This is a genomic window from Mucilaginibacter sp. KACC 22063, assembly GCF_028736115.1.
Classification (GTDB): domain Bacteria; phylum Bacteroidota; class Bacteroidia; order Sphingobacteriales; family Sphingobacteriaceae; genus Mucilaginibacter.
Genome location: NZ_CP117877.1, coordinates 749,460 through 807,130, shown reverse-complemented (window position 1 = coordinate 807,130; position 57,671 = coordinate 749,460). Strand labels below are relative to the sequence as shown.

The following is a 57,671-nucleotide window of genomic DNA, read 5'->3' as shown; positions in this document are numbered from 1 at the left end:
ACTACTGAAATTGCAGGCAAAGTAACCTCTAATGTATTGCCCTTCAAAACTGCATTATTAAATGCTACAGTTTTAATCTTTTCAGGATCGTTAAAAGTATTGCAATCGCCCACTTTTGCCGAAGTCAGGATCCTGCCGCTTACTCCTTTAAAGTTTTGTCCATCTAAGGTAAGTGTCACTTTCTGCTTTTTAGCCGGGTCGATATTTGTTAACGAGATATGCACCACACCTGCTTTATCTTTAGAAGCAGATGCAGATACGGCAGGTAATTTATCTTTTCCGAAAGTGTATTCGGTTTCGCTTACGTGGGTTGGTATCAGCGTAGCATCCTGGTGTACGTTATACATTTCCATAACATAATACGTAGGCGTCAGGATCATCTTTTGCTTATTAGTAAGGATAACAGCCTGCAGCACATTTACACATTGTGCGAGGTTAGCCATACGCACACGGTCGGCATGGTTGTTAAAAATATTGAGCGTAGTACCTGCTATCATGGCATCGCGCATGGTGTTTTGCTGATACAGAAATCCGGGATTGGTGCCAGGTTCTACGTCATACCAACCGCCCCATTCGTCCACAACAAGGGCGATCTGCTTTTTAGCATCATACTTGTCCATAATACGCGCATGTTTGGTCACCAGTGAATCCATTTGCAGCGCGCGTTGCATGGTAGTAAAATACTGCTGCTCGTTAAAGCCCGTTGCCGGACCTTTACTATTCCAGCCGATAACCGCGTAATGATGCACAGCTACGCCCTCAATTAATCCATGAGGGATGTTTTTCATCAAGGTTTCAGTCCAGTTGTAATCATCATCGCTGGCGCCAGATGCCACCCTGAATATTTTGGTTTTCCCTTCAGAGCTACCCATAAAGGTGGAATACTTTCTAAACTCGTTCGAATAGTATTCTGGTGTCATATTACCGCCGCAGCCCCAGGCCTCGTTACCTACCCCCCAGAATTTAACGCTCCAGGGCTTTTCGCGGCCGTTAGCTTTGCGCAAATCCGACATTGGGTTTTTATTATCTGAACTGGTGTATTGGATCCAATCTGCAAGTTCCTGAACGGTACCGCTGCCAACATTGCCAGATACATAAGGCTCTGCACCTAAAAGCTCGCACATATTCAGGAAGTCGTGCGTACCAAAACTATTGTCTTCCACTACACCGCCCCACCATTTATTAACGATAGCCGGCCTTTGATTTTTAGGCCCTATTCCATCGCGCCAATGATAGGTATCGGCAAAACAACCGCCCGGCCATCTTAACGACGGGATCTTCATTTTTTTCAAGGCTGCAATGACATCATTACGTACCCCATTGGTGTTAGGTATTTTCGATGTATCGCCTACATAAAAGCCATCATAAATACCACGCCCTAAATGCTCGGCAAAATGGCTATAGATATACTTACTGATGGTGGGATTAGCCGAGGCATTATTTAGGTCTACCTTAATAGTAGTTTGCGCCTTTATCAGCGATGAGCTTAACAACAATACGCTAAGCGCTTTCAGTAAATGTGTTTTCATTTAATGCGTTTGAAAGATTATTTGCTTACTGAAAATTTATAGATAGTAGTCGTATGATAAGTTTGGCCCGGGTTAAGCGTAGTGCTTGGGAAAGACGGCTTATTAGGCGAATCAGGAAAATGCTGTGTTTCCAGGCATAAAGCAGAACGATGACCGTAAGCAACACCGCCTTTACCATCAGTATCTTTCCCAGTCAGGAAATTACCACTGTAAAACTGAATCCCTGGTTCTTCGGTATAAACGTCCAGCACAATACCGGTTGAAGGGCTTTTAACCGTAGCAATAGATGTACTCAGGGTATGCTTGTTCAATACGAAATTGTGATCATAACCCTTTCCATTTTTCAGCTGCTCATCCTGCTTATCAATATCCTGGCCAATAGTTTTAAACTTAGTAAAGTCGAACGGCGTTCCTTTAACATCTTTTAGCTCACCGGTTGGAATCAAGGTATTATCTACCGGTGTAAATTTATCAGCGTCAATTTTTAATGAATCGTCAAGGATGGTTTTGTTGCCAGCACCATTAAGGTTGAAATAGCTGTGGTTGGTAAGATTTACCACCGTCGGCTGATCTGCCGTTGCGCTGTAATCAATTTTCAGTGAGTTATCATCCTGTAGGGTATAAGTCACTTTAACATTTAAATTACCCGGATAGCCGCCCTCACCGTCTTTTGAAGTGTAAGAAAGCTGCAGCGTATGATTGTCTGATTGCTTAGCATCCCAAACCTGCGCGTTAAATCCTTTAAAGCCCCCATGCAAGGTATTCAGGCTGTCATTTACATCAAGCTGATACTGCTTCCCGTTCAATGTGAATTTGCCTTTACCAATACGGTTACCGTATCTGCCTATCAGCGCACCAAAAAACGGTTCTTTTTTCTTTTGGTATGACTTTACATTATCATATCCTAAAACCACATCCTTAAATGCACCGCTTTTATCAGGCACCAATAAACTTACTACCCTGCCGCCATAATTGGTAATGGCTGCCTTTACACCATTTTTATTGGTCAATAAATACAAATGCGTTTTTTTACCATCTACCGTGCTGTTAAAATTGGCAGAGTCTGGTATGGCAGCCTCAATAGCAGCGGTATCCTTACTATCTTTTTTTTGCGCAGGTCCCTTGCACGATTGATTGACTAAGGCAATTACTGCTATAAAAGCAGGCAAAAGTTTTGTTGCAGGTGTTCTCATAAAATTATTCAAGTTTGTGATACAGCATAATACTGATCTGGTATTTAGGGCTAATTGGTTTTTTGGTGGTTACTCCAAAACTTGTACAATATAAGAAGATTTTTAATTGTTATAATAACACTTTAAATTTAATAGCATTATAAGCCTTTTAGGATTTATATTATTAAATCATACAATAAAGGCAATGACCGGTTGCTTTAAGTGTTGATTTTACAGCAAAAAAGGATCTGCCATATTATGACAGATCCTTTTCGTTATACCTTACTAAAGGCTTTTAGTTATTTAACTTGTCTAAAATTGGCTTATCAACAGCAGTTAAGGTACTTTGAGATTTAAGCAGGTCAAAAACAACTACTTCGTTAATGCCTTTCTTTAACCACTCGGCCGGAACATATAAGGTTTGCTGCGGGCCTACACGCCAGTAGCGCCCAAGGTTATGTCCGTTGATCCATACTACGCCTTTGCCCCAGTTACTCATGTCAAAGTAGGTATCTTTCACAGTGTTTAAAGAGAAAGTGCCTTTTTGTAACATTGGCACCCCAGACGCTTTAGCCACACCACCAAATTTCACCTGGTTTACAGCAGCAAATGGCAACTTGTACATTTGCCAGCCTTTAATTTCTGCCTGGTTAAATGACACTGATCCCGTGATACCTTTTTTATTATCAAGCAGGTATTTACCAAAATTGATACGGCCCAGATTCTCCACCAAAATATCAAGCGTTACCGTACCTGCAGGTAATGTAACGTTCATGCTATCCTGTTTAAGCCGTCTGTCAAGCGTACCTACCGTTTTTCCGTTAACCATTATTACGGCATAATCCCTTAGCCCTTTAATTAACAACTGCCCCTTACGGCTGCCTTTAATTTTTGTGCGATAAAGTACATAGCCATAGTCTTGTTGTAAATCTTCAAAAGTTAACGGCGTTTTATTACTGATTGCCACGGGCAAATTTTGTAAAAGTGGCGCAGCGTGGTTAAGTTTTATTGCAGGTATAGCCATTGCTGGTTTAGCAGCCGGAACGGCAGGCAATTTTACACCCGGAGCCAAATGCTTTTCTATCACCTCCCTGAAAGCCATAAATTTGGGCGTTGCGTTACCTGCCTCGTCCAAAGGTGCATCATAGTCGTAGCTGCTTACCTGAGGCTCGTAAGGGGTATCATCTTTGTAATTGGCCCCATTCATAAAAGCACGGGTTGTGCCGCCATGAAACATATACATGTTGATGGATATACCCGCTGCCAGTACCGAATCTAAATGGCCTGCATATTGTTCGGCAGGAACAGTATGGTGTTTAGTTCCCCACCAATCAAACCAAGCCGGATACCATTCGGCAATATAAAACGGCCCTTTACCATTGTGATTTTCACGGATCAGCTGTTTTACCTTTTTAGGATTATCCAAGCCGTTTACTGCGGGTAACAAGCCCGGCAAATGTCCTTTTACCAGATCCGGTGCAGGGTCGCAGGTGTAAAGCAAGCCATCGAAACCGGCATCTTTAAACATCTTCTGGTTGATGGCCAGGTAATCTTTGTCGCTCCCGTAAGATCCGTATTCGTTCTCGATCTGAACCATCAGGATGTTACCACCGTGATTGATCTGAAGCGGTGCCAATTTCTTTCCTACTTCTTTGATGTAGGTCTCATACTCTTTAAGGTATTGCGCCTCTTTACTACGCACTACCAAGCCTTTTTCGTTTTGCAACCAGTAAGGATAACCGCCAAATTCCCACTCGGCGCATACATAAGGGCTTGGGCGCAATATTACCCAAAGGCCTTCTTCCTTCGCTATTTTCACAAATTCGGCAATATCATTATTGCCCTGAAAATCAAACTTGCCTTTCTGCGGCTCGTGCAGGTTCCAGAAAACGTAGGTGCCAATAGTATTTAACCCCATAGCTTTAGCCATTTTCATCCTTGCGCGCCATGCCTCGCGCGGGATGCGCGGGTAATGCATTTCGCCGCTGATCATCTGGAAAGGTTTTCCATCCAGCAAAAAGACCGAGTCGGCAAGTGCAAATGTATGCTGTAGTTTCTGGGCCTGAATGTTGCCGGCGAATACGAACAACATTAAAATGAACAGGTATTTTATTTTTCTCATGAGCAATAGTGGCTTTTTGTTTTATTTTGTTTTGAGTTTGATTAGAGCAGGGCGGATACCGGCCGAAGAAATACTAACCTGCACATCGCCGGGCTTGCCATTGGTTTCGATATAGGCTAATAGTTTGCCATGCAGCGCCTTCCGTTTAGGCGACTGATAACTTTCGTGACTTGATGTACTGCCGCTTTCCAGCCCAAGTAGCCTGGCATTACCAGATACCTCCACGTTAATTTCGTTATCAGCACTATAAACCGGAATGCCATTTTTGTCCGTCACCTGTATCTCTACCTGGCTAAGGTGTTTTCCGGGTCCGCTAAACGCTAAATGATCGGCAGTCGCAGCTATAGCCGAAGGTTCTCCGGCAGTTTTCAGCACAAATGCCGATACCTGTTTCCCATCGTTATATCCTTTAACCAGCAATTCGCCAGCCTGATAATCTACATTCCAGGCAGGCATCTGGTTATTTGCCGTATCACGCAACTGTTTCCCCAACGATTTACCGTTAAGGAACAATTCGGCTGCCTGGCAATTGGTAAAGCATTCTATTCTTAATTTGGCACCTGCATCCCAGTTCCACGTTGGCTGTACACTGCGGTGACTCCAGATACCGTTATCCTGGTTTTGTTTAAGTTCTCTTGCAGCTACATATACCATTGGTTTTGCAGCCCACAGGCTTTGCCTGTAAAAATATTCCGGCTTTTTGAAACCAGCCAGATCCAGCAAACCCGCGCCATTGCTACGTTGCGGCCACTTTCCCGCCTCTCCAAGGTAATCTATACCGGTCCACAGGTATTGAGCAGAAATGTATTTGTTTGAATCAACCGCATTCCACGCCTTCTTGGCCATGCCATTCTCGCTGCCGTAAATAATGCGGTTAGAATATTTTTTATGATCTTCTGCATAGCGGTACTCCTGGTAGTTATAACCAACAACATCTAACTCCTCCGGGTAACCCACCTCGTTAGACATTACCACTCCAGCTAAGGCCGCCGTAACAGGCCTTGTGCGGTCAACCTCTTTAACTACTTTGACCAGATCTTTAGCTATGGTCTTAAGTGCTGCCGCTGAAGGATGATCGGGAAGATAGCCCTTTCCATACATCTGGGGATTTCTGCCCGTATTCAGCACTTCATGCGTATAGGGGTCATTAGGATAATCAATTTCATTGCCGATACTCCATAATATAATCGATGGATGGTTACGGCTTCTTTTTACCATGTCGGCAAGGTCGCGGTGCGCCCATTCTTTAAAATATTCGTGATAACCATCTTTTGATGGCGTACCTACGTTCCAGCCTTTTACCCATTTATTTTTACCGATCTCCCATTCGTCAAAAGCCTCATCCATGACCAGGAAACCCATCTTGTCACACAGATCATACAGGTAACCGGCATGCGGGTTATGGCTTAACCTTAAAGAGTTAACGCCCCCTTCTTTTAAAATGGCAAGGCGCCTTTCCCAAACTTCACGAGGCACGGCTACACCAAGCGCACCGGCATCATCATGGATACAAACACCTTTAAGCTTCATGTTTGCGCCATTCAGGAAAAAACCGTTATCCTTATCGAAACGAATACTGCGTATCCCTACCATCTGGTTAACTTCATTTACGACCTTACCGTTGCGCATTACCTGCAATTGCAAACGGTACAATTGCGGGTGGTCAACACTCCATAATTGCGGCGATTGCAGTTGTTGGCTGAATACTATTGCGTTTTTACCCGGCCTGGCGTTTACGCTAATTGTTTTTGTAGCAGCAACACCTTTTGCATTCAGAAGGTTAATTTTTACCGAAACACGCGCAGGTGCCTTCAGCGTATTATTAACCTCTGCATTAACTTTAATAATTGCTTTTTCAGCAGTTACATCGGGAGTAGAAAACGCCACATCCCAGGGATGGATATTTACCGAATCTTTTACAATCAGGTAAACATTGCGGTAAATACCGCTACCTGTATACCAGCGTGAATCTGCAAACTCCGAATGGTCTGCTTTAACAATGATGGAGTTGGGTTTATTATAGTTAATATAAGGTGTCAGATCATACTCAAACGGAATAAATCCGTTAGGTCGTTTACCCAGATAATGGCCATTGATCCATACTTCGCTGTTTTTATAAACCCCGTCAAAATAGATACTTACTTTTTTTGATTGCCAGCTGGCATCGGCAGAAAAACTTTTCTTATACCAGCCAATTCCGCCGGGTAAATAACCGGTAGCGCTTGCCCATTCTTCGCTGAAGGGGCCTTCAATACTCCAGTCATGTGGCAGCTCTACTGTGCGCCATAAAGTTTTGTTAATTGCCGTATCACCAGAATGGAACTTCCAGTTATCATTAAACAACTTACCGCCATCCATTTTCTGTGCCCGCAGTTTTGCAGGAGCGTAAAGAATTAACAAGGCTATGATGGCTGCGTATTTTTTAAGTTTCATATACATTTAAGTCAGCTGCATGGGTATGCCATGCAGGCTGCTGGTATAAAAGGTTTTACAGGAACAGACATGAGCATTAGCAATTAAATACATAAGCTGAACATATGCACAATATCGCATCGGTTAACCGGTGCGGCTCTTTTATCTCTATCCCGGGTTTTATTGCAATTGGTGCAGCCATTAGTGGCTTTTAATATCTAAGGTAAAAAAGAAATGCATAACTGTTATAATAACACTTAAAAAAAATCACACCACCTGTTCAACGTTTGTAAAAGATATCACTCCGCGCTTCATTGCATAATAAGTAATATATTATCAGCTAAAAGTGTTATTTTTACAGTATATCACTTACTATTATTTAATGACTGGTTATAGCGAGGAAGCGCGTATTGTACAGGCGATCGATTGTCTTGTTTTTGGCTTTGATGGCGAAACTTTGAAAATATTACTGATTAAGCGCGGCTTTCAACCAGAGAAAGGCAAGTGGAGTTTAATGGGCGGTTTTGCCAAAAGCAATGAAAGCCTTGAACAGGCATCGAACAGGGTTTTAAAACAACTGACCGGGCTTGACGGCATGTATCTTGAACAACTGCATACCTTTAGTGACCCTAACCGCGACCCGCTTGAACGTACCATATCAACGGCTTACTTTGCCTTAATTGATATTCATAAATATGAGCAACAGTTAAATGATGATTACCATGCAGAATGGTTTTCATTAAAAAGAATGCCCAAGCTTATTTTTGACCAGCAGGAAATGGTTGAAATGGCTTTGAAACGCATACGTTATAAGGCTGCTCTACACCCATTATTATTTGAGCTACTGCCAAGCAGATTCACCATACCGCAATTGCAGATACTTTACGAGAGCGTATATAACACCACTATTGATAAGCGAAATTTCAGCAAGCGGGTATTATCAACGGGGCTTTTAATTAAGCAGGGCGAAAAAGACAAATCAAGTTCAAAACGCGGTGCTTTTTACTATCACCTTAATATGCAGAACTACTACGCCAAGTTTCAGGCTTTTTTAAATTTCATACCTAATCCTACTAATCTGATCAGTTAAGGATTTTACTTAACAGTACCGGGCTGACATTCTAACACCTGCACGGGCTGGGGTGCTAAGTTTGCCTTACCCTCTCCGTCAACCTGGATGTTTTTTTGCACAAACAGATCTAATACTTGCTTCTGTTTCCACAATTGGGTGTCGTAAGTGGGTTCCCACGAACCTACCGAAGTATTTGTCAGATCGCTGACTTGCCATTTTCCCTTACTGAGATCATGACTAACAGCTATGGATACTTTGTCATCCCGTTCATCATCCCTGAAAATTAATGCGGCTGCCAAACTGCTTCCTTTTTTCCAGGCTACAATCTGCGGGCGTGAGATCGGTATACTTTTGGTGCCTGAACCACTTAAACTAAATGCCGTTTTTCTAAAGCCAAGATCGGCAACATGCCACTTATCCGCAGTTTTATATACAATATGATATTGTGGAATTTTTGAGTCCTGTTCGCGCCAGTAAGTGGCAATGTAAGGCTGGCCCCCTGCATCGGCAAACATGGATGTTTGATTAATAAGCTCGCTGTTTTGTGGTATTTTACAAGCATACTCGGCTGTAGCTGCTGTAATAGGTAACTGGTATTTTTCGCCGGTAGATTTTTGCCAGGTAAGGCCGCCGTCTTTTGAGAGCGCGTAGCACAGATCGTGGTTACTGGCTACGTCAGGCGATTCCCGCCACACCCACGATAAATGAATAATGCCTTTATCAACCGCTATTTGCCAGTAAGCATTTCGCTGGCCTTCGCCGTCAATCAATTTATCCTGAATACGTTTCCAGCTGTGTGTTTTGAGGTTGTAAGCATCGAGGATCAGGCTACCATTTCCCGACTGGCCATCACGATAAAAGAAAAGCAGGTTGCCATTGGCCATCCGGTAAAATTCGGGATAGGTCACTTTGCTTTCATTGGCACCGGTCATTGATCGTTTCGGACCCAGTTCAATACCTCCCGGGCGAATGCTCATGCAATAATTCAATGGTTCATTATGATGCCCCCATGCTACATGCAGGTAACCTTCGCCATCAACCATAATGCTGATGCTTTTATGCGCGTCGGTAGCATCGCCTTTATAGTTACTGCGCTTACCTATCCAGTTGGTGCTACCTGATTTCCTTTTGGCAATAACCACATAAGCATCGGCATCGTAAAATGCAGCATATTGCGTATTGCCAAAGCTAACCAATGCGTTTTTTCGGAAGATAACCGTATTAACCGAATTTTGTGCCCAGCCATTATTGGCAATGGTGCTTGTTTGTGCATACACTATACAACTGCATAGCAAGGGTATTAAAAACAATACTTTAATCACCAGCTTACAAAATCTATTAATTACGGATACCATGCTGTTAAATAAAGAGCGGCAGTAATTAACTGCCGCTTCCAAGATTAAGCTAAAATATAATTGTATCGGCTATGTATTAAAAGAGTTACTACCAGAAAATGGTATAGATAGCTACCAAAATACCTGCAACTATTAACGAACCTGCAGTAAATGCCCTTGATGTTTTAAACATGCTGGTATCAACTTCAAGCCCGTTAGGCACCTTGCCATTGGCCGTTTCAATTTTAGAAATAATGTACATCCCGATAACGCATATGATAAATACAAAGCCCATACGGTCAAGAAATGGTATTTCATACAAGTTTTCGGCATTAAGTTTTGAGAAGCCATAAGGCGCTAAAAACTTAAGATCGGCAAACCGCGGCAGAAACTTGAAAAACACAGAGAACACAAAACCACCGATTGTTGAAAACAACGCTGCGTTAGAAGTAGCCTTTTTCCAGAAAAAGCCTAACAGGAACATGGCCAGGATACCCGGCGACACAAAGCCTGTGTATTCCTGGATGTACTGAAAGCCTTGTTTACCTTCGCCCATCAACTGCTCGCCGATAAGTAATGACATTACCACACCTAACAGCATAGCCACAACAACTGATAATTTACCCAGTGTTACCAACTGGCGGTCGTTTGCATCAGGCTTAATTGCCTTTTTATAAATATCAAGCGTAAAGATGGTAGCAATACTATTTGCCTTACCTGCCAATGATGCTACAATTGCCGCAGTAAGCGCTGCAAATGACAAACCTTTTAAGCCGGCTGGTAACAGATCAAGTAATGACGGATAAGCCTTATTTACATCCAGTACGCCTTTTGAGCTTAACATTTCCTGGTGGAACATGCCTTTTTGGTAAAGTACATAAGCTGCAATACCCGGAATAACCACAATTACCGGCATCAGGATTTTCAAGAATGCACCAAATAATAAACCACCGCGCGCAGTTTTCAGGTTAGCGCCCAGGGCACGTTGGGTAATGTATTGGTTACAACCCCAGTAGTTTAGGTTCACAATCCACATACCACCGATCAGCACAGATAAGCCCGGCAGATCCAGATAGTTAGGATTGTCTTTTTTAAATATCATATGGAAGTGATCGCTGGCATGGCTTTTCAAAATAGCAAGGCCATTAAGTATACCCGAGGTGCCTGATTTTTCACTTAACAAATTAAGCGCGATATAACTTGCAACCAAACCACCCAGTACCAGGAAGAACACCTGGATAACATCGGTATAACCGATTACCTTCATACCACCCAATGTGATGATGATGGAGAATATGGCCAGGAAGCCTATACAAACATTAATATCAATGCCTGATATACCACTGATAGCCAGGGCGCCCAGATACAAGATTGACATCAGGTTAACAACGATGTACAACAGCAGCCAAAACACGGCCATAATCATCGCTACAGTGCCGTTATAACGCTCGTGCAGAAACTGTGGCATAGTGAATATCTTGTTGCGCAGGTAAACAGGGATAAAAAATATCCCTACGATTACCAGCGTTAACGCACCCATTAACTCATAGGTTGATATCGCTAAACCCATCTTGAAGCCCGACCCGCTCATGCCGATCATCTGTTCTGCAGATATGTTTGATGCTATTAATGATGCCCCGATAGCCCACCAGGTTAATGAGCCTTCGGCCAGGAAATAATCCTTTGATGTGGCATCTGCATTCCGCTTTCTGCGGTATACCCACAAACCGTACAAGGCAACAATAATGAAATACACCAGGAACACGGTGTAATCGGCTGAACTTAATTTATTCATTGTGATTCTTCTCTAATTGATCGGCAATTATTGGTCTATTGCGCTATTTTAAATGGTTTTATAATAATTGTCATTCCACCTAAGCTCATTCTGTAAGTGCGAAAGTTTGGTATCCTTACCTATGCGGATGAATTCAAGGCCTGCCATATCAGCAAAGTCCTGCATGTGCTCGGCAGTAAGGTTTTGGCTGTAAACAGTGTGGTGGGCACCACCTGCATAGATCCATGCAGCGCAACCTGTTTTCATATCAGGATATGGTTTCCATAATACACGTGCAACAGGCAGGTTTGGAAGGTCTTCAATTGGTTCAATGGCTTCAACTTCGTTAAGTATTAAACGGAAGCGGTTACCCATATCCACAATAGAAGCGTTAAACGCAGGTCCACCGGCAACATTGAATACCAAACGTGCAGGGTCGGCTTTACCGCCAATACCTAATGGATGCACTTCAAGACTTGCCTTGCCATTACTTAAAGAGGCATCAACCTCCAGCATGTGCGAGCCTAATACCAATGAGTTGTTCGGATCGAAGTGGTAAGTGTAATCTTCCATAAAGGCATTGCCGCCTTTAAGCCCGGCACCCATTACCTTGCAAGCACGCACCAGCGCTGCTGTTTTCCAGTCGCCTTCACCGGCAAAGCCATAGCCATCTGCCATTAGGCGTTGTGCCGCAATACCAGGAAGCTGTACCATACCATGCAAATCTTCAAACGTATCTGTAAATCCCTTGAAATTACCGTCGGTTAAAAACTTACGCAGGCCTAACTCTATACGTGCAGCTTCATAAACTGATGAATGTTTTTCACCGCCTTTACGTAAAGCAGCATCCATAGTATAAAGCTCTTCGTATTCAGTAACCAGTGCATCAATTTCGGCCTCACTTACTTCATTGATCACTTTAACCAGGTCGCCAACACCATAAGTATTTACAGAATAGCCAAACTTGATCTCCGCTTCAACTTTATCACCTTCGGTAACGGCAACATAACGCATGTTATCGCCAAAACGGGCAAATTTAGCGCCTTGCCAATCATGCCAACCGGCAGCAGCACGGCTCCAGGCCTCAATTTGCGCAACCACCTCTGGGTCTTGCCAGTGGCCTACAACTACTTTACGGTTTTTGCGAAGGCGCGATACCATAAAACCAAACTCACGGTCGCCGTGGGCGCTTTGGTTCAGGTTCATGAAATCCATATCGATAGAATTCCATGGAATATCGCGGTTGTATTGCGTATGCAAATGCAACATTGGTTTTTGCAGGATATTTAAGCCGCGTACCCACATTTTAGCAGGCGAAAACGTATGCATCCAGGTAATGATACCGATACAATTTTCAGCAGTATTAGCTTCTAAAAGGGTATTATAAATTTCTTCCGGAGTTTTTACAACCGGCTTGTAAACAACAGTCACAGGTACTTTCGCGTCCTTGTTTAAACCGTCGGCAATGTGTTGCGAATGTTCTGCTACCAGTCTTAAAGTTTCTTCTCCGTATAAGTGCTGGCTACCGGTGATAAACCACACTTCAAAGCTTTTTAAATCGATCATGATTATTATAATTTTATGATTATCGGTTGATTGCGGACAGCCTGAAAAGCGCTGCACCGTGTTTATTTATTTTTTGCTGATAAGTATTCTCGTAGCTACCCATGTTTTTCTTTGCCCATAAATCGCGTACGGTAACTTTACCTTTTAAACCTAATGCAAGCAGGTTAAGGGATACGTCGCTGTCTTCGTTCTTCAGGTTGAATACAGCTGCATAAATGTCTTTTGATCCGGGCACCTGCGAGTACCAAACCATGCTTTCGTCATTATGGTAAAGTTCTTTAGGATTCTGACCTGTTTGGTTAACCGCCAATACCTCGTTGTTGCTTAACAGTTTCAGGTCGTAAGGGCGGTTCTCGGGCATATTACCGCCCATCATTAAAGGTGATCGGTAGATGCACCAGAACGTCATGTGGGTAAGCAGCTCATTATCTGTAAATTTGCTATAACGCTCTGGGCCAACCGGGCCGCGTTTCGATAGCTTACCTATTTGCAGCATATCACAATCTGGCCAATGACCGGGGCCACCCATGCCCTGCCAGTTACGTGCATAGTTAAACATATGCAGCAGCTCTTTCCAGTTATCCCAGAAATCATCTGCCATGCGCCACTGGTTGGCGTATTTTTTAACATGGTCGCCATCTTTTAGCGGGGTTTCACCAGGTGAAATACTCAGCACAATTGGCCTTTTGGTATGTACAATAGCTTTGTGGTAACCTTCAATTTCGGCAGTATGATAAGGACGCGAAATATCGTCTACCTTTATAAAGTCAACTCCCCATGAGGCGTACAGGTCAAGAATCGAGTTCAGGTATTTTTGCGCGCCTGGCTTGCTCATATCGAGGCCGTACATGTGATTCATCCAATCGCATTTGGATGTAGTATCGGCAATCATATCTGCTGTTATGCCTTTAGTACCCAATACCGGCGATTTTGCCCATACTGCCTGGCGTGGAATGCCACGCATAACATGGATACCAAACTTTAAGCCTAAGCTGTGTACATAATCGCCAAGTGGTTTAAAGCCTTTACCGCCAAACGCCGAAGGGAACTTAGTAGGTTGTGGCAATAAACGCCCCCATTTATCCATAGTAAGCCACGGAATAAAGGAACCGTCCTGCAGGTTTTTCTGGAAGGGGTTACCAATATTACTTCCCGGCGGGTTATCGTACGACCATAAAAAATCGACCACCACATATTGCCAGCCATAAGGTTTCAAATATTTGGCAAGATAACGGGCATTGGCTTTTACTTCATCTTCATGCACAGCCGAACCGTAGCAATTGTAGCTGTTCCAACCCATTGGCGGTGTTGCCGCTATTTGCTGTGCCGATGTACGGCCAATAATTACAGCAGCAAAAAACGCTATACAGGCAAGCCTTAATAATGATTTATTGACCATAATAAGAATCGGGACCGTGTTTGCGTTGAAAATGTTTATTGATCAGCGCATCTTTTAAGCGTGGCGCCTGTGCATTTATCTGCTCGGTTAAATAGGCCATTTGGGCTATTGATTCCAGCACGGCACTGTTATAAACGGCTTTATCCGCTGTTTTACCCCAGGTAAAAGGCGCATGGTTACCTACCAGTACCATTTCCACCTCCTTGTGGTCTAAACCGTTTTCTGTGAAATGATTTAGAATCTGATGGCCGGTCTGGTGCTCATAATTACCTTTTATTAATTCGTCGCTCATTGGCGGCGCACACGGAATGTCGGTGGTTAAGTGATCGGCATGAGTGGTTCCAAATATCGGAATGCAGCGTTGTGATTGTGCCCATGCCGTTGCGTAAGTAGAATGGGTATGCACAATACCGTTTATACCATCCCAATGCTTATAAAGCACAGCATGTGTAAGGGTATCTGAAGATGGCCTTAACTCGCCTTCAATGGTTTTACCCTCAAAGTCAACTATGACCATCTTTTCAGGCGACAGGTCTTTATACGGAACGCCGCTTGGCTTTATGGCAAAAACACCAAGTTCGCGGTCGGCAGCGCTTACATTACCGAAGGTAAAGAGCACTAAGCCAAGCTGAGGCAATTGCATATTAGCCTCATAAGCAATTTCCTTAATATGTTGATACTTGCTCATTATTGTATTAATTATCAGCTAAAACACTTTTCGATTCAGCAACCTGCGACGCTACAAATTCGCCGAGGCTTAAGTATTGCTGGTAGCGTTTTGCATAAATTTCTTTGTTAGCTTCATTTGGTTCATACGACACGTCAAAGCCACGGCCCATCGCATTCATTGCATCCTCAACATTTGGATAAATACCGGCTACAACTGCTGCAAACATAGCGGCACCTAAAGCACAGGTATGTTTAAACTGGTGAATGCGGATAGGCATGCCTAATACATCGGCCATGGTTTGCATTACAAATGCAGATTTTTTAGCCACACCGCCTATACCGATGATTCCTTTTACAGGGATACCTTCTCCAATAAAACGGTCGACAATGCTTTTTGCACCGAAGCAGGTAGCCTCTACCAGCGCACGGAATACGCGCGGCGCATCAGAACCCAGGCTTAACCCGGTAATTGCACCTTTTAGCAGTTGGTTTGCATCAGGTGTACGGCGGCCGTTAAACCAATCTACAGCCAACTCGTTCACATCATCAATGGGTAACAATGCTGCCTGCCTGCTTAGTTCAGGGATTATTTCTTCGGATAATTCGACTTTCAAAGCTTCTGCTATTTCAGGGCTGATTACCTTAGAATGATCGAGCAGGTTATTTAAAGGCCATGAGATGATATTTTTAAACCATGCATAGGTATCGCCAAAAGCCGATTGACCAGCTTCGAGGCCAACCATGCCAGGTATTACAGAGCCGTTTACCTGCCCGCAGATGCCTTTAACTAAAGTATCCTGAATATCCTGTGTTGGTGCAACCAATATGTCGCAGGTAGATGTTCCCATCACCTTGCTCAGGTGATAAGGTTCAATCTGTCCGCCTACGGCACCCATGTGTGCATCAAAAGCGCCTACGCCAACTTTCACATCAGCTGGCAGGCCAAGCCTTTGCGCCCATTCTGCACTGATTACTCCGGCAGCTACGTCAGAGGTATAGGTATCTTTAAATAACCTTTCTGTGAAACCTTTTAAAAGTGGGTCCAGGCTTGAGAAAAATTCATCCGGTGGCAAACCGCCGAAGGTTTCAGACCATAATGCCTTATGCCCTGCTGCGCAACGGCTGCGTTTCATATCAGCAACGTTTGTTCCGCCGGTTAACAAGAAAGGGATCCAGTCGCAATGCTCAACCCATGAGTAACAGGCTTGTTTCACCTGCTCATCTGCCCTTAGCACATGCAGTAACTTAGCCCAAAACCATTCTGAAGAGTAAATACCGCCTACATATTGTAAATAGTTAGTAGTAAAACGGGTAGCATGTTCGTTAATCTCGGCAGCTTCCTTTACCGATGTATGGTCTTTCCATAAAACAAACATGGCGTTCGGGTTGCTTTCAAACTCAGGCAGCAACGCAAGCGGTGTACCTGTTTTGTCAACCGCTACAGGCGATGACCCGGTTGTATCCACCGCAATGCCTTTAATGTTGCGGGCAATAGCATCCCCGCCTGCAATTTTGATACACTCTTTTACAGTGATCTCTAAACCTTCGATATAATCAAGCGGGTGCTGCCTGAACTGGTTTGCAGCGGGCTTGCAGAAAAGGCCTTTTTTCCAGCGGGTATATTCGTGTACAGAAGAAGCAAGCTCCTTACCGTTTGAAGCGTCGACGATTACGGAACGAACCGAGTCTGATCCATAGTCGATCCCAATCACATACTGATTCGAATCCATAATTTATTTATTGTTATAATAACACTTATTTTACGACGATCTGGTTTTATGGCTGGTAATGAACACCTAAACCCGATCTTAATTTTACAATTGGTCTATACGTACCCAAGCCATGCCTGCAGCTTTAGCAGCAGTAACCCCGGGTTCAGCATCTTCAAATACGATACAATCTTCAGGCGCAATGCCTAATTCGGCAGCAGCCTTTAAAAACGGATCAGGAAATGGCTTGCCGTGCAGGGTTTCTCCAGCACATACAATGACCTCAACCAGCCCCCTTATTTTTAAAATATTCAACGTTTTCTCAACAGCTTCGCGGCTACCTCCAGATACAACCCCAATCTTCACCTTACCTGCATGTGACTTTAAATGATCAACAACGGTTGTTACAGGTTGGGTTAAATCAATGTACTCATCCAAAAACAAGCGGTATTTAAGCTCATTGAATTTTTCCGGGTCGAGATTGGTATGATGCCGCCTGTTAATTTCTTCTACCACTTTTACAGTAGGCCATCCGGCAAGCTCGTAAACAATATCCCCGGTTATTTCAAGTCCATGATCCGCAGCCACTTTTACATAAGTAAGGCGATGCGCTTCCATATTATCGGCCAGCGTACCATCACAGTCGTAAAGAAATGCCTTATAATTCCGGCTGATGTCTGTTAATTTTTCCAGCGCATCCATTTCAGTTTGTTGCATAATTATTTGCAGTTATAGTTAAACTGCTATCCATACTTCAGCCTGGATTTATTTGTTGGTTATAATTGCCGGAACTGCATTACTGCTTACTCCGTATCACAAATATAATTTTTATTTTATAATTGTAAATAGCACACTTATAAATATTCTAATAATTCCATTTTAAGAATAGATAGCTCATCTACTACAACGATATGAAGAAAATTTAATTTCCATTTCATGTCACCTTCAGTTGCTTGAAAGAATTTTGAGTCATTAAATGCTAACAAGTAAAAAATAGTGATATGAAAAATGGATTAAAATTTTTAACGCTTACAGCAGCAGTTCTGCTTACAGCGTATCATGTAAATGCACAGCCACCTGTAAATGGCCAACCACCCGTTGCTCCGCCACCGCCGCCAGCAGCACCAGCCCCACAACCAGGACTTGCGCCAAGTTTACCGGGTGCTCCAGGCCCGCAAGCTGTACAAGCGCTTACTAACATTAGCGGCCGCATTGTTGAATACAGCGTTAACGACCGTTACGAATATGATGGCTTTGCACTGAGAACAGCCGATAAAACAGTCGCCGTAAAGTTCCCTGCTCATTTGGGTTCACAATTAATGAAAGCAGCCGCAAAAGGCAGCCAGGTTTATGTAAGTGGCACTTACGATGAAACACCTGAAGGCACAGCGTTCAGATTATATAGTTTAAAAGCGGGTGGCAATACCATTACAGATACTGCGCCGCCGGTAGACCAAACCCCACCAGTTGAACAAATCAGGAACTTCGCAGGAACCATCTCTGATCTGAATCACGATCAGCGCGGCATGATCAACGGCGTAGTGCTTAACTCAAAAACTTTTGTGTCGCTGCCGCCACCCGCAGTTAAACAGCTTGCCGGTTATTTAAAGGTGGGAACATCGCTATCAGGTACTGGAATACAAAGGCCTGTACCAAGTGGTGTAGTGGTTGCTAAAAGCTACGATCTGACAGATGCCAGGACATTGTCTATCGCCGGGCAAACTTATTTGATACACTGATTGTTAAGCGCTACCATTTACCCCCTATGAAAACAATAACAGCAAGCTCAACAAAGCCGAACGGAATTTACAGGGCGCTAAACGCACTTAATTTCTTTATGGCCGATATGCAGGCAGGCATCGGGCCATTCCTCGGCATATTTTTATTAGCTAACGGCTGGAAAAGCGGCCCCATCGGTACAGTGATGACCATTGGCGGTGTAGCCGGAATGTTGATGACCGCCCCAGCAGGGGCGGTCATTGATGAAACCACCCACAAACGAAGGTTTGTCATCATACCCGGCGTGTGTACGGTTCTAGCCTCTGCACTTATCCTGATTTCTCAAAAGTTTTTTGTGGTTACACTATCCCAGGTGGCTACAGCAATAGCAGGTGCAGCCATAGTGCCGGCTGTTGTGGGCATCACCCTGGGTATTGTTAAGCAAAAAGGCTTTAACAAGCAAAACGGCCACAACCAAGCCTTCAACCACGCGGGCAACGTTACAGGAGCGGCGCTATCGGGCTACCTGGGCATGAAATGGGGGATGCCTGCCATCTTTGTACTTTCCGCCTTATTCGGGATTTTATCTATCATTAGCGTACTCCAAATTCCTGCTGATAGCATTGATGACCGCGCTGCCAGGGGCATGAAAGAAAGCGAGAAAAATGATGAGAAAGCATCCGGCTTTAGAGTACTGCTGAGCTGCAAATCGTTAATCATACTGGCCGTTGCGCTTGCCTGTTTCCATTTAGGCAATGGAGCGCTGTTGCCACTTTACGGCATGGCAGCGGCTACCAAAAGCCAGGGCAATCCATATATGTTCGTAGCGCTGACGATTGTTATTGCGCAGGTGGTAATGATAGGTGCATCTATAGTTGCCATGAAAATGGCCGAGGGAAAAGGTTATTGGCTGGTAATGCTGCTATCCTTTATTGCTTTGCCCATACGTGGTTTCATCGCATCGCATATGATTAGCCATACCGGGTTATATCCCGTTCAGATACTTGACGGCATAGGCGCCGGTTTACAAAGTGTTGCCGTACCCGGACTTGTAGCCCATATATTAAATGGTACAGGCCGTATTAACGTAGGGCAAGGCGCGGTAATGACCGTTCAGGGGTTGGGTGCCGCACTTAGTCCGGCTATAGGCGGATGGATTGCACAAGGCATTGGCTACAATCATGCATTTCTGATACTTGGGAGCTTTGCCCTGGTATCTATAGCCGTGTGGGTGATCTACTCAAAAACACTGAAAAAAGATTGTGATATAACTACGAATTAACATCCGATTTATGTTTACCGAAAAACAAAAACCACTGCTTTTTGCACATATCGGCGATTTACATATTACCGATGCAAAGCAGCAAAACTATAAAGACTTTTTAAGCATTACCGCCCAGATTGCAGCCGGATTTGTAGACCAACTGGATTTTGTATTCCTTCCCGGTGATAATGCCGATAACGGACTTGTTGAACAATACCGCCTTATAGCGCCTGCCTTAAAAATGCTGGATATACCTGCTTATATCATTACTGGCGACCATGATATGGAGCAAGGCAGCCTTGATAACTTTTACAGCACGCTTAAAGCACCCAAATTACCTTTCAGAAAAAAAATAAAAGGTGTGAATTGCCTTTTTCTTGATGTGTGCGGCCCAGGAGCAGGTGGCCCTGACTTCCGTTTTGGCAGCGAGCAATTGCAAAACCTGGAAGAAGTATTAAATGAATGCAGCAGTGAAAATGGCCCTTGCGCTATTTTTATGCACACTTACCCTGATGATTTAAAAGACAGCGCCGAAAAGCAACAGCTATTGCAACTGATCAATAATCACAAGGTTGCACTCATTACAATGGGGCATACTCATTATAATGAAATCTCAAACAACAGAAACACCATTTATACAGCAACACGTTCAACAGGCCAGATAGAGGAAGGCCCGGTAGGCTACTCGATCACCAGTATAGATAATGGTGTAATTTCATGGCGCTTTAAATTGCTGGAAGACCCGCTGCCTTTCGTTATGATAACCAGCCCGGCAGATCACCGGCTTTATCGCACAGTTAACCGCATAGAAGGGAACGAAGCAGTGGTAAGAGCTACCATACTGGGACAAGATGCCATAAAACAGGTATCTTGCCTGCTTGAAAACGGACAAATCTATTCCATGAGTTTCGATAACGAACGTAACGACTGGTTCACTACAATTCCTTTAAATAATCAGCCAACCATGAGGTTATCTGTAGAAGCGGTTACCGTTAACGGCAGGCCCGGCAGGCATACTATAGAAATGGCTACGCCATTGTTTAACCCGGCTGCTGATGGCCGCGACGGAAGTGACGAGTTGACCATAGGCGCCTGGACGGAAAATGGCATATTGGGCACACAACTTGGCCCTAACAGAAATGCAAAACCACCTAAGAAAAGAGAATCCTAAAATATGAATGCTACAATAGCCATTTACTTAATTTCAATAGTGGCCACAGCCGGTGTAATTATCCGGCCTTTTAAAGTTCCCGAATTTGTATGGGCATTAGCTGGTGCCGCACTTTTGCTGATTTTAGGATTGATCTCCTTTTCAACCGCGTGGACAGGTATATTAAAAGGGACAGATGTATACCTATTCCTTACCGGCATGATGTTGCTATCTGAATCGGCACGACAGGAAGGTTTATTTGACTGGCTGGCCTGCCACGCTACCCGTTTTGCAGGCGGCTCACCCGTTAAACTTTTTTTGCTGATCTACCTTGTGGGTGTAGTGGTTACCACCTTTATGTCGAACGATGCAACAGCCGTGGTATTAACACCTGCCGTTGCAGCTGCAGTACAAAGCGCAAAAGTAAAGCAGCCTTTGCCTTACCTTTTTATATGTGCTTTTATTGCCAATGCAGCTTCGTTTGTGTTGCCGATATCAAACCCTGCAAACCTTGTAATTTATGGCGCACACATGCCATCATTGCTGTTATGGCTTAAATCATACTTATTACCATCTGTGTTTTCGATAGTGATAACATTAGTCATGCTTTATTTAACCCAACGCAAAGACCTGCGCGAGCCAATCGAAAAAGATGTGGAAACGCCAACATTATCACACGGAGGAAAGATTGCATTGGCGGGCATCCTGTTAACTATTGTTACCTTGATCTTTGCTTCGGCAAAAGACTGGCAGCTTGGCTTACCTACAGCCATTGCCGGTATTTTTACAGCCATTATTGTGGTGATTACCGCAAAGCGCAACCCGCTAAAAGTGATTGGCAATATTTCATGGGCGGTACTGCCGTTGGTAGCAGGCCTTTTCATCCTGGTGGAAGCGCTTGGCAAAGTTGGACTGGTAGAAACCATTAGTAACTTTATAAAAGCACATGCCGAAAGCAATGCTGATGCTACTGCGTTTTTAGGCGGAACTGCAATTGCATTTGCCTGTAACCTGGTAAACAACTTACCTGCGGGGCTTATTGCAGGCAGCGCCGTTACAGCAACACATATCCCGGATATTGTAAAAAGCGGCATTTTGATCGGTGTGGACTTAGGACCAAACCTTTCAGTAACAGGATCACTGGCTACCATACTATGGCTTACCGAGTTAAGGCGTAACGGACAATCTGTAGGTGCATGGCAATTTTTAAAATTAGGCGCGCTTGTAATGATCCCTGCTTTATGCGCCGCGTTATTAGCATTATGGATTTAAGCAGCATAAACTTAATTTTATACTTAACGATGAAGTAAAAATGTCCGACAGACCTATGAAATCCTATTCGGCTTTAACAATCATACTTATGGTATGCATTATTGTGCTGTTATCAGTAATTGGGTTTCTATTGTACAAGATCAACTTATCTGGTCCGCCGGGGCCACCGTTACCTGGTCCGCCACCTTTAGCTGCCGGGCCTCCCGGCGATGAGCTTAAAATTGTAGCCGGTAAAATTGAGGGCTACACCAACAATGTACACCTTGATATTAATGGTGTAAAGCTGCAAAAGGATGGCGACGGCATTTTAACCTTTGAGTTTCGTCCGCATACAGCCAGCGCGGTTTTATCAGCTGCCAAACCGGGAGATGAAGTTGAGATCAGTTACAGCACCCAACCTAATGATGAGGCTATTGTATATCAATTACACCGCATTAAAAACACACGGACAGGAAAGAATATTGATATTGACCAGCTCTCCCCCCCTCCGCGTATCCCGGAAGGCCAGCAATCATCCTTATTTCAGCTACAAAACCCTACTATTATTACCGATGGCTATGGCGGTGTAGCTGCATTACAATCTCCGGGGAAATTGTTCCACTTTAAACCCGAACAGGTGGAGGATATACAATCGCTAATTAAAACCGGACATAACTTTAAGTTGCTTGCGGTAAAGCGCGGCGACGACCAAGGCTTTGTAAATATTCACCACGACCAGGTGTATATCGTCATTAGCATTACTATTGATAATAAAACTTTTATGATACGATGAAGATACTGGTGATAGAAGATGAGCCGAAACTTGGAAGTTTTATTTGTGCAGGCCTAACGCAAAACGGCCATGTCTGCGACCATATTACTGATGGCGCAAGCGGGCTGGAAGCATTAATGGTAAATAGTTATGACCTGGTGTTGTTAGACCTGATGCTGCCCGGCATGAACGGCTTTGACGTGCTGAAAAACCTGCAAAGCTTTGGCAAGCAGGTACCGGTAATTATCCTTAGTGCGTTGAGCGATACGGAAAACGTGATTAAAGGCCTTGATCTTGGTGCGATAGACTACCTCCGTAAACCATTTGAACTGGACGAATTACTGGCGCGGGTACGTACCGTACAAAGGCGCAACAGCGGGCAGCAAACTGCCAAACTAAGGTTTGAAGATCTGGAAATGGACCTGTACACCCGCGAAGTTACCCGTGCGGGCAAAGCGATTGCCTTAAGTAACCGCGAATTTGCTTTGTTAGAATTTCTATTGAACAACGCTAACCGTGTAGTTACCAAAACGCAGATACTGGAAAAAGTATGGGACATAAATTTCGATCCTGGAAGCAATGTAATCGAGGTACATCTTTACCAGTTGCGTAAAAAGATCGACAAAGATTCAGACAACCCGCTTATCCATACCGTTATTGGCAGAGGATATACCGTTAAAGGGCAATTGCATTAGTATGAAATTTAGCAGGCACCCGGGTATACGTTTAAAAATCACCGCAGCGTTTGCGCTGGTATTTACCTTGTTAAGTGTGGTGCTTAATATATACAGTTACCATAAAATACGCCGCTTAATTATTGCCGATAATAACCGTTACCTATTATCACAGGCAAAATCACTGCTCGATAAAACAGAGGTTAACCCGGTGATTATTCCGCTGCCCCAGAAAAATACTTTTTTAAAAATATTCGCCCGTAATTATAATGGCAGCAAAACCTTACTGTTCCAGTCGCCGGGGGCTATTCAAAAAATCTCATTGCCAAAACGCACTGGTGTATCCGACACGCTGGGCTTCCGTGTAGCTTATGTCAGTAATACAAGCGATGATAACCCGGCAGAATTAATGTTGGCGGTAAACGCAGCTTCGCTGCAAGCTACCCTGCGATATCTGCTGCTGCTTTTGTTACTGTCTACCTTAATTAGCGTGCTTATTTCAGGAGTGATCTCGTTCTGGCTGGCCAGGTTCTTTTTAAAACCATTACAGCAGATCATCCATAAAACTAACAGTATCACTGCCGGGCATTTAAAAGAAAGGGTACCTGTTAAACAAAGCAACGACGAATTGCAGGAGCTTGCAGAAACCATTAATGATATGCTGCAACGCATTGATCAGGCACTGCAACAACAGCAAAACTTTTTTGCCTCAGCCTCGCACGAACTCAAAACGCCGCTTGCCGTAATGCGTGCCGAGCTCGAGGTTAATTTGAGGCGAAATGAAACCAGCGAGCAAATGACTAACCTGCTCAACAGCCAGATGGATGAAATTAACCGCTTGCAAAAAATTGTAGAGGAGTTTTTAGTCATCAGCCAGATTAAAGCCGGTCGCTTATCATTAAATCCCGATAAGTTTGACCTGTCTGACTTATGCTTAAAAACAGGCCATCAATTAAGGGCATTAGCTACAGCAAAGAATTTGAAAACGGTGATCAGGTTTGATGAAGAAACTGAAGACTTCACCATTTTTGCTGACAAAGAGAAAATGCGGATCGTGATTTCCAATCTGTTGGTCAACGCCATTAAATATAGCACTAACGGCTCGGTCATTAATTGCACGGTAGGCTACAATGCTGAAAAACAGCAAATGGTTTTAGAGGTTGAAAACAGCATACCCGAAGAATCACTTGATACAGCAAACCTAACCACAGCTTTTTACAGAAAGAGCGTTTTAGATATTGGTGCGGGTGTAGGGTTATGGCTTTGCCGCGAAATTATTGAAGCACATGGCGGCCAGCTTAATTTACACAGTTCCAATTATCATTTTGTAACTTCTGTTTTACTCCCTGTTAAGTTTGCGGTTTAGACGAATAGCATCTTAACCCTTAAAACACACAGCAAGTTCCAGGCAGGTTCTGTAAAGGGCAGCAAGGTAGCGTAGCGGGCCAAGCTGTTGATATATACCTTTATAACAGGTGCTGACTGGAACTGACCTTTGTGAATGCGGCAAGATGTTAATTCGCTACATCATTATTTTCAATAGACCTCCGGCTTTTATTCACACCATCATTCAGCCCTCCAAACTTGTAATTCAGGCTGATGCCAAATGACCGGAAATAATCGCGAGAGGTGTACAACTGGTTAAAATCGGGGCCAAATGTGCGGGTAATATTATTACGGTAACCGGTAAACGGGTTATTTACACGTACCGCGAATCCTAATTTATTTTTGATCAGTTCTTTATTCACACTAAAAGCAGTACTCACAAAACTATTAGAATAGCCCTGCAAGCCGGTAGGGTTACGGCTAACCACATTCAGATCGGCATTTGCTGCCCACCCGTTATTGAAACGCAACCCGTTGGAAAGCGAAAAGGAATACATTAACCTATCGTTCCGCACAACCTTGCCGTCTGCACTGCCCTGTAGCCACAGGTACATCACGTTGCCATTCACGCTTAAATTATAAACTTTGCTAAACGGATAGGAAACGGATAAATTACCGCCAAAACTGCTTGATTTTCCTGTATTGGCATAGCTGGTACGGGTAATTTGTGTTGCTGGGTCAAAGTCGGCCACCTGCAAATCAAGATTATTCATAAAGGAATAATCCAGTCCTATGTTTAAAGACAACTTTTTATTGCTGCTAAACCCGGCTTGCACATCGTTTAATAATACAGGGCGCAGGTTAGGGTTTCCGGTGACCTCGAAGTTAGGGTTAGAGCGATCAATGTAGGGATTAAGTCTGTTAATACCAGGCCTGCGGATCCGTTGTGAAAATCCAAAGTTAAGCGCGGTTTGATCATTAAAGTTTTTACCCACTGCGATAGATGGCAACACATTTAAATAGTTTTGATCTGCGGCGGTTGCAGTACTGATAAAGTCTGCCCTGATCACAGTTCCCTCTACCCTTAAGCCAGCATTAATGTTCCAGCTTTTTAAATTGATCTGGTAAGAATTGTAAGCGCTGAACACATTTTGCTTGTTAGTGTATTGGTTAGACAATGCCGCATCCGCATCAAACTGGCCGGTAGCACTGTTGAAACTATTGTACCCATAGTTGCTGTTACTGTTGCGCAGTATTCCCTTTATACCAGCCTCAATGTTTACTTTTTTAACCGGCGTTACAAAATCAACCTGGAAAGTATGCTCATTGAATTTTTGCCTGTCATTTTGGTTATAGTCCGGCGTATTGAAATTTACAGGATTAGTTATGGTTACGTCCCCGTTGCGGTTATTCCTATTATCAGCATACTGATAGGAGAAGGTTAGCAACCTATTTTTAACCTGTTTAAAACCGATCTGATAGTTAACTGCGGCATCCCAACCGTATCCTGTTCCCTTATTATTATTCTGCAGGTTATAAGACTGGGCAAGCCCATTGGTGCCACTTAGACCGGATACCTGAGTCATATGGTCAGTCGCACGGCTGCCATTCAGGTTCAACTGCCCGGATAGCAGGTGAAGAGAATCAATTTCGTAGCTCATTTCAGTACCGAAATAGGCCGTTTTATTATTTGACCGGCGATCTCCCGTTTGCAGCAGGCTGCTTGCGCTGGTGCCAAAAGTCTCCCTGCTATTTGTAAAAACGGTTTTAGGCGTATTCGCGATGCTGGCGCTGCCGATAGCTGCAACAACAAATTTGCCGCTTTTAGCGGTGATAGAACCACCAGCGCCCGGGCCGCCAACCGGAAAGCTTTCATTGGCATTCAATAATCCGCTGTAGCCGTTATTCAGTTTCTTTATCGTGATAATGTTGATGATGCCGGCCAGGCCTTCACCATCATATTTAGACGGCGGAATGGTGATCACCTCTATTCGCTGGATAGTGGAGGCAGGTATGCTTTTTAATATCGCATTCAAATTGTTTTCCATACTGGGAGAAGGTCTTCCGTTAACAAGCACTTTAAAGCTGGAATTACCTTTCAGCAGAATGTTGTCCTGGCCATCCAATGTGATGTAAGGGATCTTGTGCATCATCCCTAAAACACTGTTAGATTTACTTTCGGGATCTGCCTGCAGGTCGTAAATGATACGATCTGCCTTTTGTTTAATGATGGGCCGCAGGCCTGTTACTGATACTTCTTTTAAGCTGTTAATCTGCTGTGTAAGTAAGATTGTTCCGATATCTGTGTCCTTCTTCAGGTCAAGTAAAAATGTTTTAGGTGCGTAACCCAGGGTCACAACAACCATGTGATAAGTTGATGGTGCCAGCATCGAAAAGGCAAACGAGCCGTCTTCCTTGCTTATACCAGCCCTGATCGTTTCGCCGTTATTGTCATTCAGTTTTACCGTTGCAAAGGCTAATTTAGTACTGGTGGCCGAATCAATTATAGTGCCTTTGATGATTAATTTGCCACTATTTACCTGGCCGAATATACTGGCGGTTTGCAGTAACAAAAGCGCAAAAAATAATATTGCGCTAAAGAGGTGATATTGGGTTTTCATGATTTTTAAAGATTTATAGGTTGAAAATTTGAGCAAAGCAATCCCAGTAAAGACCAATAGGCTTTAAAAAATTGGCAGTATTACAGGGATTGTTTTAAGGGTGAATTACCCTATGTTTTAATTAAAGCGATTGCTTATTGCGGTGATTACGGATAAAAAGATAATAAAGGAAGAAGCCTGCAGCTACAAATAATATCTCTACGCCGTAAGGTACCGGCGATTCTTGAGCACTATAAGGGATAAACTGCATAACGATCAGCCCCAGGCCGGTAGTTGAAAGAATGATGGCCCATTTCATAGATTCGGTGCCAAAGCCGGAAAGCTCCTGTAAAAATTTCAGCCCGGTTTCATCTAAGGGACCGGCATCAATAATCCGTTTCTTTAAACGGTAATTATATAGCGCAAGAATGAATATAGCAATAAGTATAAAGAATATGATGACGACGATAAAGGGCATTAACTGTTTCATGATGTTGTGATTTAAATGATTTTGATACAGTAGTCTTTAAAAATAACATAACGGTTGCAAATATTTTTCTTTAATATTTGCAACCGTTACCATGCCGTTACAGACTACTATAATATGTTTGATGAAAAGGAAATTGTATCCAAAATATTAAAGGGAGATTTCCGGGCTTTTGAACGATTGGTTAAACAATATGAGAAGCTGGTTTTCTTTGTAGTAAATCGCCTTGTGTATAACCAGCAGGATAAGGAAGACATTTGCCAGGATGTTTTTATTAAAGTACACCATAGCCTGCCTAAATTTCAATTTCAGTCTAAACTATCCACCTGGGTTGCCCGCATTGCTTATCTCACAACTGTTGATCACATCAAAAAAAGCAAACAAAACCAACAGGCTGATTTCCCGGATGATATAGATAACTATCATTTTACGGCGATTAGTCCCGAGTCTGAACTGGTGAAGAAAGACACTACTGCCTATATAAACCTGCTTATTGAACAGATGCCGTTGCAATATCGCACCGTTATCACCCTGTACCATTTAAATGAATTTACCTGCCCGGAAATAGAACAGATCACCGGCATACCGGAAGGCACGGTTAAAAGCCACCTTTTCAGGGCCCGCAAGTTATTGAAAGAAAAAATTGAACACGATCTTAAAGACTAAACCATGAAAAAGCTAACCGATGAGCAGATCCAGGCAATGCTGGACAATGAATTGATGAACCCCGCTGATATGCTATCCGCCTCGGAAGACGAGCAGGTGCAACGCTATAAGTCTTTATTTCAAAAGTTAAATCAGGAGCCGGAACAGGGCTTGCCATTTAATTTTTCTTCAAAAGTTACCGGCCAGCTCAAATTAAAATTGAAGAAACGAAGCGATATTCGATTTAATCTGCTCGCTATATTAGGCATAGTCGTTGGCCTGATTATGGTTTACGGGTTACTAACTATGGTTGATCTTAGCGCCGGAAACCAATTTTTAATAGCCGTGCTTAAATTTAAATGGCTGCTTATTATGGGGGCAATTATGTTGTTAGGCAATTTGATTTTCGAGCAGAGAGTTATTGATACGAATAAAAACTCTTTATATTAAAAGAATATCTGCAAAGGCATTAGAATTGCTTTTAAGTAAATAACGCTTAATTAACATAAAGTCAACAGGTAATTAATCATTCAAATTACTAACTTTAGGATTTAGATTATTGAGCAGTACTAAAGTTTAGCAGATGAGCGATCAGCAATTGTGGGCATCATTTTTACAAGGAGACCAACAAGCCTATCAAAACATCTATGCACTTTATTACCAAAACCTGTACAGCTACGGGCTCAGAAAAACCAACGAGCCTGAACTTGTGCGCGATTGTATCCAAGATCTGTTTGTTAACTTATGGACAAGCCGCAAAAATCTGAACCCTACCGATAATATTAAATATTATTTACTGGCTTCGTTAAAAAACTTGTTAATAAGGGCAAGCACCAATAACGTCCGCTGGCAGGGTGTCTCTGCCGAATCGCTAAACCAGTTTCAGTTAGAGTTTAATTTAGAGTCTGATTACATCCGTAAGGAAAACATAAGTTTGCAGGCCAAAATGCTGATGGATGCATTGGATCAGTTAACTCCCCGGCAAAAAGAGGTGCTTTACCTGCGCTATTTTGAAGAACTAAGCTTTGAAGAAATTGCTGACCTGCTGGATATATCTGTTAGAGCAGTTTATAAATTGGGTTATCGGGCAATTGATGCGCTCAAAATAATTTTAAATCTCCCTAAAGCCAATATTTTATTACTACTGGCTACTTGTCGCATAGAAATTTTCCAGTCTACAGGGCACTTTTTAAGATAATATTAAATTATTTTGAATTTTTCTGTTTTTCATGGGTCAAAATGAACAGGAAAATGCTTTGTACTATTAATAACACCTCAAAGTGCTTAATTATACATGCAGAAATTTAACGAATACTCGTTTGACGACTTTTTAGAAGACCTTTCATTCATCAGATTTGTAAAAAAAGGTCCGCAAGGCCCTGATGATGTTTGGCAGCAATGGGTTGTCAGCAACCCGCCTAATCATTCAGCTTATCGTCAGGCGCTGGTATACGTTTTAACTGCTGTAAGTATTAACCCGGTTAGCGATACAGAAGATAACAAAGCTGATGTATGGGCTAAGATCAACCAACGCATTACCCGCGAAACCAAAGTAACAACCTTTAGAAAAAGGATAAAGATCTGGAGTTATTCTGCTGCTGCGGCATTGCTGTTGTTTGCCTGCGGTTATTGGTATGTTACCTCACAAATTATTATACAAACCGGCTTTGGCGAGCAGCGTACTGTTACACTCCCCGATAACAGTATCGTGAAGCTGAATGCCAATTCGAGCCTGCATTATTACCGTGCCTGGAAATGGCATGGCATGCGGGAAGTATGGTTAAATGGCGAGGCTTATTTCAAAATCCAACACTTGAACAAACAACCGCAGCAGGTTAAACCTTCAGAGCGCTTTATGGCACATGCAGGAGATGTACAGGTACAGGTATTAGGTACCGAATTTAACATTAAAAATCGCCGCAATCATGTCATTGTATCACTGATGAAAGGTAAGATCGGTATCGGCACAAAGCAATCTGCGCAGCTTATCCTGCAACCGGGTGAAGCCATCAGGTATCAGGATCAGAAAATGATGCGCACGGTAATTACACGCATGAACAACCAGCCGCTGGCATGGATCAAAAACCAGATGGTTGTTAGTGGTATAACAGTAGCAGGTATCATTGAAAACTATGAGGATACTTATGGCGGTCATATTATTCTGGAAAACCCGGCGTTGGGTAACAAACGCATAGACGGTACAATTTCAATGATCAGTAAGGATGCCACGCTTTATATGCTGGCCAACTTACTGAATGGCACCATTGAACAACGCGACAATAACACTTACTACATTAAACAAAACCATGTAAAATAATTAACTAATAACCCTCCAACTACTTTAAACTATTGATTATGCACAAAACCATTACCCGCTTAGCGGGATGCCTGTTGCTTGCCTTGTTTTTAGGCTGCTATTTCAGCGCTTCCGCACAGAAGACACCTTCACAAATACCCCTTAGTGAGGCTGTTAAAGAAATTGAAACCAAGTTTAAAACCCAGTTCGCTTATGAACATGGCTTACTTGATAACAAGTTTACCACCCGTACACAATTAAAGGGAAAATCACTCGAAGACGTATTAAAGAATGTGTTATACCCCAATAACCTTATCTTTTTATACGTGAGTGAAAACACGTACTCTATTGTAGCACGCAACAGCGCTTTTTTTACAGGCATGGCCCCCGGAAACCCAGTTGCTACCACTGCGCCTAAATATGCTACAGGCGATGATACACGCACCTTACGGGGTAGAGTTACCGACGAAAATGGTACGCCTATAGCCTATGCCAGTGTTTGGGTTAAAGGCACCAACCAGGCTAATAAAACCAATGATGAAGGCGATTTCCTTTTACCAGCTGTTAAAAGCAGCAGCATAATTTCAATTAGCATGGTTGGTTACAACAGCCAGGAAATTATGGTTGGTGATCAGTTTAAGCTTACGGTAAAGCTACTGGGTGGTAAAACAATGCTTAACGAGGTAAATATCATCAGCAATGGCTACCAAACTTTACCTAAAGAACGTTCAACAGGTTCGGCAGCTGTTATAGGCAGCAAGGACATCGAACTGCATCCGCAAACCAACCTGTTAGACCGTATCGAAGGTTTGGTTCCGGGTGTGCAGATCAACGTTTTATCGGGCGACCGTGGCTTTTTCTATCAAAGCGGATCAAGCACTGCAACAACTCAAGTTGGCCTTAGAGCAGGTACCAGAACAGTTGGTATCAATGATTATAGTGCAACTATACGTGGTAAAAGCACATTAACAGGTGAGGCCACCCCGTTAATTGTACTTGATGGCGCCATCACAGAATTAGACCTTTCTACAATTAACCCCAACGATGTTGAAAACATCACCTTTTTGAAAGATGCAGCAGCAGCCTCTATATGGGGTGTGCGAGCAGCTAACGGTGTAATTGTAGTAACAACTAAAAAGGGCAAAAAGAACCAAACCCCGGCAGTAAACTTCTCTACTACTTTCACATTCGGTGAAAAACCAAATATCAATTACTATAAAACCATGACCTCCGCACAGGAGCTTGGCTATGAGAAAGAGTTGGTTAACCGCGGATTTTTGAGTGCAATACCCGGTACAGACTATTATTCGGCAAGTTACTTAGTAAGCCCGGGGACTTATCTTGCCCAGCAACTGGCAGCAGGCACCATCAGCCAATCGCAATACAATGCACAGGTGGCATCATTAAGCGCAATTGACAACCGCGCGCAAATTTCTAAATACTTTTACCAGGGAGAGCAAAGCCAGCAATACAATTTTTCTATCAATGGTGGCAGCGAAAACTCTAACTATTATTACGGCGTATCATACAGCCGCGAAAGGCCTACAGAAGTGAGGGATAATGGCAAACGTTTGACAGCTACTTTCAATAATAGCTGGAAACTGTTTAACTGGGCTACCTTATCAACCAGTTTAAAAGGATCTTTCTTTAACCTGGTAAACAATGGTATGAACCTGTACTCTTTGTACACGCCATCAAGCGCTACACTTATGCCGTATGAACAGATAGCAGATGCCAACGGTAACGGAATATCTTACGACCGTTTAAACCCGGCATACACTTCCACTTTATCGTCTAAATACAAAAACTGGCAGTATAATTATTTGAATGAGCTTGGGTATAACGACAATACAGAGAAAGACAATAACTATATCTTCAATATCAACCTAAAGGTTCCGATATATAAAGGCTTGTCTGCCAGCGGTACCTATGCTAACGAACGCACATTCAGCGCAATAAGAACCTATCAAAGCCCTGATAGTTATTACATGCGCAATATTTTGAACTATTTTACTTATCCTACAGCAATCAGCAACAGTTTAGGCATTAGTAATGGCGGATATTTAAACGAGGTAAACACCAACCAAAATAATTACAGCGTTCGCGCACAACTCGATTACAACAACACCTTTGGCAAACATCAGATCACCGCTCTTGCCGGTACAGAAATGCGCGAAACAAATGCCGGCCAAAATTCTTTAGGCCTATGGGGATACAATACCCAAACTGGCACCACTAATAGTAACATCAACTTTAGTTCTACACCAACCTACACTTATATTGCAGGCTTTAGCCCTACTGACGTTACCGGTTTTTATTATGGTGGCTATCCATCTGCTACCGATATGAAAAGGCGTTTCTTGTCTTACTTTGGTAACGCTGCTTATACTTACAATAACAAATACATTATTTCCGGCAGCGTACGTTATGACGATTATAATAACTTCGGGCTCGACCGTAAATACCGCGCTACACCCCTTTGGTCTTCTGGCTTAAAATGGAACATTAACCAGGAAGAGTTTTTGAAAGATGCAAGATGGATTGACCAGTTAGCATTTCGTGCATCTTACGGTGTTAATGGCAACCTGTCACTTTCCACTTATCCATATACCTACATTTCTTTAGGTGGCAGCGCAGACCCTACTACAGGACAGACCTACGCCTCACTTATTGCGCCTGCCAACCCGCAGCTACGTTGGGAAAAAACTTATGTAACCAACGTTGGCGTTGACTTTGGATTATTTGGCAATCGTTTAAACGGAAGCGTAGATATCTATAACAAAAAAGGTAACGATTTGCTGTATTCATTCCCGACAGGTTCGGCATATTTAGGTAATACCAGCCCATTCTTAACCCGCAACGCAGCATCAATGAAAAACCACGGTATTGATGTTGGCCTTAACGGTACAATCTTTAAAAATAAAGACTGGGATTTAGGTGCAGGCGCAACCTTTGCATACAACACTAATAAAGTAACTAACAGCTATTTTAACCAGTCGTTATATGTTAACTATTATGGTTATTACCCGGCAGGCATATCTTATTTAACAGGATACCCTACTGATAAACTATTTGTGTACCGTAATGCAGGATTAGATGCCAATGGCCTTACACAGATTTATGACCATAATGGTAATATCGTAAAAGCATCTCAAACAACGCTCAGTTCACTCTCTGATTTGAAATATGCAGGGCGTACAACAGCCCCTTATTATGGCGGTTTTAATACTAATTTCCGCTACAAAAGATTTTCACTTTTCAGCCAGTTTACCTATCAGTTTGGCAACGTGTTTCTTAAACCAAGTATCCAAAACTATATAACATCTGCTTACAGTGCAAAGTATGACCTTAGTGCAGACATTGCCAAACGCTGGCAAGCACCCGGCGATGAAGCTAAGACAGTTGTACCGGGCTTAAACGGAACCCCTACCCAGGTTAATTACAGCTTGTACAGGTATCAGTATTCAGATATAAACGTGCTGAAAGGCGATTACATCCGTATGCGCCAGTTAACACTTAACTACCAATTAGCAGGTGCATGGATGTCTAAATTTAAAATTAAGTCGGCACAGATAGGCGCAACTGCAAATAATCTTGGCCTGATATGGACAGCAAACAAAGAAGGTTACGACCCTGACTTTACCGGCTATGTTGGTGGCCAACGTGGGTTACCGGCAGCCCGTTCTTACACTCTTAACATTAATCTTAACTTCTAAAGCGCGCGTCATGAAATCAAAATATTTTCTCTTAGTATTATTAGCGGCTGGTATGTCGTCATGCCGTAAATATGTTGATATAAAAACCCAGGGTATACTTGTGCCAAAAGAAACAAGTAATTACCGTTACCTGCTTAATTACACCTATGCTTATGAACAAGGGCCAAAGTTAGATGACATTGCCTCTGACGATGTGCAGCTGGTTGATGGCAGTAGCCAATTTAAAGCACTAAACGGATCTGATTATTATGGCTGGTTTCCGAAAGCTTACGTATGGAACCCGGTTGTATTTCCGATTGGCAACTATCAAACCGACGATGCCTGGAACGGCATGTATAACACCATTCTTTATTGCAATACGGTAATTGAAGAGGTTCCGGCAAGTACCGGTGGTACCGCTACTGATAAAGCCGAACTGATTGCAGAAGCCAAGGTACACCGTGCAGATGCTTACCTGATGCTGATGAACACGTATGCAAAGCCATACAATGCAGCAACAGCAGGCAGTGATTTGGGTGTGCCTTTGATATTAGTTGAAACTACACAGCAGTCACTTGCCCGCCCAAGTTCGCAATCTGTATATACTCAAATCATTGCTGATCTTAACCAGGCACTGCCTAACCTGCTGCCTCAGCAAAGCTTTAATACCATCCCGTCAAAGGCATCAGCATATGGCGAACTGGCAAGATGTTATTTATACATGAACGATTACACCAATGCTAATAAATATGCGGACAGTGCATTGTTAACAAGAAGTACGCTTAATGATTATAGTACTTCATCAACTTTCCCTTTGCGTAAAAGCGACCCCGAAATACTTTTATCAAAGGTAGCTGTTAGCGGTGTTGGCTATCAGCCAACCATTATGCGTTTGAGTGATGACCTGCTTAACCTGCTTGGTACAACCGACCAGCGTTATCAATTATTTACTAAAGATGCAAAAACCTTTGCATCAGCTTATGCTGATGCTGGCGGTAGATTCTTTTCGCGCGACAGGATCAACAATGAATCTCGCAACATCGGCCCTAACGTGCCTGAAATGTTATTAATAAAAGCAGAGTATTATGCCCGCAATAACGATATATCCAATGCACTTTTATGGGTAAACAAACTAAGGCAGAAACGCTTTAAACCGGCAGACTATACTCAGGCTACAGCCAATACAGCTGCAGATGCACTTAAAACTGTGATTGACGAAAGGCACCGCGAGTTCTTTTGCCGTATGCTGCGCTGGTGGGATATGCGCAGGCTAAAAAGCGAACCGGCATTTCAAAAAACGTACACCCGTGTTTTTGGTGGCGTAACTTATACGCTTGATCCGCAGAGTAACCGTTATGTATTCCAGATACCGCCTTATCAAATTCAGCTAAACCCTGAAATGCAGCAAAATCCATAATAACGAAACAGAAAAACATGTTAAAAAAACTTAGCGTATTAATCATACTGTCACTTACAGGGCTATATAGCCTTGTAAGTGCACAGGATAAGCATTTTACTTTTGAGCCGGTAACGCCCAAACCCGGCGAAACGGTTCAGATCACCTATGACCCGGCGGGTACGCCTTTGGCTGGAAAGAAAGACATTAAAGGGATTGTTTACAGTTACAATAACTACCATTGGCAAACGTATGATCTGCCAATGCAACAATCCGGCAATGTTTACAAAGCATCGTTTACGCTGGATAAAGAATGCGGCCTTGCTGCTTTTAAATTCAAGGCGGGCGACAGCACCGATACAGACAATGAAAAGGGCTATGCGATAATGACCATAGATCCGGAACATCCTGGCGTGAATGCCGCAGGCGCCTATGCAGGCTGGGGCTTATTAAGATCACAAAGCCGTGGCTATGGTGTACCAGGCTATTACAAAAATCTGGCAATCAGCGATACTGCCTTTTATTATTGGATGAATAATGAAGTAAAATGGCATCCGCAGGAAGCCAGCCAGGTTTTGGCTGTACCATTTGCACAATCTTTATACGCTTATCAAAAAGACAAAGGTGTGCCACGTATCGACCGTGTTATTGCTTATTTATACAAAGTTGGTGGCGAAGATAACCTGATGCGCATCAGGCAAATTTACATGGGTACTTTAAACCGTAAGCAATCAGCCGATTCACTTAGCGATATCATACTGGCAAAATACCCGAAAGGCAGTTTGGCACGGTTAAAGGCATACCGTGCTTTTACCAGTGAGCGTAAGCCGGATCAGATGATGATTAAGGCTACCGGGTTTCTGAAAGAATTCCCGCAAACTACCGATGCTGAGTTTGACATCCAAAATAACCTGAGCTATACGAACGCTTACCAGGCCATTATCCTGATTTCGGCAATGAAAGGCGACTATAGCCCGATAGAAAAGTATGTTCCTGATTTACCGATTTCAGCATTAATTAACATCTATTATAAGCTTATACAGATTCCGCATGACCGTAAGGATTTGCCGGATACCAAGCTGCTGCCTTATGCAAAAATGCTGGTAAGCCGCATGGAATCAGTAAAGAACACAGTACCTGCCGACTATTGGTACCTTTCACCATCTGAATGGCATGAACAGTATGAGCATTTTCTGGTAACAAGTGTATGGCCTACCCATATTAACCTGTTACGTAAAACGGAGAATTATAATGAGGCTTTGGCATATGCCGAACGCGCAGAAAAAAGTTTAAACTATAAAAAGGCTTCGGTTAATGATGATTATGCATGGCTTTTGAACAATGCCAAGCAATATCAGAAATTGAACGAAGTGCTGGTTAAAAGTATCTATCTAAATCAGAGCTCGCCCGAAATGCTGGAACTGCTTAAAGAAGATTATGTACGCAATAACAAATCTGACCAGGGCTTTGACAAATATCTTAATACGTTGAAAAATCCTGAACTGGCAGCAAAAAGCGCAGAGGAGATCAAAGCGATGAAACGGAATGATGATGTTCCGGACTGGCAAATGACCGGGCTTGACGGCAAGGTGGTAAAATTCAGCCAATTGCGCGGCAAAACTGTTGTACTTGATTTTTGGGCCACATGGTGTGTTCCCTGCAAGGCATCATTTCCGGGTATGAAACTGGCTGTAGAACATTACAAAAACGACCCTAACGTAGCTTTTTATTTTGTTGATACCGAAGAGCGCGGAGAAGCGTACAAACAGCAGGTAGCGCAGTTTATAAAAGACAACGATTATCCATTTCATATTCTGTTCGACAATAAAAAATCCGGGACAAAACAGAATGATGAGGTGTATGAACGTATCTGCAAAGCCTACAGCATATCAGGCATCCCTATGAAATTGATTATTGCACCTAATGGTAAGCTTCGCTTTTTAAGCGATGGCTACAAAGGCAGCGCTACTGCTTTAGCTGATGAAATAATTGAAATGGTTGAATTTGCAAGGAAAGTCCAATAACAATAAATGCTCAGTAAGTTAGTTAAGACGGTGATAGCAGGCTGCTTTGCGGCCTGCGCATCACTAAATGCAGCAAATTGCCAAACAAGCGGCAATGGACCCGTACCCTACAAAGCAGACAGTATCATTTTTAATGGTAAACAAACCGGGCTGCATTACGGGGCAACCATTACCATCCCAAACAATGGCAAACACCATACTGCTGTTGTTATCGTTTCAGGTACCGGCGCGCAAGACCGCGATGGCACGATGGCAGGGCACAAAATGTTTGCCGATATTGCAGATTACCTTACACGCAAGGGCATTGTGGTGCTTCGTGTTGATGATCGCGGCGTTGGCAAATCTGATGGTAACTATGCCAAATCTACAACAGGCGATTTTGCAGCAGATGTATTGGAAGCCTTCCATTATCTGCAAACAAGGACCGAAGTAAACCCTAAACATATTGGCTTAATAGGCCATAGCGAAGGTGGCATGAGCATGGCTATTGCAGCATCTAAAGAACCTAAAGTTGCTTTCCTGATCAGTCTTGCAGGTTTGTGTATGGATGGCTATGATGCCTTGATTATACAAAACCGCGACCTGGTTAACGCAGCGCCCATCAGTAACGACGAGAAAAACCGCTACTACCAGATCAACGAGATCATGTTTAAAACGGCACGCCAATATGCAGACTCTGCCGATATGGATAAAGCACTTAATGCCCGTTATGCAGAATGGAAGAAGGGCGACGATGAATGGGTTAAAGCACACAATATCCAGTATGATCATTTCCGGTTCCCGATATGGAGCTATGTAAACCAGGCAACCAGCCCCTGGTACCGCTTCTTTATCAAGTATGACCCGGCACCTGTACTGGCAAAAGTGAATATCCCGATACTGGCCATGAATGGCGACAAGGACCTGATGGTAGCTTATAAAGAAAACCTAGCCAACTGGAAAAAACTTCCAGCAGCGGGGCAAGACAAAGACGTAACAACAATTGTACTATCGGGCCTTAACCACCTTTTTTTACCTTGCCAAACTTGTACCTTGCAGGAGTATTCGTCCATTAAATCTCCCTTCTCCCCTGAAGCTTTAAAAATAATGGGAGATTGGATCAGTAAACGCTTTCAATGAATATCAAAAGACATTTAAGATCGGGGCTTGCAATTGCAGGCCTTATCTTTTCACAGTACGCCCAGGCACAAACTCCAAAGGCCAACGTAGAGAAAATATTTACCGCTCTGCAACAAAAGGATAGCCTGCAATTGCGCGGGTTATTGCCCGCAGATTATACAATTGCAGGCCTGGATAGCAAAACAAGTAAAGCCATCTTATCTAATATTGTTAAAGGCTTTCCGGGCTTTAACAGCTTTAGTATTGCCAAAGACAGTCTGGAAGGGACAAATCATCGCTTTAAAGTTTTATTGAACTATACAAACGGCAAAACCGGCCGCCCTGATGTATTAACAGATGCAACCGGCAAAATATTAGAATTGAATATCATCAGGGATCCAAAAGTAACGAATGCAAGCCCTAATGTATGGCCTGCCCATGTTGAACTACCTGCACAGATGGTAAATAATTGCCTTTATGTAAAAGGAACATTGAACGGTAAAAACGGCCTGTTTATGATAGACAACGGGGCTTTCGGGCTGATTGTAAATCCCTCGATTGCACAATCTAATACTGCTGATACAACTAACTATGCTGACCAGCTTGGTGTAAGCGGTGTTAACGGCAAAGTAGAAGATGTGAAGCCGGTAAAAGTTAGTGAGATAACGGTAGGCGATATCAAACTGCATAATATCACACTAATGTCTATGCCAATGGAAGCTACCATCAACACCGAGACTAATCTTGGGTTACTGGGCTACGCCTTTTTGAAAGCATACAAAACCACTTTAAATTACCGAAAAGCTACTGTCACTTTTAACAAATCAGATAGCTTAAAGCGCAGCAGTAATTTAAAAAGTATTGCATTTGATATGCAGCACCACCTACCTGTTGTTACTGCTTTAATTAATGGCAAAACTTATCACTTGGCTTTAGACTGCGGTGCCTCGCATAACATCCTTTTTTCAGATTACGATAAAGAATGGCAATCGGCAGCGCCGAAAACGCAGACAGAAACAATGTCGGGCATTGAAGGCAAGATTACTAACGTAACTGTTGCCAATATCGCAAAAGTCCACATTGGCGGGATAACCTTTATAAACATGGCTACCGCGTTTACTAAGAATAACATGTACAGTAAATCTGAAGCCGCAGCATTAAAGATAGACGGCATTTTAGGCGCCCCATTTTTTAGCACTTATTTGCTTACGCTCGACTATCAAAACAAGGTTGTGCTTGTAGACAAATACAGCGAATAATAAAGTCCTAATAAATAATGCCGGTTAAGCCGGCATTATTTATTTAAGCAATATCTCAACCTAATTACTTCTCCCCTTTTCATCGCTGTCACCATTGCTATGGTCTTGCGTTTGCCGCACCTTTTGGTTACCAAAGCGCCAGTTAAAGGCTAACGACACCCGCCTGCTTTCCACCACCTGATTCTCCGTATAATTCAAAGTACCGAAGTTAACACGGGTAAAATTTCTTGTGGTATTAAAAATATCGCTCATGCCAAGCCTTACTGATACCTTATCGCCTTTAAACTTTTTACCCAAACTGGCGCTCACCGTACCACTGCCGGCCTGCTGGTAAATCAGGTCGCGGTGTGCAGAGTTATATCGCCCGGTAACCTGAAATAGAAACTGCTTAGGCAATGTGATACGTTGCGAAGAAAATACGCTCCATCTCCATTGCTCGGCGTCAAGCATCCCCTGAAATAATTGCCCTCTGAAATGATCGTTGGCTACATTTACTTTGTTTAGCATATTCCACCATTTATTAATGCGAAGCGGATAATTAAGATCGAAACTAAAGCTGCTCACACGGCCAGCATTACCTGTAGTTTGGGTCAGTATATTTCCTGTTTGTATCACCACCGGATTAAAATAATCGGCACTCTGGCGGTATGCCGCCACCGCAGAAATACGGTCGTCATAAATATAGCTAAACTCGGCGGCATCATTACGTTGCGTACGCAGATACGGATTACCTGCCTGATAATCCAGCGGATTAATTTGATAAGTAAATGGTGCCAGGTCGCTGTAATCAGGCCGCTGCATGCGCCTTGATATGGCCAACCGAAACTGGTGCCTTTGCGATGCACTGTAATTAATAAATAAAGATGGAAGTAAATTAAAGTAAGTCGAATCTGGCGCTGTTACAGATTGCTGGTTACTGCCTTTTGCAATACCGAGGGCATCGGTAAGCTCGGCGCGTAAACCCACTTGCCAGCTCCATTTGTTTGCATTATAGCCGAGGCCGGTATAAGCTGCATAAATATTTTCGCGATAACTGAATTTATCATCATTAAGCTGCTGGCTGCTTTTAATATTAGCCAGTTTAGCGCCTGTTTCTATCTTCAAAAGTTTACTAAACTGGCGCATGGCATCCGCTTTAAGGGTTGTAATATCAATGGTATTATATCTCTGGTAATTAACATCAGCAGCACCCTGATTCATGATTGCAGTATTACCATCACGGTTAAAATAAGCCTTATCCAGATCGATATTCAAAACATCATTATGCTGGTAATTTAAATTGTAAGTATCCCAGTGGCGCATGTAGGGTTCGCGCCCATTGGTCAATTCTGAGAAGCCGGGATCTGTTATAGAAACGGTCTGATAAGTTGTCGTATTAGTGCTTGCCTCACGTTCAAATATGGCACCTATCACATGCCCCTTTGCAATTTGATAATCGGCGGCAAGCCTGATCACCGGGTCGCTCCATCGCTCTAAATTATTAGTCTGCTGATTAAGGATGCCATCCTGAAGGAATCTGTCCCGGTTGCTCCTCACAAAGTAACCACCCCTGTGCCAAGCCAGGTAACTGCTGATAGCCAGCTTTTCGGTACCATAATTTAAAACGCCGGAAATATCGCTCCAGTTGTAGCGGCTTTGCGATGTATTGGCATCAACATTACCTGTTATACCTTTTAAAGGAGCTGTGCGTACATTAATAATACCTGTTTGGCCATCGGTTTCGTAGCGTGCAGGTGGTTCCTTCATCAGTTCAACGGATTTGAGACTGCCTGTTGGTAATGATTTTAAGTATTTGACCAAGTCTGTCATGGTCATTTGCACAGGCTTATCGTTAATCATTACCTGAATATTCTTTTTACCGCTCATGCTAATGGCGTTTTCCTGCGGAGAGATATCAATCCCTGGAGCCAGTGCAATTACTTCAAGCGCATTATCAGCCAGCTTTTTCACCTGCTCATTTATGGCAATAACCGTACGATCGGCCTGCTGGCGTATTATTGGGGCCTGACCTTTGATCTTTACCTCGTCAAGTACTTTTACATAGGGCTGCAATTTTATCAGCATACCAGTTTTTAAGGGACTAATGGTATCTGTGCAGTATCCTGCAAAACTTATTACAACAAATGCAGCAGGCTTGGTAAAGTAAAATTGACCATTCTGGTCGGTTATTTTAGCTGCCTGTCCATCGGGTTTAACAATAGCTCCAGGGATAGGTTGCTGGCGTTCGTCGATAACTGCACCAGAAAACTGGGCCTTAACACAAACAGAAATAAGTAATAGCAGGGAGGTAAACAGGGCTTTCATGTGATATTTTTTGAAGCAAAACTGCGGCAATTGAATACCCTGTTCGCTTCAATACATGATTTGACCCACCTAAATATTCAGGTGTTCGCGCGGTATGGTGCCTGTTACTTTACGAAACGCCCTGTTGAAGGTAGACTTTGAATTGAAACCCGCATCAAATGCAATAGCCAGCAAACTAAAGTTTTTACAGGCCGGGTCGTTCATTAATCTTATGGCTTCGCTCACGCGAAAGCTGTTGATATAATCGTTAAAATTTTGTCCGTAACCGCTATTGATCACCTTGCTTAACAATGAGGCATTGGTTCCAATTTTACGCGCAAGCTCGGTTAATGTAAGCTCGGGATTTAGGTATGCCTTGTCTTTCATGGCGTACTCCAGCTTTTCTTTCCAGGGAAGCAGCCAGCTTTGATCGCCTTCAACTATAATAGTTTCTTCCGGTTCCTGGTAGGCATGCAAACGCTCGGGTTCAAAGTTTAGCTTAGGCTCGGGTACAGGACTGCTGCCATAGGCGCTGATGGCCATATAGTAGCATATCAAAGCAAAAGCGAAGAAATAATACCATGATCTGATGTAATGCAGCTCTATGAATAATGAAAGGATATGCTCGCCTAAAAAAAGCAGGGTCAACAGCCCGAATACATACAGAAAATTGCGCAACCACCTGAAGCCCGCCGACTCGGCAAAAGAATACTCTAAGTTAGTAAAAGTTAAGTATTGCCTGTAATAGCGTAATGTAAGCAGCAGATAAATGAGCACACTTATTACCCATACCCAGCTGTACCAGGTGTCAAAATCCGGGTCAGAGACACCGTTCATCAGATAATATCTTTTTAAAATCAGCTTGTCTACCACAAACACAATGGCTGCCCATAAAAGGTAAAGCGTACCCGGTAAAAAATGCAGCCATTCTTTACGGCTAATGCGGTAGCTCGCATTAGTTAATGATTTGATATATAAGTATAATAAAGGCCCGAAAAATAATGGCTGTAGCAGTGGTGTGTAGAATAGAAAATCGCGGTAAGGCTGCATATCATACCAACCGCCAAAACCGGTCATCCAGGGGGCAATAAACAATGCGCCCAAGCAAAAAAAGACACCTATTAAGCGATCGGAAAGTCGTTCCTGCTGGTAGCCCCGTTTTATAAACAAGCAGCCATATACCAATAAATGGACAAAGAAGATCAACAATAATGAACTGCGCAACCCAAAAGCAAAGTACATGAACGAATATACATTTAAAGCTCATGATCAAGGTGTCAAATCATAATATGAAACACATTCACCCCGTTGATTAATCGCTAATAACTGTCAGATGTATCTGCTGACCTGATATTTTCCACCATAATGCAGATGATCACGATTAGGCAAATAACTAAAACAATATGGGTGCAGTAATAAATAAGGCTTTCCATCATTAATGAGTTAGGTTGGTTTAAAATCATGTGGTTGGCTAATGGTGCCTGCATCATTTATAAAGGATGTAAAACAAGTCCATCCCCTTTAAAACAAGGATAAAATATTTCTCCCTAAACAAGGCCATCAGGTTAAACCTGTCTGCTGATAATGTTACTCTTTTCATTGTAGTTAGTTTTTAAACATATACCACAACAGATGCACGAGTTATACCAAAATCACAACTACTTGATTTCCATAATTTTAAATCAAATAAGTATTTTATAAAAATACGTTATTTCGTTTATTTTCGATTTCAACCAACTTAAAAAGATTTATAAAGCGTAACTGGCAGGTAAGCATTCATTTTACAGCGAGCTGCTGCGTCAGATTTTATGCACGTCTTCCAGCAATTTAGGGAATCTCACTTTAAGCCTAACCCCTGCCGGACTGGTAATAGTAATATTCCCGTCCAATTGTGCGCTTAAGCCACGCATTAACACCATACCCAAAGTATCACTTTGTTCCGGGTCAAAATCAGCCCGTAAGCCAATACCGTTGTCTGCTATCTGCAGTTCATACAGGTGGTCGTCAATCGCTTTAAGACAGAGTGACATTTCACCACTTGTTGCCGCCGGGAAAGCATATTTAATAATGTTTGTAATGGCTTCGTTAATAATCAGCCCCAGCGGAATGGCCTGCGCTATACCCAGTTTAAAATCTTCTATCTCGTATTTAAAATTGATTTTGTCCTGAAAATGAAATGTGTCATCCAGGAATTTTACCAGTTCAATAATATATGGCCGCACCTCAACAAAAGCTACCTGTTCTGTCTGCAGCAGTTTTTGATGAATAAGCGATATAGAATACAGCCGGGTTTGGCTATCGGTAAGTGCCGATATGACCTGCGAGTTATCAACGTACTGCATCTGCGTGTTCAGCAGGCTCATCACCACCTGGAGGTTATTCTTAACCCGGTGATGAATTTCTTTGATTAACCATTCTTTATCTTCGATCAGCCTTTTTTGTTTGCTGATGAGGTTTTCGAGCGAAATATTTTTTTCTGTAATTTCCTTTTGCTGCAGGGCGAGCAAATTTTCAGATCTTTTTTTATTCCGGATATAGGCATAGATCAGCACCAGTATAAAGAGAAGAACGATGATGCCCGTTACCGTGATGCGCGAAAGCAGCTTTACTTTTTGTAATTGTGCTTTTTGCAGTTGGGTTTGTTTCCTTAAAATATCATTATCCTTTTCCTTTTGCCCCACATCATACCTGATCAGCAGTTCTTGTATTTGCCGGCTTTTAGCCTGATTGAAGATCGAGTCGTTCAACTGCCTGAATTTTTTATAATGCTGTAGGGCGGCAGCAAAATCTTTTTTTGCCGAATCTGACCGGGCCAGGTTAAGGTATACATCTTTGAGCCGGGATAACGGGAAGGTATTTGGCGGCAGTGTCAGAATGTGCTTTAAATAATAATCTGCCTGCACAAACTTACGCTGCTGCAGGTAAAAATTAGCAATGGTAAGGTAGGCATCTGCTGTGTTGTAAGTATGCAGACTATTTAGCGATTCCCATTTTATCATTTCCAGATACGCCCTTTCGGCAGCATCATATTTTTTATCATGGGCATAAGCATTACCCTTTATAGCGGCTACCAGCTGCTTGTCAAGTTCGGTAAAAGTGTTCCTGTTGTCAACACTGTTAAGCAAGTCTATTATTTTCTTTGCATCGCCACGTTGTATAAAATACTCTGAAAGCTTTTTTAGCGAAAAGAAAAGCAGTTCAGAATTATGCCTGTGTAAAAGCTGAACAGTTTTCATATACCATTTAATGCTTTCCTGCTCATGAAAAAGGTCGCCATATATCTGTGCAACTTCATTATAAAAATAAGCATCGCTTATATCCGAACCTGTCTTTTCAGAAAGGTCAACTGCTGTGAGCGCATATTCCAGCGCCTCATTCAAATTACCTTTGTTACGGCTAATTACAGATAGCAGAAAGTAGGTATCCTGCAAATTTTTGTAACCGTTATCCTTATACCATTTCAGTACCTGTTTTTCCTCCTTTTCGCTGAGATCGAGCTGGCCGGTATTAAGATGGATATCGCCAATGGCTTTTAAAAGATTGTTTTCGGCAGCCTTATTGCCTGCTTTGGCATAGATCGCTTTTGCGAGCGAATAATATTTTAACTTTTCTGAGGCATCACTAAAAGGGACGTGGTCGCCCCAGCGTGAGTAGCTTTCAGCAGCATGATAAAGATCCCCCTGTTTTTGGGCCCGTACTGCAACCTGAAGAAATTTGGTTTTCGAAAGCACGATCTCTCCTCTTTCATAAAGGAGGTCGCTTAATAAATAGTCTGCTTCATTTACATTAAATGTGTCATGCCGCTTAATGCCCAATTTTTTTACTGAGTTGAAGTAGCTTTCTGCACTATCCAGGTGTTCTTTTTGCTCGCCCGAACGGTACAGATAATATTTACCTATAACCAGGCCTAAGGCTATATGCAAATCGCCGCCGCTTTGATTATACATTGCAATTGCATCGGTAGTGTGACCGCTACGCAACTGTGCTGCTGCCAGCTCTTTATTAGCCTTAACCAGCAAAGCAGTATCTTTTAACCTGGCAGAAAGCTTTGCGGCCTTTTGCGCATAATACAGTGCGCTATCTGCGTTTTCCGGGCTACTAATTTTGTTATTATAATAGAAGCTGGCTATGTTAACAAGCGTATTAACCTGTTCTTTTGTATTAACGGGACTGTTGACCTTTTTGAGCAAATCATTCAGGGTATATTTTAATATTTCCTGTGCGTTGGTAGTGGCAGTTGTAAAAACAATCAGTAAAAAAAGCAATACGATCCTGATCCATTTCGCTCTTATCATGGGTACTAAGATTGAAAAATAAGATGATAGTGTTACCATGAGGTTTAATATTTGGCAAAAGCCCAGATTATTTCACCGGGCCGCCATTATTGTGATATCATAAATCAACGTTATTTCGTAAATACAGCATTAGTAACAATTTATAATATATTGAATATTAATAGTTTAATATTGGTTTTCTTTTTGGCATATCAGCTTAAAAAGAAACTATGGAAACCAATAACACTTTTGATCCAAACAATTTCCTGATTGTTCCGGCCCGTACCTTTGAACAGCTGGAGGTGGGGGAAATTTTCAGGGCACCCAGCCGTACACTAACCGATGCACATTCGGCAGCATTTCAAACCGTATCCTGCGATAACCATCCGGTGCATTATGACGAGGTTTGGGCTAAAAAGCATGGCCACAAGGCACCCGTAGTGCATGGCCTGCAGGTACTTGCATTTACTGCTCCGGGCGCAACAATGTTCCCGCATGTGATAGGCGAGGTGTTTATTGCCTTTACAGAATTAACCTGCAAGTTTTTAAAAGAAGTTAACGCCGGAGATACGCTGTACCCTGCACTCGAGATTATTGCTTTAACCCCGCAGGGTGAGACAGGTATTGTAGAAACAGCCGCTACCGTACATAATCAGCGCGGCGAACTGGTGCTTGCCGGCACTCACAAATATTTATTAAAAACAACACCTGAAGCATAACATAATGGAAAACACACTAACAGACATTACCGGAAGCGATACGCTTTTTGTACTGGTACACGGTGCCTGGGCGGCACCCTTTGCATGGAAGCAAGTACAAGACATCCTTACTGAAAAAAGCTATCAGTCAATTACCCCTCAGCTGCCGGGGCATGGCAGCGACAATACTGCTCCTGGAAATTTACACATGGAATCATACATAGCCTATGTAACCGAAGCTATAAAGCAAACCGGCAAAAAGGTGATCCTGGTTGGGCATAGCATGGCCGGCATGGTAGTAGCCGGAGTGGCAGAACAGATACCCCAGCTAATTGATAAGCTTATTTTTGTAGCTGCTTATCTACCGCAAAATGGGCAATCGGCTTTTGCTATATCAGCAGCAGATACCCAGTCACTATTGGGGGCTTCGTTAATTGTATCTGACGATAAGTTAACGTTTGACGTAAAACTGGAAAATGCACTGAACATCTTTTGCCAGGATGCGCCTGAAAATGTGCAAAAAATAGTTCTGGAAAATTACAAGCCCGAACCTGCAGCACCATTTTCTGACACAGTGAGCCTAAGCGATGCAAACTTTGGCCAGGTAACAAAATATTATATTGAAACCTTACAGGATAATGGGATAGGTAACATTCTGCAAAAGCAGATGATGGCAACATCAACCCTTGCAGACAGTTATGATTTAAACACAGGGCACTGCCCCATGCTTTCGCAGCCGCAACAGCTCAGCGAGATCCTGATTGAAATAGCATTACAAGAAAAGTAACAGATAAATCACTTATAAAACCAACAGTAAAATGGAAGATAATCAGATTTTAAATCACATTAAGAACCTGACAGCACACGAAGAAAAACTTTGGGGGAAAACGGACCTTACTGATGAGGAGGTAACCAAACTGCACCAAATTAAGCTGGAACTTGATCAATGCTGGGACCTGTTAAGGCAAAGGCGGGCATTACGCGATGCGCACGAAAACCCAAACAAAGCTGAAGCAAGGGATATCGATACGATTGAAAATTATAAGCGATAATTGCTTCCATACTCTTCCCTAATCAGTTATTACCACACTGCAAGGGAAGAGTTTTTTGTTTGTGAAGTATTATTGAAAATATTAAAGCGCCGACTACAAAAATCACATTAACCTTTCTGGAATACTACCTAAAGGACTAATCTGAAATTTAAATCAAAGAGAACCTTCTTCATTTCCCGGCACATGATTATAGATCAGTCAGGAACTATTGCAGACAGCGTTGTACAAAAACAAGGATCTGCATTGGTATACTCAAAACTCAATGAACTTCTTAATAAGTAACTTTTAATCGTCCCACATAAACAGATTAACCCCTCCCAATTTATTGAAAAACTGGAAGGGGTTTGGATTGATCACGTTCAGATAGCAGGAAAAGCTTACTTGCCGTTAGCTGCTGCTTCAATTACTGCGGCAACTGCTTTGGGCTGTGTCATAAAAAGCGTATGCCCGCCGGTAACATGCGTTACTTTAGCATTAGCGCGCTTATACATGGTATCTTCTAAGCCCATATCTATAGTTTCATCATTTGATGGTTTAATTGCATAAACAGGCTTGCTTTTCCAGGCTGCGTCGGTTACTTTATCAGTAAATGCCTTTACAGTTAAAGGGATCTGCGAATCATACATAAAGTCTGATTTCTCTTTGCTCTGGCCATTAGCAAAGGTTTCCTGAAAGGTTGATTTACCCAGGTACACATTCCCCTTTGCATCAGGTGGCAAAATACCTTTTGGCTGGTCTTTTACCGTTTGTACTAAATCAAGGGTAGATTCGCCAACCGCCGGAATAAAGGCCGCAACATATACAAGGCTTTTAACTTTATCTGAGTTACCGGCTTGTGTTATTACTGTACCACCCCATGAGTGGCCTACCAAAACTACCGGTCCATCCTGGCGATCGAGCGCAAAGTTGGTAGCGGCAACATCATCAGCTAATGAGCTGGTTGGATTTTGAACCAGGGTAACATGGTAGCCATCTTTTACCAAGATTTTGTAAACGGCCTCCCAGCCAGAGGCATCGGCGAATGCGCCATGCACTATTACAATGTTTTTGATAGGGGCTGTTTGCGCTACGCTTTTTAAAGGGTTAATTACCGACACTAAAATGGCCGCTGCTGCAACGGCTATCATTCTGATTGTAAAGTTTGTTTTCATGTTTTAATTATGTGCCAATAGTTAACCCACAAACATGCCTTTTTACAAATACCTACAAATCAATATATTATGTTTAATTAATGATTTTAGCTATTACTTTATAACGCTATTTTACGATACTATGGAGTTTAGATAAAACAAAAGCGGCTCCCTGCAAGGAAGCCGCTTAGCCTGTCTGTTTTAAATGTTATTAAAAGTGTTTTTTGTTTAATCCCAAACGCTTGATTTTTGAGTTAAGCGTAGTTGCGGGTACGCCTAAAAGTTTAGCAGCGCCGTTTGCCCCCGAGATCCTTCCCTTACACAGCTGAAGCACTTCAAATATATGGTCGCGCTCATTTTCGTCAATCGTTTTTATCTTCACGGCCAGTCCGTCACTATTGATTTTGGTCTTTTCTTTTATTGTGATGAGCAAATCGGTGATCATTGACTTTGTATTTAGCAAAACCTGGCGCTCTATCAGGTGTTCCATTTCCCTGATGTTTCCCGGCCAGTTATATTCGCGCATTTGCTTAATGGCACCCTTTGAAAATCCGGTTAATTGTTTGCCTTTTTTGCCGGCATATTTATTTAAAAAGTGCATAGCCAACAATGGTATATCTTCAATACGGTCTCGTAATGCCGGTAAAGTCACCGGAAAAACATTTAAGCGGAAATAAAGGTCTCTTCGAAACCGACCCTTTTCTACTTCTTCCAGCAAATCCCTGTTAGTAGCCGAGATCACTCTTACATTTGTCTTTATAACTGTTTTACCACCTACGCGTTCAATTTCCTTTTCCTGTAGGGCACGTAATAGCTTTACCTGCAAATCAAGCGGCATTTCACCAATTTCATCAAGAAACAGAGTACCTCCTTCTGCCAGCTCAAACTTTCCGATACGCTTATCAGTGGCCCCGGTAAATGCGCCTTTTTCGTGCCCGAACAATTCGCTCTCTATCAAATTAGCCGGTATGGCGGCACAGTTGATCATGATCATAGGCTGCTCTTTCCTGGACGAGCGCCGATGAATTGCCTTGGCAATTAACTCTTTCCCTGTCCCTGTTTCCCCCAATATTAACACCGTAGCATCTGTATCAGCCACCCTGTCCAACAGCGAAAACACTTTGGCCATCGCTTTGCCTGCACCAACTATTTCCGGATAATCACTTGATAAAGCAATTTCCTCAGGCGTGTGTAAATTATTATTATCAATCTTCAGGCTTAATGCTCTGATCTCATCCAGCTGGAATTTAAGCTTACCGAAAGCCGATGGGAATAACTTAGCCGACTGGTCAATAAAACTTTCCAGCGTTGTTGACTGGTTTACCTGGCTGATCTGTTCTTTAAGTTTCTGCAGTTGATCCGCATCGTTATTATTTATGGTATGGCCACTATTTTTAGCGTTAACAATACCGGCAGATGAGGCTCTGATGCTTATGGCTGCCTGCGATCTTACCTGCCGGATAAGCTCTGCCAGAAAATCGGCAATATTGCTGCAAAAAGTTAATGACTCGGGATTAAGTTCACGGTTTTCGTTATGCAGTTCAAGCGTGCCTACTACCTTGTTATCTATTTCTAAAGGTATATAGCAATGGTAATGATAATGGCTTGCGTTATTAACCAGCGTATGGTTAGTACTTTCTTCTGCTATCCATTCTTTACTTGATTTTATGACAGGGTATGAAAACTCTGCAATAATCTTCTGCACAGCAGTTAGCTCTGATGGCTGCGCTGTTGTGTAAATACTTACTTCTTCGTTTTCGTTTGAAAACGTGGAGATAAAAGCTTCTTTAATAACCGTTAGTTGCTGATCATAAATAAGCACAGCTCCACAATCAACTAAATACAAAGGATGTATTCTGTTAAAAATAACTTTAAGCAGATCTGTTAACAGAATATGATGGTCAAGCGTACCCGCTGACCGGGCAGCAGATGTATTGATAGACGAATCCTTAAATATCCTGGATAATGATTGTTCGGATGAATTGTTCATGAGCCGTGGTATGGATAGTACCTGGTTAAAAAATTAAGTGCCTTTTAAAAACGTATTCATTATACGTTAAATTATATCTTCAGGATACAGGGTGGATTTGAATTTATCAATATATCGTATCCCCATTCAACTTACAATTACATTGATTACTCATGTAAATTAACCAATATTTCTGGTGTTAAACAAATTCGCAAATTGACGATATATCACTAATTTATAAATGAGGGAATTTGTAAATTAGATTGATTTTCAATTGCTTATAAAATGGCATTGTTAATGGTTATCACATGGCAAAACAGAAATATCATCATATATTTTAAACCCCTAAACAACGTAATGCCATGAAAAATTCAACATCCAGCTCTTTTAAAAGGCTTAACATGTCAACTAAAGTGCTGTTCACCGCAATTGTATTATTGTTTACCTTGACGTTAAACCTGCAGGCTCAAAACGCAACCACATCATTACCAAAAGCAGGAACAACAGCATTATTAGGCAAGGCAGATGGCATTGCTATCGAGGGCAAGGTTCAAAGTCCGGCAGGACAGGCTACCCCCTTACAGATCGTCTGCATATTTGAATATGAAGAAGGCGACTTAACCAGTCCGAGTGCACTGCCTGCTGCCATTAACGGGTTACTACATGTAGACGAAGCCCTGAAAGGGTTAATTACCGACCTGCGTAAAAACGGCAAATTTTTAGGCCACAGGCTCGAAACGATGCTGATCACCCCTCCAAAAGGCAGTATGCCTGCTCAAAAATTATTACTGATTGGTTTGGGCAACCGTAAAGATTTTACGCCCGACGTGATGACGGATATAGGCAGGGTCGGTATGCGCGAAGCATTGCGTTTAGGTGTTAGCAGCTATTCGCATGCAAGTGACCTGAAAGATGGCGGCATTGATTCGCCTACAGGTACGGTTGCTGTTAACGTAGTAAAAGGCGCATTAGATGCTTATGAAACCGAACAGTATCTGATCCGTAAAAAGGTTACCGGGCATAGGCCGCTTACAAAGTTAACGCTACTGGCAGGTCAGGCATTTTTTGCGCCATCCGGTGATGCTATTAAGGCTTACTTGTCAACCCGAAATTAATTGCTTCATCAATAGCAGTTCCCGGCGAAACTGCTATGGGTAGTTTAGCATAACGACACTACATTTTAACCTTTAAATAATTATTACTATGCAACCAAACATCGGTATCTCAGCAGAAAATCTTACCCAGGTAGCTCATGCCCTTAACAAGATTTTAGCAGACGAATTTCTACTTTACACCAAAACCCGGAATGCGCACTGGAACGTTGAAGGCCCCGACTTTCACAGCAAGCATTTGTTTTTTGAAAGCCAGTACCAGCAACTTGATGAGATCATGGACAGCGTGGCCGAGCGGATCAGATCACTTGGTCATTACTCGCCGGCTACCTTAAAAGGCTTTTTAGCATTAACGCATCTATCAGAAACGCTGCACAATGGCAATGACAGCATTGGTTTTATCACCGAGTTATTGAACGATCACGAAAGCCTGATTATTCACCTGCGCGAAAACATCAATGTGTTTGCTAACGATTATAAAGATGCAGGCACCAGCGATTACATTACAGGCCTTATGGAAACCCATGAGAAAATGGCCTGGATGCTGAGGTCGCATTTACGATAACCTTAATGGAAAATCAAAAAAGCATTTGGATGGTCACCTTGATTTTATCAATGGTGGCAGGGTATTGCGACACCGTAACCTTTGTATCGGCAGGTTCTATATTTTCTGCTCATGTAACAGGCAACTTTATTGTTTTTGCATACCAGTTTGTAAAAAATGCAGATACACATGCATGGATTAAACTACTTACATTTCCGGTATTTATTATTTCTGTAATTACAGGCGGGATAATTGCAAGCCGCACTGTAAACCGGTACAAGGTGTTACTTACAGAGGGGATCATCCTGCTTTTCAGCGGCCTTATTTCAGAAATATTTTTGCATACATCAGCGCTGGTATGGCAAACTTATCTGGTAGTAATGCTGGTTGTTTTTGCAATGGGGTTGCAAAATGCTTTTGGTAAGCTTTATGCAAAAGAAACCTACGGACCTACAACCATGATGACGGGTAACGTTACACAGGCCTCGCTCGAATTTGGAAGCTGGATAAGCTCTGGCTTTAAAGATGTCCTTTCTTTAGAAAGCCTTAAAAAGCAATGTATCACTATAAGCGGCTTTTTAATAGGGTGTATCACAGGCGCACTGCTGGCCGGACACTTTGGACTAAGCGTTATTATGCTGCCCGGTGCCGGAATGATTATTTGTTACTTCAGTACAGAACGGAACACATCCGCTGCTTTAACTTAATTTCAAAGAGAGCCGTTTAAATTCAAGGCTCTCTTTTTTAAAATCGCTTCTTCTTTATTTCGTCAGGGTAAATTCACGATATTTCGTCACACATCATTCTAAAGTTCAAGATTAAACACCTGATTGTCATTGCCTTAAATGCATGGTACTTTAATTGCGATATCTGCACTTATAAACCAAATTAAACAGATAGTGCACTACACTACTTGCTTATAAACTAAGTCAAAGAAAGCATAATATACATGATACGAGCGCCCTATTACATTATCCTGTTATTGCTATGCTTTTTGTTTAACTTTTGCCTTGCACAAAAAGCACCCACTATAGGTGAATTAAAAATCCAATTAGTCCAACGCAAAGACGATACCCTGAAAGTGGGCCTGCTTGTTGCCGCCGGAAGGTTTTACCTCACTAAACCCGGCGAGTTAAAACAGGATATGGATAGTGCGTTGTTCTATAACGAACAGGCCAGAAAGTTAAGTTTAAAATTGAACTATAACGCTGGCTTAAGCAAAAGCCTGATTCTGAGAAGCCAGATATATCGAGAGATGGGCAAAAAACCCGAAGCATTAGCACTGACTAAAACCGCACTGCAGTTTGCCATTGATCATCATTTACTGAAAGAAACCGCTGATGCATGGCTGGCCCTGGGCGATTTTTTAGGAATTGAGAGTGCTGACCTGGCCGAGCGGATAAAGTATACAGAAAAAGCAATCCCGCTTTATGCCAAAGGGAATTATAAAAAAGAAGAAGCAGATGCCCTAAAGAACCTGGGCGACTACTATCACTTGCAGGCAGATAATGCCAAAGCTTTAAAGTTAGTAGAACAATCATTGGCTATTTATCAATCCATTCATTTTAAAGAACTGCAAGGGGCGTATGATTTACTGGGATACTTACATGCCCGTACAGGTAATGATGTATTGGCTTTAAAGTATGGCTTAATGGCTGTAAGAACTGCCGAACAGGTGCGCGACACCAGTATGCAGTTATGTACGATCTATAATCGTTTAGCTATTACTTACAATAACTTAAAAAAGACAAACGAAGCTTATTATTATTACCAGAAAGCATTAGAAGTAGCACTGCGTTATCAGCAGGAAGATGCCATTCAGCAGATCAAGTTTAATCAGATCATTTTGTTACTCGGTACGCATAAAGCTCAAAAATCGCTGCAGGAACTTATTGCCGTTACCCACAAATATCCGCCAAATACCAACACCAGGCTTAAAATAACTGCTCTTTCTTTATTTGCCAAGATATACATGGAAATGCATCAGTTGCCTGAAGCCAAAAGGTATGTTGATTCATTGCTATTTTACTATAAAGATTTTGGTACCGAGTTTGGCTATGCGCCTTTTGTGAACGAGCCTATTATCAGGTATTATTTTTTAAGCGGCCAATATCAAAATGCATATCCATATTTAAAAACAAACGATAGCCTGGCCCGGATAAGGCATAGCCTGACCACTATTGCAACAAATGAATTATACTGGATGAGAATTGATTCTGCTACCGGAAAAGCGGTATCCGCACTGGGGCATTTTCAAAAGTACAAATATGCAAGCGATTCAATTAAAGACCTGGATCTGAAAAAGCAGCTTTCTATTTTGCAGTTCCAGTTTGATATCGACAAAAAGAACCGCGACATCATCGTACTTCAACAGAATGGGCAGCTGCAGCAAAACCGTATCCGCAATGAAACTATTCTAAGAAATGCCGTTATAGGGGGGCTAATCCTGCTAATGATCTTTTCGGGCCTTATTTATAATCGCTACAGCCTTAAGAACAAGAGCAATAAATTACTCACCGTAAAGCAGGCTGAAATAAACAGGCAGAATAATCAGCTGCTAAAACTGGTAGAAGAAAAAGAGTGGCTGGTTAAAGAGATCCATCATCGGGTTAAGAACAACCTGCAGATTGTGATCAGCCTTCTGAACACACAGTCGGCTTACCTGGATAACGAAGACGCACTGGATGCCATCAAAAACAGCCAGCACCGTATGCAAACCATGTCGCTCATCCATCAGAAACTGTATCAGTCTGACAATCTGTCGACCATTGATATGGCCGTTTACATCAGGGAACTGGTTGAATATCTGAGCGACAGCTTTGGTAAAAGCCGAAACATAAAGATAGACTTTGAAGTAAGCCCCATCAGGCTGGATGTTTCGCAAGCCGTACCACTGGGCCTGATTATGAATGAAGCGATTAGCAACAGCATTAAATATGCTTTTAAAGATGTGCAAAGCGGCCGGATTGATGTTTTGCTTCAACCTGCACCAGAGGGCAGCTACCTGATGTGTATAGCTGATAACGGAACTGGTTTGCCACAAGATTTTGATCCTTATAATACAAGTTCGCTCGGGATGAGCCTGATGCTGGGACTTACCCAGCAACTTGACGGGGAGCTTAACCTGGAAAACAATAACGGGCTTAAAGTTTGTGTAACGTTTAAAGCCCTTGAATTTAATAAATTAGGGACGGAAATATCCTGATCCCCAATAGGATATTGAGTGAGGAATGACATGAAAGAAAATATTTTAATAGTTGAGGACGAATTTATTGTAGCCAATGACCTGCGCATTATGCTGCAAAAGGCAGGCTATACGGTTTGCGGCATTGCACCATCAGTTGCAAAGGCGCTGGATCTGATCAAGGCTAAAAATCCCGACTGGATACTGCTGGACATATTTTTGCAGGGCACCAAAACGGGTATTGACCTGGCGGGGCAGTTAAGCGAAATGGGGATACCGTTCATCTATATATCTGCCAATACCAACCAGGCCATATTGGAGGCAGCCAAGGCTACCGAGCCTTACGGTTTCCTGGTAAAACCCTTCAGGGAAAAGGATTTGCTGATTATGCTCGATATTGCGCTTTACAGGCACGAACAAAGCTTGAAGTTTAAGCGGCCAAAAGATTTAAGCCTTGCTGAGCAGATAGACCAGATCATCAATAAAGCGGACAGCAGGGAAGAAAAACTGAAACAGGCGGCAACTGCCTTACAAAGTATTATTCCGTTTGGCTTGTTAAACATCTCCAAAAACGAATCGCCAGCGGAAGAAGAGCAGGTTTATCTTGTTAAAAACCCATTGAATATTTTTCAGGCACATACGCTTAATGGCATGCTTGAAATGACCGGAGTAACCCAGCGTGATTACCGGTCGTGGAAGACAAACCCGGATGAGGTCAGGAACCAGATCAATAATAACTTTGAGTTCCGTCGCCTTAAAATGGATAACCTATGGTTGAAAACACTAAGCGACCATTTTAAATATCAGTCTGCACTTTATTACCACATAAAAGACGAAAACCGCTATAACTATGTATTAAAATTTTACAGCACCGAACCTGAAGGTTATCATACCTTACAAATGGACCTGCTTCAAAAGAACGAAAATGCTTTACAAAAAATAATCAGTGACATTTTACTTAAAAAGCAGGCCGAAACGACTGTTGCGCGCATTCCAAAAGCAACACCGGTA

The 57,671-nt window shown here is 42.6% G+C and carries 43 protein-coding genes (2 of these 43 cut by a window edge); 25 read left to right on the top strand and 18 right to left on the bottom strand.

Annotation, left to right across the window (positions count from 1 at the left end; translation table 11 throughout):
* The 4 genes from PQ461_RS03605 to PQ461_RS03590 form a co-directional block, all read right to left on the bottom strand.
* On the bottom strand, positions 1-1,529 hold the 5' portion of the coding sequence (locus PQ461_RS03605) for an alpha-N-arabinofuranosidase (RefSeq protein WP_274208273.1). Its footprint begins 19 nt before the window's first position; the window shows 1,529 of its 1,548 coding nt (coding positions 1-1,529); the start codon lies at positions 1,527-1,529; its stop codon lies beyond the left edge, outside the window.
* 17 nt (positions 1,530-1,546) lie between these two features.
* Positions 1,547-2,722 carry an aldose epimerase family protein gene (locus PQ461_RS03600; protein ID WP_274208272.1) on the bottom strand — a complete coding sequence of 392 codons (1,176 nt, stop codon included), beginning with the start codon at positions 2,720-2,722 and terminating at the stop codon, positions 1,547-1,549.
* A gap of 274 nt (positions 2,723-2,996) precedes the next feature.
* Positions 2,997-4,823 carry a glycoside hydrolase family 35 protein gene (locus PQ461_RS03595; RefSeq protein WP_274208271.1) on the bottom strand — a complete coding sequence of 609 codons (1,827 nt, stop codon included), beginning with the start codon at positions 4,821-4,823 and terminating at the stop codon, positions 2,997-2,999.
* A 21-nt stretch (positions 4,824-4,844) separates the two neighbouring features.
* A complete protein-coding gene (locus PQ461_RS03590) occupies positions 4,845-7,256 on the bottom strand; it encodes a glycoside hydrolase family 2 TIM barrel-domain containing protein (protein WP_274208270.1) in 2,412 nt (803 codons plus the stop codon).
* 361 nt (positions 7,257-7,617) lie between these two features.
* Here PQ461_RS03590 and PQ461_RS03585 point away from each other — a divergent pair, with 361 nt between their 5' ends.
* Positions 7,618-8,325 carry an NUDIX hydrolase gene (locus PQ461_RS03585; protein WP_274208269.1) on the top strand — a complete coding sequence of 236 codons (708 nt, stop codon included), beginning with the start codon at positions 7,618-7,620 and terminating at the stop codon, positions 8,323-8,325.
* A 5-nt stretch (positions 8,326-8,330) separates the two neighbouring features.
* On the opposite strand, the gene PQ461_RS03580 is transcribed toward PQ461_RS03585, so the two are convergent.
* The 7 genes from PQ461_RS03580 to PQ461_RS03550 all read right to left on the bottom strand — a co-directional run bounded on the left by PQ461_RS03580 (position 8,331) and on the right by PQ461_RS03550 (position 17,475).
* Positions 8,331-9,662, bottom strand: coding sequence for a BNR repeat-containing protein (locus tag PQ461_RS03580; protein ID WP_274208268.1), 1,332 nt, complete (start codon positions 9,660-9,662; stop codon positions 8,331-8,333).
* Between the two features lie 88 nt (positions 9,663-9,750).
* Entirely contained in the window at positions 9,751-11,436 is a 1,686-nt protein-coding gene (locus PQ461_RS03575; protein WP_274208267.1) for a sodium/sugar symporter, read from the bottom strand.
* Positions 11,437-11,484: 48 nt separating this feature from the next.
* On the bottom strand, positions 11,485-12,981 hold the full coding sequence (araA, locus tag PQ461_RS03570; RefSeq protein ID WP_274208266.1) for an L-arabinose isomerase: 1,497 nt from the start codon (positions 12,979-12,981) through the stop codon (positions 11,485-11,487).
* A gap of 19 nt (positions 12,982-13,000) precedes the next feature.
* On the bottom strand, positions 13,001-14,380 hold the full coding sequence (locus PQ461_RS03565; RefSeq protein WP_274208265.1) for a glycoside hydrolase family 27 protein: 1,380 nt from the start codon (positions 14,378-14,380) through the stop codon (positions 13,001-13,003).
* Positions 14,370-15,068 (bottom strand): L-ribulose-5-phosphate 4-epimerase, encoded by a 699-nt coding sequence (locus PQ461_RS03560; RefSeq protein WP_274208264.1) that lies wholly within the window; start codon positions 15,066-15,068, stop codon positions 14,370-14,372. The genes PQ461_RS03565 and PQ461_RS03560 overlap by 11 nt, the downstream gene beginning before the upstream one ends.
* 7 nt (positions 15,069-15,075) lie before the next feature.
* Positions 15,076-16,779, bottom strand: coding sequence for a ribulokinase (locus tag PQ461_RS03555; protein WP_274208263.1), 1,704 nt, complete (start codon positions 16,777-16,779; stop codon positions 15,076-15,078).
* Between the two features lie 84 nt (positions 16,780-16,863).
* On the bottom strand, positions 16,864-17,475 hold the full coding sequence (locus PQ461_RS03550) for an HAD family hydrolase (RefSeq protein WP_274208262.1): 612 nt from the start codon (positions 17,473-17,475) through the stop codon (positions 16,864-16,866).
* Positions 17,476-17,759: 284 nt separating this feature from the next.
* Between PQ461_RS03550 and PQ461_RS03545 the strand changes: the two genes are divergently transcribed.
* The 7 genes from PQ461_RS03545 to PQ461_RS03515 are packed head-to-tail and all read left to right on the top strand — an operon-like array spanning position 17,760 to position 24,954.
* Positions 17,760-18,497, top strand: coding sequence for a hypothetical protein (locus tag PQ461_RS03545; RefSeq protein WP_274208261.1), 738 nt, complete (start codon positions 17,760-17,762; stop codon positions 18,495-18,497).
* Between the two features lie 26 nt (positions 18,498-18,523).
* Positions 18,524-19,759: an MFS transporter gene (locus PQ461_RS03540; protein ID WP_274208260.1), complete on the top strand. Its 1,236-nt coding sequence runs from the start codon at positions 18,524-18,526 to the stop codon at positions 19,757-19,759.
* Positions 19,760-19,769: 10 nt separating this feature from the next.
* Positions 19,770-20,912 (top strand): metallophosphoesterase family protein, encoded by a 1,143-nt coding sequence (locus tag PQ461_RS03535; RefSeq protein WP_274208259.1) that lies wholly within the window; start codon positions 19,770-19,772, stop codon positions 20,910-20,912.
* Positions 20,913-20,915: 3 nt separating this feature from the next.
* Positions 20,916-22,163, top strand: coding sequence for an arsenic transporter (locus tag PQ461_RS03530; protein ID WP_274208258.1), 1,248 nt, complete (start codon positions 20,916-20,918; stop codon positions 22,161-22,163).
* 55 nt (positions 22,164-22,218) lie between these two features.
* Positions 22,219-22,935 (top strand): hypothetical protein, encoded by a 717-nt coding sequence (locus PQ461_RS03525; protein WP_274208257.1) that lies wholly within the window; start codon positions 22,219-22,221, stop codon positions 22,933-22,935.
* On the top strand, positions 22,932-23,609 hold the full coding sequence (locus PQ461_RS03520) for a response regulator transcription factor (RefSeq protein ID WP_274208256.1): 678 nt from the start codon (positions 22,932-22,934) through the stop codon (positions 23,607-23,609). Before PQ461_RS03525 ends, PQ461_RS03520 begins: the two co-directional genes overlap by 4 nt.
* A gap of 1 nt (position 23,610) precedes the next feature.
* On the top strand, positions 23,611-24,954 hold the full coding sequence (locus PQ461_RS03515; RefSeq protein ID WP_274208255.1) for a HAMP domain-containing sensor histidine kinase: 1,344 nt from the start codon (positions 23,611-23,613) through the stop codon (positions 24,952-24,954).
* Between the two features lie 148 nt (positions 24,955-25,102).
* Here the strand turns inward: PQ461_RS03515 and PQ461_RS03510 are convergent, their stop codons facing one another.
* Both PQ461_RS03510 and PQ461_RS03505 read right to left on the bottom strand, forming a co-directional pair.
* Complete coding sequence (locus PQ461_RS03510) at positions 25,103-27,535, bottom strand: TonB-dependent receptor domain-containing protein (protein ID WP_274208254.1); 2,433 nt, start codon at positions 27,533-27,535, stop codon at positions 25,103-25,105.
* A 121-nt stretch (positions 27,536-27,656) separates the two neighbouring features.
* Complete coding sequence (locus tag PQ461_RS03505; RefSeq protein ID WP_274208253.1) at positions 27,657-28,004, bottom strand: hypothetical protein; 348 nt, start codon at positions 28,002-28,004, stop codon at positions 27,657-27,659.
* A 54-nt stretch (positions 28,005-28,058) separates the two neighbouring features.
* Here PQ461_RS03505 and PQ461_RS03500 point away from each other — a divergent pair, with 54 nt between their 5' ends.
* From PQ461_RS03500 to PQ461_RS03460, 9 genes are all read left to right on the top strand, one after another.
* Positions 28,059-28,667, top strand: coding sequence for an RNA polymerase sigma factor (locus PQ461_RS03500; protein ID WP_274208252.1), 609 nt, complete (start codon positions 28,059-28,061; stop codon positions 28,665-28,667).
* Between the two features lie 3 nt (positions 28,668-28,670).
* Positions 28,671-29,096: a hypothetical protein gene (locus PQ461_RS03495; RefSeq protein WP_274208251.1), complete on the top strand. Its 426-nt coding sequence runs from the start codon at positions 28,671-28,673 to the stop codon at positions 29,094-29,096.
* 133 nt (positions 29,097-29,229) lie between these two features.
* Complete coding sequence (locus tag PQ461_RS03490) at positions 29,230-29,844, top strand: RNA polymerase sigma factor (RefSeq protein WP_274208250.1); 615 nt, start codon at positions 29,230-29,232, stop codon at positions 29,842-29,844.
* A 96-nt stretch (positions 29,845-29,940) separates the two neighbouring features.
* Entirely contained in the window at positions 29,941-30,963 is a 1,023-nt protein-coding gene (locus PQ461_RS03485; RefSeq protein WP_274208249.1) for a FecR family protein, read from the top strand.
* 38 nt (positions 30,964-31,001) lie between these two features.
* The gene (locus tag PQ461_RS03480; protein ID WP_274208248.1) at positions 31,002-34,658 is read left to right on the top strand and encodes a SusC/RagA family TonB-linked outer membrane protein; all 3,657 of its coding nucleotides are present in this window, start codon (positions 31,002-31,004) and stop codon (positions 34,656-34,658) included.
* 10 nt (positions 34,659-34,668) lie between these two features.
* Entirely contained in the window at positions 34,669-36,054 is a 1,386-nt protein-coding gene (locus PQ461_RS03475; RefSeq protein WP_274208247.1) for a RagB/SusD family nutrient uptake outer membrane protein, read from the top strand.
* Positions 36,055-36,071: 17 nt separating this feature from the next.
* Positions 36,072-38,057: a TlpA family protein disulfide reductase gene (locus tag PQ461_RS03470; protein WP_274208246.1), complete on the top strand. Its 1,986-nt coding sequence runs from the start codon at positions 36,072-36,074 to the stop codon at positions 38,055-38,057.
* A gap of 6 nt (positions 38,058-38,063) precedes the next feature.
* Complete coding sequence (locus PQ461_RS03465) at positions 38,064-39,176, top strand: alpha/beta hydrolase family protein (protein WP_274208245.1); 1,113 nt, start codon at positions 38,064-38,066, stop codon at positions 39,174-39,176.
* Entirely contained in the window at positions 39,173-40,414 is a 1,242-nt protein-coding gene (locus PQ461_RS03460) for a pepsin/retropepsin-like aspartic protease family protein (protein WP_274208244.1), read from the top strand. Before PQ461_RS03465 ends, PQ461_RS03460 begins: the two co-directional genes overlap by 4 nt.
* A gap of 60 nt (positions 40,415-40,474) precedes the next feature.
* On the opposite strand, the gene PQ461_RS03455 is transcribed toward PQ461_RS03460, so the two are convergent.
* From PQ461_RS03455 to PQ461_RS03445, 3 genes are all read right to left on the bottom strand, one after another.
* Positions 40,475-42,718 (bottom strand): outer membrane beta-barrel family protein, encoded by a 2,244-nt coding sequence (locus PQ461_RS03455; protein WP_274208243.1) that lies wholly within the window; start codon positions 42,716-42,718, stop codon positions 40,475-40,477.
* A gap of 69 nt (positions 42,719-42,787) precedes the next feature.
* A complete protein-coding gene (locus PQ461_RS03450) occupies positions 42,788-43,939 on the bottom strand; it encodes a helix-turn-helix domain-containing protein (RefSeq protein WP_274208242.1) in 1,152 nt (383 codons plus the stop codon).
* A gap of 557 nt (positions 43,940-44,496) precedes the next feature.
* On the bottom strand, positions 44,497-46,992 hold the full coding sequence (locus tag PQ461_RS03445; RefSeq protein ID WP_274208241.1) for a tetratricopeptide repeat-containing sensor histidine kinase: 2,496 nt from the start codon (positions 46,990-46,992) through the stop codon (positions 44,497-44,499).
* A gap of 209 nt (positions 46,993-47,201) precedes the next feature.
* Here PQ461_RS03445 and PQ461_RS03440 point away from each other — a divergent pair, with 209 nt between their 5' ends.
* Genes PQ461_RS03440 through PQ461_RS03430 form a run of 3 tightly spaced genes read left to right on the top strand, consistent with a single transcriptional unit; the run spans position 47,202 to position 48,721 of the window.
* Positions 47,202-47,690 (top strand): MaoC family dehydratase, encoded by a 489-nt coding sequence (locus PQ461_RS03440; protein ID WP_274208240.1) that lies wholly within the window; start codon positions 47,202-47,204, stop codon positions 47,688-47,690.
* Between the two features lie 4 nt (positions 47,691-47,694).
* Positions 47,695-48,456 carry an alpha/beta fold hydrolase gene (locus PQ461_RS03435; protein WP_274208239.1) on the top strand — a complete coding sequence of 254 codons (762 nt, stop codon included), beginning with the start codon at positions 47,695-47,697 and terminating at the stop codon, positions 48,454-48,456.
* Between the two features lie 31 nt (positions 48,457-48,487).
* Positions 48,488-48,721 (top strand): DUF2630 family protein, encoded by a 234-nt coding sequence (locus PQ461_RS03430; protein ID WP_274208238.1) that lies wholly within the window; start codon positions 48,488-48,490, stop codon positions 48,719-48,721.
* A gap of 377 nt (positions 48,722-49,098) precedes the next feature.
* Here PQ461_RS03430 and PQ461_RS03425 read toward each other — a convergent pair whose 3' ends face one another.
* A complete protein-coding gene (locus PQ461_RS03425) occupies positions 49,099-49,872 on the bottom strand; it encodes an alpha/beta hydrolase (protein WP_274208237.1) in 774 nt (257 codons plus the stop codon).
* Positions 49,873-50,062: 190 nt separating this feature from the next.
* Positions 50,063-51,841, bottom strand: coding sequence for a sigma-54 interaction domain-containing protein (locus PQ461_RS03420; RefSeq protein ID WP_274208236.1), 1,779 nt, complete (start codon positions 51,839-51,841; stop codon positions 50,063-50,065).
* A 341-nt stretch (positions 51,842-52,182) separates the two neighbouring features.
* On the opposite strand from PQ461_RS03420, the gene PQ461_RS03415 reads away from it, so the two are divergent.
* The 5 genes from PQ461_RS03415 to PQ461_RS03395 all read left to right on the top strand — a co-directional run.
* A complete protein-coding gene (locus tag PQ461_RS03415; protein WP_274208235.1) occupies positions 52,183-52,935 on the top strand; it encodes a M17 family peptidase N-terminal domain-containing protein in 753 nt (250 codons plus the stop codon).
* Between the two features lie 88 nt (positions 52,936-53,023).
* Positions 53,024-53,497 carry a Dps family protein gene (locus PQ461_RS03410; protein ID WP_274208234.1) on the top strand — a complete coding sequence of 158 codons (474 nt, stop codon included), beginning with the start codon at positions 53,024-53,026 and terminating at the stop codon, positions 53,495-53,497.
* A 5-nt stretch (positions 53,498-53,502) separates the two neighbouring features.
* Positions 53,503-54,183 (top strand): YoaK family protein, encoded by a 681-nt coding sequence (locus PQ461_RS03405; protein ID WP_274208233.1) that lies wholly within the window; start codon positions 53,503-53,505, stop codon positions 54,181-54,183.
* 242 nt (positions 54,184-54,425) lie between these two features.
* Positions 54,426-56,681 carry a tetratricopeptide repeat-containing sensor histidine kinase gene (locus tag PQ461_RS03400; RefSeq protein WP_274208232.1) on the top strand — a complete coding sequence of 752 codons (2,256 nt, stop codon included), beginning with the start codon at positions 54,426-54,428 and terminating at the stop codon, positions 56,679-56,681.
* Between the two features lie 30 nt (positions 56,682-56,711).
* Positions 56,712-57,671: the beginning of a sigma 54-interacting transcriptional regulator gene (locus tag PQ461_RS03395; RefSeq protein ID WP_274208231.1), read on the top strand. Its footprint extends 981 nt past the window's final position; only the first 960 of its 1,941 coding nucleotides appear in the window; its start codon is at positions 56,712-56,714; the stop codon falls past the right edge of the window.

Bases quoted from the DNA above. Each gene is read 5' to 3' on its own strand.
- PQ461_RS03600 (WP_274208272.1), bottom strand. From the start codon at position 2,722: ATGAGAACACCTGCAACAAAACTTTTGCCTGCTTTTATAGCAGTAATT.
- PQ461_RS03595 (WP_274208271.1), bottom strand. From the start codon at position 4,823: ATGAGAAAAATAAAATACCTGTTCATTTTAATGTTGTTCGTATTCGCC.
- PQ461_RS03590 (WP_274208270.1), bottom strand. From the start codon at position 7,256: ATGAAACTTAAAAAATACGCAGCCATCATAGCCTTGTTAATTCTTTAC.
- PQ461_RS03585 (WP_274208269.1), top strand. From the start codon at position 7,618: ATGACTGGTTATAGCGAGGAAGCGCGTATTGTACAGGCGATCGATTGT.
- PQ461_RS03580 (WP_274208268.1), bottom strand. From the start codon at position 9,662: ATGGTATCCGTAATTAATAGATTTTGTAAGCTGGTGATTAAAGTATTG.
- PQ461_RS03575 (WP_274208267.1), bottom strand. From the start codon at position 11,436: ATGAATAAATTAAGTTCAGCCGATTACACCGTGTTCCTGGTGTATTTC.
- araA (WP_274208266.1), bottom strand. From the start codon at position 12,981: ATGATCGATTTAAAAAGCTTTGAAGTGTGGTTTATCACCGGTAGCCAG.
- PQ461_RS03565 (WP_274208265.1), bottom strand. From the start codon at position 14,380: ATGGTCAATAAATCATTATTAAGGCTTGCCTGTATAGCGTTTTTTGCT.
- PQ461_RS03560 (WP_274208264.1), bottom strand. From the start codon at position 15,068: ATGAGCAAGTATCAACATATTAAGGAAATTGCTTATGAGGCTAATATG.
- PQ461_RS03555 (WP_274208263.1), bottom strand. From the start codon at position 16,779: ATGGATTCGAATCAGTATGTGATTGGGATCGACTATGGATCAGACTCG.
- PQ461_RS03550 (WP_274208262.1), bottom strand. From the start codon at position 17,475: ATGCAACAAACTGAAATGGATGCGCTGGAAAAATTAACAGACATCAGC.
- PQ461_RS03545 (WP_274208261.1), top strand. From the start codon at position 17,760: ATGAAAAATGGATTAAAATTTTTAACGCTTACAGCAGCAGTTCTGCTT.
- PQ461_RS03540 (WP_274208260.1), top strand. From the start codon at position 18,524: ATGAAAACAATAACAGCAAGCTCAACAAAGCCGAACGGAATTTACAGG.
- PQ461_RS03535 (WP_274208259.1), top strand. From the start codon at position 19,770: ATGTTTACCGAAAAACAAAAACCACTGCTTTTTGCACATATCGGCGAT.
- PQ461_RS03530 (WP_274208258.1), top strand. From the start codon at position 20,916: ATGAATGCTACAATAGCCATTTACTTAATTTCAATAGTGGCCACAGCC.
- PQ461_RS03525 (WP_274208257.1), top strand. From the start codon at position 22,219: ATGAAATCCTATTCGGCTTTAACAATCATACTTATGGTATGCATTATT.
- PQ461_RS03520 (WP_274208256.1), top strand. From the start codon at position 22,932: ATGAAGATACTGGTGATAGAAGATGAGCCGAAACTTGGAAGTTTTATT.
- PQ461_RS03515 (WP_274208255.1), top strand. From the start codon at position 23,611: ATGAAATTTAGCAGGCACCCGGGTATACGTTTAAAAATCACCGCAGCG.
- PQ461_RS03510 (WP_274208254.1), bottom strand. From the start codon at position 27,535: ATGAAAACCCAATATCACCTCTTTAGCGCAATATTATTTTTTGCGCTT.
- PQ461_RS03505 (WP_274208253.1), bottom strand. From the start codon at position 28,004: ATGAAACAGTTAATGCCCTTTATCGTCGTCATCATATTCTTTATACTT.
- PQ461_RS03495 (WP_274208251.1), top strand. From the start codon at position 28,671: ATGAAAAAGCTAACCGATGAGCAGATCCAGGCAATGCTGGACAATGAA.
- PQ461_RS03490 (WP_274208250.1), top strand. From the start codon at position 29,230: ATGAGCGATCAGCAATTGTGGGCATCATTTTTACAAGGAGACCAACAA.
- PQ461_RS03485 (WP_274208249.1), top strand. From the start codon at position 29,941: ATGCAGAAATTTAACGAATACTCGTTTGACGACTTTTTAGAAGACCTT.
- PQ461_RS03480 (WP_274208248.1), top strand. From the start codon at position 31,002: ATGCACAAAACCATTACCCGCTTAGCGGGATGCCTGTTGCTTGCCTTG.
- PQ461_RS03475 (WP_274208247.1), top strand. From the start codon at position 34,669: ATGAAATCAAAATATTTTCTCTTAGTATTATTAGCGGCTGGTATGTCG.
- PQ461_RS03470 (WP_274208246.1), top strand. From the start codon at position 36,072: ATGTTAAAAAAACTTAGCGTATTAATCATACTGTCACTTACAGGGCTA.
- PQ461_RS03465 (WP_274208245.1), top strand. From the start codon at position 38,064: ATGCTCAGTAAGTTAGTTAAGACGGTGATAGCAGGCTGCTTTGCGGCC.
- PQ461_RS03460 (WP_274208244.1), top strand. From the start codon at position 39,173: ATGAATATCAAAAGACATTTAAGATCGGGGCTTGCAATTGCAGGCCTT.
- PQ461_RS03455 (WP_274208243.1), bottom strand. From the start codon at position 42,718: ATGAAAGCCCTGTTTACCTCCCTGCTATTACTTATTTCTGTTTGTGTT.
- PQ461_RS03450 (WP_274208242.1), bottom strand. From the start codon at position 43,939: ATGTACTTTGCTTTTGGGTTGCGCAGTTCATTATTGTTGATCTTCTTT.
- PQ461_RS03445 (WP_274208241.1), bottom strand. From the start codon at position 46,992: ATGATAAGAGCGAAATGGATCAGGATCGTATTGCTTTTTTTACTGATT.
- PQ461_RS03440 (WP_274208240.1), top strand. From the start codon at position 47,202: ATGGAAACCAATAACACTTTTGATCCAAACAATTTCCTGATTGTTCCG.
- PQ461_RS03435 (WP_274208239.1), top strand. From the start codon at position 47,695: ATGGAAAACACACTAACAGACATTACCGGAAGCGATACGCTTTTTGTA.
- PQ461_RS03430 (WP_274208238.1), top strand. From the start codon at position 48,488: ATGGAAGATAATCAGATTTTAAATCACATTAAGAACCTGACAGCACAC.
- PQ461_RS03425 (WP_274208237.1), bottom strand. From the start codon at position 49,872: ATGAAAACAAACTTTACAATCAGAATGATAGCCGTTGCAGCAGCGGCC.
- PQ461_RS03420 (WP_274208236.1), bottom strand. From the start codon at position 51,841: ATGAACAATTCATCCGAACAATCATTATCCAGGATATTTAAGGATTCG.
- PQ461_RS03415 (WP_274208235.1), top strand. From the start codon at position 52,183: ATGAAAAATTCAACATCCAGCTCTTTTAAAAGGCTTAACATGTCAACT.
- PQ461_RS03410 (WP_274208234.1), top strand. From the start codon at position 53,024: ATGCAACCAAACATCGGTATCTCAGCAGAAAATCTTACCCAGGTAGCT.
- PQ461_RS03405 (WP_274208233.1), top strand. From the start codon at position 53,503: ATGGAAAATCAAAAAAGCATTTGGATGGTCACCTTGATTTTATCAATG.
- PQ461_RS03400 (WP_274208232.1), top strand. From the start codon at position 54,426: ATGATACGAGCGCCCTATTACATTATCCTGTTATTGCTATGCTTTTTG.